Here is a 45735-nt window from a genome sequence, read left to right on the forward strand (position 1 = left end):
TAGCATATGTTATATCAGAAAAAAATGCAATCAAAAAACACCGGAAAGCAGGAATTGCCATTTCTCCACATGTTCGCTGGTGCATTTATTTAGAGTAATTTTTTAGGGTATGATAGGATAAAAGAAGCATGAAAAAAAGTGAGGGACATAACATGACATTACCTGGTTTTACGACTCGTGATTTTGATGTTTTTCGAATTGAGGGACTTGAAGAGCGAATGAACGCGATTCAAACAAACATTCAGCCGAAGTTTGAGGAAATTGGTCAGGCGCTGGCGAGTGAGCTGTCGATGCTCGTCGGAAATGAAATGCACTTGCATATTGCCAGACATGCCCGCCGCAAAGTTAACCCGCCTAATGATACATGGCTCGCGGTGGCCGAAAATAAAAGAGGGTATAAAAAACACCCGCATTTCCAGCTCGGATTATTTGACGACCATTTGTTTTTATGGCTGGCGCTGATTTATGAACTGCCGAATAAAGCGCCGATTGCCAATCGTTTTCTTGACCATAAAGACCAGCTCTCGGACCTTCCTGATGATTTCGTTCTTTCTCCGGATCATATGAAAAAGGATGCTTATTTCATCTCGGATTTATCGGAGCCAGAGCTTACCGACTATCTCACCCGCTTTCGCGATGTGAAAAAAGCCGAGCTTCTTCTCGGACGTCATATTAAGCGCGATGATCCGCTTCTTGCCAACGGACAAGCTCTCACCGCTTATGCGAAAGAGACATACGAGCATCTTCTGCCGTTTTACCGGCTGGCGATGCAGTAACGGAGAGAAGGCTGGGTCTAAGGTTTTTACCTTCTGCCCAGCCTTTAAGCAATGAGGAAGCTGCTGAAGGCCTCGTTGTGAATCCCTTGCCAATAGGTCCGAAGCTCCTCTTTTTATCCTTGCTCCCTGATTTTCTTCAGCGTGTGAAAGCAGGAAATACCCAATTCCTCGTCATAGGCTTTAAACAATTGCTTTTCTTTACTTTTACTCGGGACAATCTCCTTGAAGCGGCGGTATTTGTCGAGCACCTGCTCCGGTGCTACCTTTTGCTTGCTCGCTTTCTCAAGCATTTCAAAAAATTGAATGACATCAACCACCTCTTCGGTGGACCAATCAAGTGAAATCGGTAATTTCGTCTCCATTCTCACCACTCCTCTTTCTTTTCACTTCTCAGGTAATGACCATCGCCGGCGAATCGCTTCTGCTTCTTTCATCATTCCGGCGATCTGACCGGCCCAGGCAAAGCCTTCCTCCTCTTTCCCCTCATAAATATAGGTTCGGTTTGCTTCCCCGCTAATATACGGCTTTAACACATCATAACCGGGTTCATCTGCTTCAAGCTTCAAAATCCGCTCCGTCCATGTATTGCGAAGGGCGCGTGCCGGAGCGCCCAAAGAACGTTTGATGACGACCGTATCATCCTCCGTCGCCGCTAAAATATTCTGCTTATACACCTGATGAGCGTGAACGCATTCAGTTGTCGCGATAAAACGCGTTCCCATTTCCACCCCTTCAGCGCCTAAAGCCATCGCTGCCATCAAACCTCTGCCATCGCCAATTCCGCCGGAGGCGATGACCGGGATCGAAACAGCGTCGACAACCTGCGGCGTAAGCACGATTGTCCCTGCATCAGAGCGGCCGAGATGGCCGCCTCCTTCCTGCCCGACAACCATCACGGCATCGGCACCAAGCTCCTCGGCCTTGACCGCCTGTCTTCTCGCTGCCACAAGCACGAGTTTCTTGCAATTTGTGCTTGCCAACCGCTCCAAAATCGGCGCCGGATTGCCGCCGGTCATCGAAATAACCGGAACCTCCTCTTCAATCGCCACTTCAAGCATCTCTTCATAAGGACGGCGCCGCTGCCCAATTGAGAAGTTGACGCCAAATGGTTTGTCAGTCTTCGCCCGTACGCTTTTTATTTCCTCACGCAGCGCCTCAGGTGATGAGAGGGACATCGCCGTAATTTGGCCGAGTCCTCCTGCCTGCGACACAGCCGCAGCTAAATTCGAATACGCTAAATACGCAAGTCCGCCTTGAATTATGGGATAAGGAATGCCCAATAAATCCGTTACTCTCGTTTTCCACATCATCTCTACCTCCCTACTCTCTATTTCTCCCCTCATCGTACCATTCCTTTTTTGATCTTCCTATTCTTTCTACTTGCCAGGCTATTGTTCCCGCTATGCAGCAACCGACATTTTTGATATACTCAATTTTGTTTTGATAAAACAAGTCCATGATAAGAGGTGAACATGTTGCAACGACAACATCTGACTCCGTTGTTCACTGGTGTTCGCAAGCATGCCGAAAAACAACCAATCCAATTTCATATTCCCGGTCACAAACAAGGAAAGGGGATGGATCCCGAGTTCCGACATTTCATCGGCGACAACGCCCTTTCCATTGATCTGATAAATATTCAGCCGTTAGATGACTTACATCATCCTCACGGCATTATTAAAGAGGCTCAGGACCTTGCCGCCGAAGCATTTGGCGCAGACCATACTTTTTTCTCGGTCCAGGGAACGAGTGGCGCGATTATGACAATGATTATGGCCGTCTGCGGGCCGGGGGATAAAATCATCGTCCCGCGCAATGTCCATAAGTCAATTATGTCGGCCATTATCTTCTCAGGAGCCACGCCGATTTTCATTCATCCGGAAATCGACCCAGAGCTCGGCATTTCTCACGGGATCACGACAGAGGCGGTCGAGAAGGCACTTAAAGCTCATCCCGAGGCGAAAGGACTGCTTGTCATCAATCCTACGTATTTCGGGATTGCCGGCAACCTGAAAGAAATCGTTACGATCGCTCATTCTTACAGCATCCCTGTCTTAGTTGATGAGGCTCACGGCGTTCATATTCACTTTCACGACCAGCTCCCTATGTCGGCGATGCAGGCAGGTGCAGACATGGCTGCCACGAGCGTCCATAAGCTTGGCGGCTCGATGACGCAAAGCTCTGTTTTAAACGTGAAGGAAGGTCTCGTCTCTGCAAAGCGTGTACAGTCGATTATTAGCATGCTGACGACAACGTCAACCTCGTATTTGCTTTTGTCCTCTCTCGACACAGCCAGAAAACGACTGGCAACCGAAGGACGCGAGCTGTTGACGGAAGTGATTACGCTGGCGGAAGCAACGAGAGCGCGCATTAACGAAATCGAGCTGTTATCCTGCGTCGGCCGTGACATTCTCGGAACGAAAGCGACCTATGATCTCGATCCGACTAAATTGATTATTTCTGTTAAAGAGCTAGGGATGAGCGGCTATGAGGTGGAAACGTGGCTGCGGGAGCATTATCAAATTGAAGTGGAGCTTTCCGATTTATATAATATCCTCTGCCTTGTGACAATCGGCGATACGGAGGAGAAAATGGATAGTCTCGTCGAGGCTTTATCAACGCTTGCTTCGATGCCGAAGGTGCGGCTGGAGCAGCGCCATAATCAAGTTGTGGTTCCGGATATTCCTACATTGGCGCTTTCACCGCGCGATGCCTTCTATGCGGAAACAGAGATCATTCCGTTTCACCATTCAGCCGGTCGGATCATTGCTGAATTTATTATGGTTTATCCTCCTGGGATCCCGATTTTTATTCCAGGTGAAATCATTACGGAAGAGAATCTCGTGTATATTGAAAAAAACATCAAAGCGGGCTTGCCCGTCCAAGGTCCGGAAGATGAAACATTCCAAACGTTGCGGGTCATTAAAGAACATCACGCGATTCAATAAGGAGGCACTTCCGGGACGCGTTTCGCCTTTTTTTGATACAACTGACAAGGCAGTCGCTCCGCACCGCATAAAAAGCTTGAGACAAAACTAGCTTTCACTCCGTGGCAATTCGATACATTGCTTAAGGGGCTGGGAAAAGGTAGAAAAACAACCTTTTGCCCAGCCCCTCTTTTTATTTATTCTTCTTATCAGCTGTCTTACAGTGTACGCATCCGTTCCCTTTTGCATAAAGTGTCATCACTTTTTCACCTTCAAATACGTCGATCGTCTTGTTGCAAGATTGGCAAATAATTGTACCCATTATCGGCATCCCCTTTATGCTTTTTTTGAAAGCGTTTCATTACATTTATAATAGTACACACTAATTCACCTGTCAACGGTTAATTAGTATAACATAATTAAAAATAAGTGTAATGAATGTTAAGCAGGGGCATCAAATGTAGCATGCTGAACCTCGATAAAGCGGCCAATTTCACGAATAAAGGCTAAATCATCATCCGTTATTTCATATGTATCCTGCGGCACAAAAAAGATTAAAATCCCGAGCAGATGGTGGCTCCGGTAAAATGGAAGAAAGACTTTTTGCAGCTGACCTTCCATTTGAAAGACGAGTCGCCCTCTGATCGCCACCGTGCTCAGTATGTTGTCCCCAAATGGGATCACGCAATTCAAGTAACTCGTCCCTGCGCACACCCGCATTTTAAACGATTCGGCCGTTGCTTCATAAATACTGACCGACCACCGCTTCGACATTCGCCTTGCCAGCTTGCGTGTAATTTCAATATAAAAGCTGGCCAGTGTCTGCACCTTTTCTCTCACACTCCCGACTTCAAGACGCAATTCATCCAAAAGTTGAGATTTCTTTTTCATGGATTCCCCTCCATACGAGCAAGCTTTTAATAAGTCGCCTGCTTACAAGATGGACTTATGAGCAGCCTCCTTATGCTGATAGCTTATCATAAAAGCGCCTGTAAAAGGTTGTAGCGTTACGACTACTATTGTCGATTTTGCTTTATTCTGGACAGTAGTCTACTCGATCGCAGCCGGGTCAACAAATCCGTATCCATCCTCCTCCAGTCCGTTTATAATCGACGGAAGGGCTTCAAGCGTCCACTGTCGATCATGCATGAGCAAGTTCGCTCCATTCGTTAAATAAGGCGTCTGAACCATAATCTCAGCCAGCGCCTCGGCTTCCTGATAATCAGCCTCCCAATCATACCCGTAGGTCCAATTCATCGCGATCATTTCTTCCTCCTCGACGACCGCCGCTGATGTCTCTGTGTTCACTCCAAATGGCGGTCGAAAGAAACGCGGCCTCTCCCCCGTCACCTCTTCAATCAGATCATTTAACGCGACGATTTCCTGGCGCTGTTCGTCAGCTGAAAGGTCACTTAGGTTCGCATGGTTCATCGTATGATTCCCGATTTCAAACCCCATTTCATAAATAGATTTCAGCTTTTCTTTCCCGCCCTCATCAGCAAGAAAATGACCATTTATAAAAAAAATAGCCTGCTTATCAAGCTTCTTTAATGTTTCCGCCATCGCGACGCTATGCTTGTCAGGCGCGTCATCAATCGTCAGCAGCACAACTTGTTCTTCTTCATCAGTGACCGGTTCCACCGTCCAGTTCGCCTGATCTATTTGATAGCTGACCTCCGGCATATCGCTTTCTTCCACCTCCCTGGTCTCCTGCTCTTCTTCAAGCTCAGGATGCTCCTGTTCAGGCTCAGAATTGTCCTCCCGCGCTTCCTCCGGCGGATCTGTAACCGGGTCTTCTTCTACCGGCTGTTGACATCCCGTTAACACGGCAGCGATCATCAGCACTTGTATTAGCCTTTTCATCCTTACACACCCTTTCCAACCTCATGATAGCAAACATCTTCCTTTGATGGTAGATGCTCGTATACCGGATTCATCTTTATTCCATACTAAAGAAAGAAAGATGAAAAAGGGGGGCACTTCGATGAAAGCCTTTATTGGAAGAAGAATTTTGAAAACCGGCGTATCCGTTTTTTGCACGGCGCTCATCTGCCATCTTCTCCACCTCCCCCCTACCTTTGCGGTGATTACCGCCATTGTGACGACAGAACCAACTGCCGCCGACTCGTTAAAAAAAGGCTTAATTCGTTTACCCGCGGCGGCAATGGGAGCGAGTTTCGCCGTCGGTACTTTTTTCTTTTTCGGTCAAAGCGCGCTTTCCTATGCCCTTGTCGCCATGTTTACGATCATCGCTTGCTCAAAGCTGAAATTAGATACAGGAACGCTTGTCGCTACGTTGACCGCTGTTGCGATGCTGCCAGACGCCTCTGAGCATTTAATCATTGATTTCCTGACGCGGATTTCCACAACGTCGATTGGCATACTCGTGTCGAGCTTCGTTAATTTTTTTATTCTGCCGCCGAAATTCGGCCCTCTGCTCGTGCAAAAAGTCGAGCAGCTCTTTAAAGAAGCAGCGGACCATTTTGCCGAAATGGTCGATGGCCATCTCGAAGAAAAACCGGAAAACAGCGACTTGAATCAGCGCTTTTCCGCTTATCATTCTTTGCATGAAGAATTAACGAAAGCTTATCAACTCGCCCGCTTTCAACATGATGAATGGCAATACCGCCGCTCAACAGCATTTGAGCGACGCTCATTTGATTATTTGCAGAAAAAACTCGACTACTTGCAGCTGCTGTTAATTCATTTTGGCAAAATGTATCATTTACGCGTTAACCGGCCAATTTCCCGCGAGGAAAAAGAAAAGATTCAACGCTCTGTTTCATCGGTTCGCGAGGTCATGCACGATCATTATCATCAGCTGACAACCGCCCACCTTAGCACGAACAACGTGATCAAGCAGCTAAGCGAAAAACAGGCCCGGCAAAACTGCTTCGTTTCCCAGCTTTGTCACGAGCTGCTTTCCGTTAATACGGTGCTTCAGGAGCTGTCCCTGATCACGACAGATGAGCATCGCTTTTCGCTGCAGGAAACTAGGTATCCCTCCTATATCTTTACCAAGGCTAATTCCCTGTTTTAGCAGATCAATTGTTTTCCTTGGTTTAATTATGATATGTTTAAATTTGTGCAAAAAAAGTAAAGGTGGAATGTCTAGTGAGAAAAATGACCTCTGTGTTTATCATCTCCGTTCTAATCGCTGTGGCGTTTATTAGTTGGGGTGTACTGGCCCCGGCCAATCTCGATGCGATTACGACGTCAATTCAAGGATTTATTACAAATGAGCTCGGCTGGTTTTATTTGCTTGCCGCGACGAGCTTTCTTATTTTTTCGGTTTATCTTATTTTCAGCCCTTATGGAAAAATAAAGCTTGGTAAGCCGGACGATAAACCTGATTATTCCTTCCCCACCTGGTTTGCTTTTCTTTTCACGGCAGGGATGGGGATCGGACTGGTGTTTTGGGGAGTCGCCGAACCGTTGTATCATTTTTTTGAACCGCCATCCGCCGCACCGGAATCCAATCTTGCTGCCGGAGAAGCGATGCGCTATTCCATTTTTCATTGGGGTCTTCACCCATGGGCGATTTATTCCGTCGTCGCGTTGGCGCTTGCCTATTTTAAATTCCGCAAAGAGTCATCCGGGCTGATGAGCAGTGTACTTGAGCCATTACTTGGCGAACGGACAAAGGGCACACTTGGCATCGCGATCAATGTCCTTGTCGTCTTTGCCACTATTTTCGGCGTCGCAACCTCGCTCGGCTTTGGGGCAGCCCAAATTTCTGCCGGCCTGTCTTATTTAGCACCGGGGCTCGGAACGATAAACGGCACTTTGCTGCAGCTGATCGTCATCGGCGTCGTTACCGTTCTGTTTATGATTTCCGCGCAGACAGGATTGAACCGCGGGATTCGCATTCTCAGTAAAACAAATGTGTACCTTGCGATATTGCTGCTCTTGTTCGTGCTTTTTTTCGGTCCGACAAGTTATATTATGGGCGTCTTTACTCAAGGGGTCGGCAGCTATATTCAAAACCTGATCGGGATGAGCTTTCGCCTCGATATTTATAATCCGGAAACAACATGGGTGGAAGGTTGGACGATCTTCTACTGGGCCTGGTGGATTTCTTGGGCTCCTTTTGTCGGTACCTTTATTGCCCGCGTGTCCAAGGGGCGGACGATCCGTGAATTTGTCCTTGGCGTGCTCGGTGTACCGGCGCTGTTTGGCGCCTTTTGGTTCAGTGTTTTCGGGGGAACAGGCATTTACCTTCAACGCGAGGGAACAGCAGATATTATGTCTTCCATGAATGATTTCGGTATGGAAGTGGCGCTATTCGCCGTATTGGAGCAATTTCCGCTCGGCTTCTTCCTGTCCATCATTGCTGTCTTTTTAATTGCCTCCTTTTTTGTCACATCAGCCGATTCGGCTACCGTCGTTTTAGGGATGCAAACGACGAATGGGAGTTTAAACCCGCCAAACTCGGTCAAATTTATTTGGGGGCTGATCATCTCTGCCACTGCCGCCGTCCTGCTGTCATCGGAGCAAGGACTTGAAGCATTGCAAACAGCGGCGATTATTGCCGCTCTGCCGTTTACGATCATTATGATCCTAATGGTAATCTCCCTGATGAAAGCTCTACGGTCCGAAAAGCCGACACTAGCAACTGAAAAAGAACGGATTCGGCAGGAAAGATTGGAGCTGAAACAGGAACGGGAGAAATTAAAAGAAGAAAAGCTTGCCTTCAAGAAGCTCAAAGCCGATGAAAAAAGAAAATAAAGCAGGGTGTGTCACAAGGAAAACCAAGCCTTTTGACACACCCTTTATTTCTATTTGATTACATTTCTGTTACCGCCCGTCCATTTGTATTTAATGCGTGCTAAAATAAAGTTCCATAAGCTAGATGGACTTTTATTAAGGAAGTGGTATCGATGAACAAGTACGTTGGAATGATGATTGTAGGCTCTTGCTTGTTTTTAAACGCTTGTGTATCATCGGCTTCAAGCTCTGAAAACCCCTTGCAGCAGCCACCTGATGAGACAGTAACAGTGCTTTTTTCTGACTCATCGACGCTGCAAAATGAAAGCAGTTATTATGATGCTTTGCTTGAAGTTCAGCGAATCTATTCATCTGATTCCGCTGATACCCCCTTCTTTATGATCGTCGACGCCTCAGAGCGTGATCTTATTCGTTATTTTAACATTGAACAATTTCCGACAATGCTTGTCTTAACGGGCGATACAGAAAATTTACGAATGGAAGGCACCTTCTCAAAAGACGAAATTTTAGCACATTTGATTCAAATTTATCAACTTCAGGGCGATGTCAGCTACAGCTTTCATTCCTCGTTTTCTTAAAGTCTTACCTGCAAGGGGCTGGGCAAAAGGTGAAAAACAACCTTTTGCCCAGCCCTTAACCTGTTTAGTCTAAGGCTAAAAATGGGGAACAATGCCAAATGGCCTTTCCTCATAATAGCAGTCTACAGCTTTACATTTCATCTCAGTCCAATTCGTAAAGCCAATTTTACTGTGCAAATGGTTGTGAGCAGCAATCGCCTTTTCCAGCTCGTCTTCGCAAATCGTGTTGACCCCAAGGTCCCGGGAAAGCTCCTGCCAGGAAGAATAACCGGTATACAACTTCATAAAACGGTTCGATAACAACAAGGTTATCGGCGGTTCACCTGTCGGTTTTGCGGCATGTGCAAGCAGCTGTTTTATCGAATCAACCATCTTACTCCCTCCCCGTTTCCTGGAAAAAGGCTGCAGCCCGACTCTTCTTCCGGACTGCAGCCTTCAGTTATCTGATCAGCTACCATTTCTTTTCTTTATCTTATTCATATTATTCCTAGTTGTCAACTGTGTTTTATAAAAAAATAAAAAACGCCTGACAGGAACCCCTGTCAGACAGTTGAAATTGATCTTACTTCACAATATGAATCGGCGTGCCAAGTGCTACTTCAGCCGCTTCCATTGTGATTTCTCCTAATGTTGGATGCGCATGGATCGTAAGCGCAATATCTTCAGCAGTCATGCCTGTTTCAATTGCAAGACCAAGCTCCGCGATCATATCAGATGCATTTGGACCGGCGATTTGGGCGCCAATGACCAAACCATCATCTTTACGTGTAATGAGCTTCATAAAGCCGTCTGCATCATTTAAGGATAGAGCACGTCCGTTTGCGGCAAATGGGAATTTCGCTGCAACGACATCATAACCGGCATCCTTCGCTTCTTTTTCGTTGTAGCCGACTGTCGCCAATTCAGGCTCCGAGAAGACAACAGCAGGAATCGCAAGATAATCCACTTCTGCTTTTTCCCCAGCGATCGCTTCAGCCGCCACTTTTCCTTCGTAGGAAGCTTTATGGGCCAACGGAGGTCCTGGAACGATATCGCCAATCGCATAAATGTTGCTGACGCTTGTGCGACATTGCTTATCAACCTTGATGATGCCACGCTCGTCAAGCTCCACACCGATCTGCTCAAGGCCGATTTCGTCCGTGTTCGGCTTACGGCCAACTGTTACAAGGACATAGTCCGCTTCAAATACTTCTTCCGTTCCTTTTACTTCGGCCGTAACCTTTACGCCGTTTTCTGTTTCTTCCACACTTTTGGCCATCGCTTCCATCTTGAAGTCAACGCCGTTTTTCTTCAAGCGGCGCTCAACAAGCTTCGCCATCTGCTTTTCGAAGCCGCCAAGAATTTGCTTTGTTCCTTCAAGCACGACGACTTCCGTCCCCATGTTGGAGTAAGCGCCTGTAAGCTCAATACCGATGTATCCGCCGCCGATGACGACCAATTTCTTTGGTACTTCTTTCAGCGCCAGCGCACCAGTTGAGTTAATAACACGCTCAGAATATTTAAACCCAGGAATCTCAATCGGACGGGAACCAGTCGCGATAATACAATTTTTGAAATTGTATGTTTGCGCACTTTTCTCATCCATTACACGAACAGAGTTTGCAGAAGCAAAATAAGCTTCGCCGCGAACGATCTCGACTTTATTTCCTTTAAGAAGTCCTTCAACTCCGCCTGTTAATTTCTTTACGACAGACCCTTTCCATTCCTGAACCTTTTCAAAATTGAGCGCTACGTTTTCAGCAACGATCCCCATATCATCAGAATGCTTCGCTTGATGGTAACGGTGTCCAGCTGTGATGAGTGCTTTTGAAGGAATACAACCAACGTTTAAGCAGACACCACCCATTTCTCCTTTTTCAACAATCGTTACTTTTTGCCCGAGCTGTGCCGCGCGGATCGCAGCAACATATCCCCCGGGACCTGAACCGATGACAAGTGTGTCTACTTCATTTGCGAAATCTCCAACAACCATGTTTACCCCTCCATTAATAGTAATTGTGGATCATTTAATAGACGCTTCACGTGGTTAAGTGCATTCTGAGCTGTAACGCCATCAATCAGACGGTGATCATAGCTAATTGATAGAGCCAATACCGGCGCAGCAACGATTTCCCCGTTTTTCACGACCGGCTTTTCTTCGATACGTCCAATGCCAAGAATTGCTACTTCAGGGTGGTTAATGATTGGCGTAAACCATTGACCACGCGCCGAACCAAGATTGGAAATCGTGCAAGAGCCGCCCTTCATATCATTGCTGCTTAACTTGCCATCACGTGCCTTGACTGCCAATTCATTGATTTCATCTGCTAAAGCAAAAATTGACTTACGGTCAGCATCTTTAATGACAGGAACAACAAGACCTTGGTCTGTATCTGCGGCAATTCCAATATTGAAATACTTCTTGTAGACGATTTCTTCATTCGCATCATCAATTGAGGCATTTAACGTTGGATATTTGCGCAGAGCGGACGTTAACGCTTTAACAACATAAGGGAGGTATGTCAGCTTCGTGCCCTGATCCGCGGCAATTTGCTTATACTCCTTACGATGGGCAACTAAAGCGGTGACGTCGACTTCATCCATATGAGTCACATGTGGAGCCGTCTGCTTCGAGTTCACCATTGCTTTGGCAATCGCTTTGCGGATTCCTTTTAGCGGTACGCGCTCTTCAAGCTCACCGGCAGGAATCGCTTGCGGCTCTGCTTTCTTAGGAGCAGCGGCTGCCGCCTCATCCGTTGTCGTCGGTGCTTCTGCTTCTCCTTGGCTTGATCCACCTTCTAAGAAAGAATCAATATCTTCTTTTAATACCCGATTATTCTTTCCTGTGCCGTTTACCTTCTTGATGTTCACACCTTTTTCGCGAGCGTACTTGCGAACAGATGGCATGGCAATGACACGCGTCTCATCATCATCTGCATCTTCAGCTGGTTCTTTTGAGCTTGCTGCTTCTGCTTCCTTCTTTTCCGCTGGTGCTTCTGCTTTCGTTTCTGCTTTGTCATCAGCCGGAGCGCTTTCTTCTTCAGCAGGGCTTTCTTCCCCAGTATCGATTGTCACGAGCACATCGCCAACAACACAAACTGTTCCCTCTTCTACTTTAACGTCTAAAATTTTCCCGTCAACAGGAGATGGGATTTCTACCACCGCTTTATCGTTTTGAACCTCAAGAAGAATATCATCTTCCTTTACTTCGTCCCCTGCTTTAATGAACCATTTTACAATTTCACCTTCGTGAATACCTTCTCCGATATCCGGTAACTTAAATTCATACGCCACTAGAGGTGCCTCCTTTTTCTGCCTAATTTCTAAAACCAAAACCCTTCACAGGTTCATTAAGAAAAGCCGCCGCACGCTTTCTAAAAAGACGACAGGTAACGAACCGGTCTGCCGCATCCGCGAGCGATTTTCCAAAATCACTTCTTTCCCTTCCTTAAATGAAAGACAGCGGCTCGTTCTGCACGCTGCTTCATCGCCCCATCAACGTGGACATGTCCATTTGATGAGGCCTCTCTTCTTTTTTACCTGTAGGACCTTCTTGTATAGGCTTATCTATTGTTTAAAATTCAATTACTTTTTTTGCTGTTTCAATAATTTCGTTATAATCAGGAATCCAGTCATCCTCCGCTGCCGCAAAAGGATAAATCGTATCAGGTGCCGCCACGCGAAGCACTGGTGCTTCAAGGCTTAAGATCGCCCGTTCAGTAATCTCAGCGACAACATTTGCCGCGATTCCAGCCTGCTTCTGCGCCTCCTGGACGACAATCGCCCGGTTTGTCTTGTTGACTGATTCAATAATCGTATCAATGTCGAGTGGACTAATTGTCCGAAGGTCGATCACTTCAACGTCAATGTTTTCCTTTTCAAGCTCTTCCGCTGCTTTCAGAGAAGCGTGAACCATTGCCCCGTATGTAACAATAGTTAAATCCTTTCCTTCTCTTTTCACATCTGCTTTTCCAAGCGGGATTGTATATTCCTCTTCAGGCACTTCGCCGCGGAAAGAACGATACAGCTTCATATGCTCAAGGTAGACGACCGGATCATTATCACGAATCGCTGAAATGAGAAGCCCTTTTGCATCATATGGAGTCGAAGGGATGACCACCTTTAAACCAGGTGTCTGTGCCATTAGCCCTTCCAAGCTGTCAGCATGCATTTCCGGTGTTTTAACCCCGCCGCCAAAAGGAGAGCGGACGGTAATCGGCGCATACTGTTTTCCACCAGTACGATAACGAAGACGGTTCATCTGACCGGCAACGGAATCGAACACTTCAAAAACGAAGCCGAAGAACTGGATTTCCATGACCGGACGGAAGCCGGTTAAGCCTAGTCCGATCGCCAGGCCGCCAATCCCTGATTCAGCAAGCGGCGTATCAAAAACGCGATCCTCACCGAATTCTTTTTGCAGCCCCTCCGTTGCCCGGAATACACCACCGTTTTTCCCAACATCTTCTCCAAATACGAGTACATCTTCATTATTCTTCAGCTCATTACGCATTGCATCTGTAATGGCTTGAATCATCGTCATTTGCGCCATTGGTTATTTCGACTCCTTTGCTGTGTATTCTTCCATTTGCTCACGAAGGTTGTGCGGTAACTCTTCAAACATAAATCCGATCAGATCTGTTACCTTCTGTTTCGGAGCTGCGTCAGCCTTTTTGATCGCTTCTTTAATTTCTTCCTTCGCCTTTTCAACCACTTCATTTTCCTGTTCTTCACTCCATAACCCTTTGCCCTCAAGGAACTTACGGAAGCGAACAAGCGGATCCTTCTTCGTCCATTCATCATCCAGTTCAGATGAACGGTAACGCGTCGGGTCATCCCCCGCCATTGTGTGCGGACCATAGCGGTACGTCAACGTTTCGATTAAAGTAGGACCTTCGCCGGCAAGCGCGCGCTCTCTCGCTTCTTTCGTCGCCACATAAACAGCAAGCACGTCCATTCCGTCTACTTGAATCCCTTCGATTCCGGCTGCAACTGCTTTTTGAGCGATCGTCTTTGCTGCGGACTGCTTCTCAACAGGCACAGAAATCGCAAAGCGGTTGTTTTGCACAACAAAAACAGCTGGAGCATTATAAGCTCCGGCAAAGTTCATTCCTTCATAGAAATCCCCTTGTGAAGATCCGCCGTCACCTGTGTATGTGATCGCGATATTTTCTTTTCCTTTCCGCTTAAGTCCTAAAGCAACTCCGGCAGTTTGGACAATTTGCGCACCGATAATGATTTGCGGCACCATAATGTTTAAGCCGTCCGGGAATTGACCGCCGCCAAAGTGACCGCGTGACCAAAGGAATGCCTGATGAAGCGGCAACCCATGATAAAGAATTTGCGGAATATCGCGATACCCCGGTAAAATCCAGTCTTTTGAATCAAGTGCGAAATGGGAACCGAGCATTGAAGCTTCCTGTCCCGCCACCGGCGCGTAGAAACCGAGGCGCCCTTGACGATTTAATGAAATCGCCCGCTGATCCAGAATGCGCGTATACACCATCCGGCGCATAAGCTCCTGTAACTCTTCATCTTTCAAATCAGGCATCGCGTCTTTGTTAACAACTTCGCCCTCTTCATTTAAAATTTGGAACGTTTCAAATTGACTTTCCACTTGCTCTAACGTTTTTGTACTCATTGCCCTTCACCTCTTCCTTTCGTTTAAAAAAGTTTTCGTATTAGTCAGCTTTCATCACGTATGACCTTAATTTTACAATCAGTTCATCATCCTATAGGATACCCAAACTACCTTTATCCATAACCCGGCAGCTGCCAGATCAAACGTCGTTTACCTAAGTAAAACGATGGGTTTACAGAATTTTGGCACATCCTATCATTTCAAGAAAGCAAACTATACTTGGCTTCATGAAAAAAGTGATCTGTATCAGTTTTTTCTGGATGAAAGTAATACAACATATCCTTCTGGCATTAAGTCTACCCTACTTTGCAGAAATTCGTCAATCCTTTTTACTTAACGTCCTCCTATAAAGATTTTGACTCATGATTTTTGGTTTCCGAACTAAACTGTGTTATAGATCAACCTCAAACATTGGTAGTACAGCTCAACCGAAGAAAAGCTGATAGGTCTTTTACTTGCAAGCCGCCACCCTTCCCCAATCCGACCCGAAAAATTTACCCTTCTCCATCTAAAAAAAACAGCTGACTTCGAAGCAGTTATTCAAACTGCACCTCGAGTTCAGCTGTCTCATAAAAAAGCCTTTTCTTTTCATTATATTCATCCGTATATTGATTAAACTGCTCTTTTTCCTTTGAAACGACTTCATATGACGCATTCACGGTATCGATTTGAGCTTGAAGTTCTTCCATCGTAAGCTCTTCCTGCTTCAACATCGTAAAAAGCGCTTCATCTTCTTTCGCCGCTGTAACATAGGCTTCATAAAGCTTTTGATAATGCTCATAACGTTTGTCCATCGCCGCGATTAATTCGGCCAGGAGGCTGCGGAGCTGTTCGTCTTCCACCTCGTCTTCGGCCGGCTTGATTAACTCAAATTCGGCATAGCTGCGTTCAATACTTTCTTTTTCCGTTTCTATCATAGCGAGCCGGGAAGCAATTGAAGCCAGCGCCTCATCTGCCAATTCGCTAATTTCCTCCATATCATTGACACCAAGGGCGATAATTTGTTCAAACAATTCATTTTCCTTCAGTTCTGCTGCCTGAAGCGGCTCCTGCTGCTCTTCAAAAGGTTGCTCGAGCTCGACAGCTGCTTCCAGGTGCTGGTAAACAGTCTCAGCCGGTTCTTCTCCACAGCCGCTAAGCAGCGCAGCAGCCATGACGACCAGTACGATCCATTTTCGATGCTTCACCCTTCTTCCCCCTATCTTCTTTCTCTATACCCAGTTTCCCACCCCACTACACTAAATCAATCAGCAGAAATTGACAATACCTTTTCCAGATTTCCAATTCTAATTATGGCTAGTATATGATCGCCTTTTTTTCAATATGTGCTTGTCCACAAAATAAAATGAAAAAGTCCGATTGTTTTTAGGAAAAATAGGCATTCATCCAACCGTCCTTAGTGAAAATGCATATTGTAGTTAGTGAATCGCAGGCTAATGCGGTGTTATCAAAAAGGAGGAATGTAGAATGTACGGATACGGTGGAAACTGTTGTTATGATCCTTGTGGATATGGATATGGCGCTCCAGTAGCAGGCGCAGGCTATGGCCCTGGTTTTGGCGGCGGCGGTTGCGGATACGGAAGAGGCTTTGCTTTAATCGTCGTGCTTTTCATCCTGCTTATCATTGTAGGAGCTTCTCGTTTCGGCCCATGCTAAACAACCGCTTCAAAGCAGCGTGAGAAGGCTGCGCAACGGTTTCAGAGAGCCAGTGGGAAAGGATGTTCTTTCCTCCTGGCTGCGCGCAGTATGAACCGTTGCCCTTCTTTGTTTCATTTATGGACAGCCCTTTGCAGGGGGTACTCGGCCAACCGATCTTGCTTTTTAATTTGATCGCAAAAGTCTTGATCTTTCTTGAAAATGTACATAAAGTATGTGGTAAGGGTAAAGGAGTGATGAATGAAAGATGTTAACGATGAAAGATATTGTACGTGAAGGTGATCCCGTCTTACGGCAGGTTGCCGAAGAAGTGTCCCTCCCACTAAGTGAAGATGACAAAGCGACTTTACAAAAGATGCTTGAGTTCGTTATAAACAGTCAGGATCCCGAGATCGCTGAAAAATATGCGCTCAGACCCGGGGTTGGATTGGCGGCTCCGCAAATCGGCATCTCGAAAAGAATGTTTGCCGTCCATGTGACAGACGAGCAGGATCAGCTGTATAGCATGGGGATTATTAATCCGAAAATAATCAGCCATTCCGTCGAAGAAACTCATTTGGAGAATGGGGAAGGCTGCTTATCGGTTGATCGTGATATTCCTGGAATTGTTCCGCGGTATGCGCGGATTACGGTAAAGGCGACTACGCTCGAGGAAGAAGAAGTGACGTTGCGTCTGCGCGGCATGGTAGCGATTGTCTTTCAGCATGAACTGGATCACCTGAACGGAATCATGTTCTACGACCGTATCGAAGACTTTGAAGACAAGCTGAAAAAAAGCGTCCCAAGTCATTTACGGTAAAGAACCTCGTATTAAAAAGAGCTTGGTCTAAAACTAGCTTTGGACCTACTGGCAATGGCTTCACACGCCACAAGCCCGTTGTGAGAAACCCGCTCACAACGGGCTTTAAAAGATCGTGGCGGTTCCGCTCATTGCTTAGAGAGACTGGGAAAAAGGTCAAAAACAACCTTATTGTCCCAGTCTCTTTATACCGAGCATTTCCCCGTTACGGGCTTTACGAATAAAGCCGCTGCATTTTGCCTTTTACCATTCAACTCTTAAAACAGCCTCTTTTTACAGCAGTCCTGTATAGCGCAGTCCATGCAGGATGCCATCTTCGTTCACTGGTTTTGTGACATAATTGGCGACAGCCTTCGCTTCTTCTCTCCCATCTCCCATCGCCACGCCGGTTCCAACGAACTGAAGCATTTCCAGGTCATTTAACGCATCGCCAAAAGCATACGACTGCTCCTGCGGAATAAATAAATAATCGAGAACCTGCTTGATTCCTCTCGCTTTCGAGCCGCCTCCCGGAAGAATATCGACGGAATAAGGATGCCAACGAATGTAATCAAAATGATTATGCCCCTGAACATAGATCTCTTCCTCTTCTTCCTGACAGAACAGAAGGGCCTGATAAATTTTGCGCTGATGATATTCGCCTTTTTTCACAGGCGGATACGGGAGCTTAAGCCCTCCGAGACTTTCTGCTATATAATGATCGTCGGCGCGATTGGCGACCGCACCGTTATGGTCAAGAAAGACCATTGAATGATTTGCCTGCTCGGCAGCCTTCTCCAGCCGGATTAACTCGTTCGTCGTCAGCGGTACGTCATGAATGACCTTCCCTTCCACAACAACATAAGAGCCATTAAAGCTGACATACGACTCGATTCCAAGCTCTTCCCGCAGCTCCTTGAACATAAACGGAGCCCGGCCTGTTGCAATCGCGACATAAACGCCTTTTTCCTGCAAGGAAAAAATAGCTTCCTTCGTTGATTGCGGCAACTCCTTCTCTTCATTCAAAAGCGTCCCATCAATATCGAAGAAGACAATCGGTTTATTCTTTTTCATTTTTTTCTCCCCACTTTCTATCTCTCGTTCACTCTTCAAAGAAACTTCCAGCCATTTCCTTGAACAGATTATAATCGGTTCACACATACTAAGCATAACAAAAACCTCTCTGGTTGGACACGTTTGGAACTTAAAATCTTTGTTAAGGAGGAATGGAATCATGTTAAAAAAACTTCGCAAAAAAATTATAAAAGGCTGTCGGCAGCTTTTACCAAAAAATAGACTTATTGAAGTATAATGTACGTTGGTTATGTGAAAAATGGCGGTTGAAGCAGCCGTTCTTCCAAGGCGTCAAAAGAAAAACATGAAATAGTGCTATATTTGCTTTATAATGAAAATATAACCAACGGTAAGGAGAGGTAGAACTATGATTTATAAAGTGTTTTTTCAAGAGAATTTTAAAGAAGTGCCTGTACGGGAATACACAGAAGCAATTTATGTGGAGGCGGAATCGGAAGCTGACGTGCGCAGAAAGCTTGCCCCGCGTAAATACAACATCGAATTTATAACGCCAATCTCTGGTGCGTTTTTGGAGTATGAAGAAAACAAAGAAGATTTCAAAGTGGAGTCGTTATAATATATGAAGCAAGTTAAAAACAATCAGACAGCCGTCTTTGCACTTGGCGGTTTAGGCGAAATTGGCAAGAACACGTACGCGGTCCAATTTCAGGATGAAATCATTTTAATCGATGCCGGAATTAAGTTTCCAGAGGACGAGCTTCTCGGAATCGATTATGTCATTCCCGACTACACGTATTTAGTGAAGAACGAGGATAAAATCAAAGGTCTTTTTATCACGCACGGACATGAAGACCATATCGGCGGCATTCCCTATCTTCTGCGGGAAATAAATGTGCCCATTTACGGCGGCAAGCTGGCGTTAGGCTTATTAAAAGGCAAGCTGGAGGAACATGGACTGTTGCGTAAAGCAAAGTTTCATGAAATTCATGAAGATCAGATCGTCAAGTTCGCGAAAACATCAGTGACGTTCTTCCGGACGACTCACAGCATCCCTGATTCTTATGGAATCGTCGTCAAGACGCCTCCCGGCAACGTCGTCCATACCGGGGATTTCAAATTCGACTTCACTCCGGTCGGAGAGCCTGCCAACTTGACGAAAATGGCAAAGATCGGTGAAGAAGGCGTGCTCTGCTTGCTTTCAGATAGTACGAACAGTGAAATCCCTGATTTCACGATGTCGGAGCGAAAGGTCGGCGAAAGCATTGACTCGATTTTCCGCAAGGTCGATGGCCGGATTATTTTTGCGACATTTGCCTCAAACATTCACCGCCTGCAGCAGGTCGTCGAAGCAGCCGTCCATCACGGACGAAAAATAGCGGTGTTTGGCAGAAGTATGGAATCAGCGTTAACAATCGGACAGGAGCTGGGCTATATTCACGCGCCGAAGAACACGTTTATCGAAACGTCCCAATTGAACAAGCTTCCTGATAATCAAGTCACGATTTTATGTACGGGAAGTCAGGGAGAACCGATGGCGGCGCTTTCCCGAATTGCAAATGGGACGCATCGCCAAATTCAGATCATTCCCGGCGACACCGTCGTCTTTTCGTCTTCTCCGATTCCGGGGAACACACTAAGCGTCAGCAAGACGATCAACCAGCTTTACCGCGCCGGGGCTGACGTTATTAGCGGACCACTCAATGACATTCACACATCCGGACACGGCGGCCAGGAAGAGCAAAAGCTGATGCTTCGTTTAATGAAGCCGCAATACTTTATGCCGATCCACGGTGAATACCGGATGCTTAAAATGCATATTAGATTAGCCAAGGATTGTGGAGTTGACGAAAAGAACAGCTTTATTATGGAAAATGGCGATGTCCTCGCCCTTCACCCTGATGAAGCCGGAGTTGTCGGAAAGATTCCATCCGGTTCTGTCTACGTCGACGGAAATGGAATTGGCGATATCGGAAATATCGTTTTACGTGACCGTCGCATTCTTTCAGAGGAAGGGCTGGTCGTCGTCGTCGTCAGCTTGAACATGAAGGAATTCAAAGTAACAGCCGGTCCTGATTTAATCTCCCGCGGGTTTGTCTACATGAGAGAGTCGAGCGACTTAATTAATGAAGCGCAGAAGCTGTTATCTGCTCATTTGGACAGTGTTATGGAAAGAAAGACGACGCAATGGTCTGAAATTAAAAATGAAATTACCGATTTACTAAGTCCGTTTTTATACGAACGGACAAAGCGCAGACCGATGATCCTTCCGATTATCATGGAAGTGTGAAGCAGCATAGCTTCACGCCAAAGGGGGCTGGGACAATAGGTTGTTTTTTGACCTTTTTCCCAGCCTCTCTAAGCAATGAGCGGAACCGCCACGATCTTTTAAAGTCCAAAGCTAGTTTTGTCTCAAGCTCTTTTCTCTCTTTATCCAAATAACCGGCCCCATGTTTCCGGACCGGTAATTCCATCGACGGCAATTCCCGCCTGCTGTTGGAAGTGGATAACAGCGGCAGCGGTTTGCGGTCCGTACATTCCGTCTATCGGACCCGGTGAAAATCCAAGCTCTTTTAGCCTCTGCTGTATCGCTTTCACCTCCGGCCCTTTATCTCCTTTTGAAAAAAGTGCTTTCGTTCCACCCTTCGTTAGTTCACGGCGAAATTCACTCATCGAAAAAGCAGGACAAGCTTTCCATTGATAGCCAGGAAACTCCTGATGACCTAGCACGCGCTCTTTCGGGATGCCCAGCTCCTGCATCAAGCTTTTTGTTAATGCAACAGCAGCAGCCCGCTGAACCGGCTGTAGCCGTTCTTGACGAAAGTCACCGACGAGGCAAATCCCGATCGCCCCCGCGTTGCTGTTGCCAACATGATAGCTGACCGTCTCGACCGAATGACACCAGCTGATTATCCCTTCCTTGTCCACCACATAATGATAGCCAATCCCCGGCCAGCCGAGCTGAGTAACGTGGTAAGCAGCGAAAGCTTCTGCACTGCCGCTTACAGTCGCACTATGATGAATCGCAATAAATTGAATGTCGCGGCGCGTCCGCCTTTGATAATATCTAGCGCCATGTACGGTAAGTGAATGACGTTTATCAACAATTTTCATTCCCACTCCCCTTCCTTTTTCAGTTATCTATAAATAGAAAAAAGAAAGAAAAAAAGGGGAGAAGCTTAGAGATAAAATTAGCTTTGGACCTAGTGGCAATGCTTAAGGGGCTGGGAAAAGGTAAAAAACAACCTTTTATCCCAGCCCCCTCAAAGCCGGTGCATTATTCGCTTATTCTTTAATACCTAACACGCGGTTCACACGCTTTGTCAGCATTTTCATGCCGCCGCCGCCCGCTTGAAAGTGGCGAAGCTGACCTTCTTCGTCAAATACATAGTAAGCTGGAACGTATTCATTTTCAAACGCGTCTGTCAGCTTATGTTCACTATCAACGAAAATCGGCTGAGAAATATTATGCTCCTCGGCGACCTTTTTAATTTCATCAAGGTCTAAATCCTTTTCAGATCGAGGCATATGAACAGCGACCACATTTAACTTGTCTTCGTATTGATCACGAAATTCATTCACATTTGGCATTGCTTCCTTACATAAGCCGCAGCTAATTGACCAAAAATGAATCAATGTCGGTTTGTTTCCAATTAGATCACTCTTTGTATATTCACCATTTAACCAGGTTGTTGCGCCATCAAGTTCAGGCATTTGTGAGCGTAATTTAAGCGCCATCGAAAAAGCCTCCTATTCCTGTATGTTCATTTATTGTAGCCGGAAGGGAGCGGGGGTGTCCCACAGGCATGAAAGCCTTGATGAGACACCCCCTTCTTTCACCCATCTTTACACGTTAAGCGTTGCTTGACCTGGCTTCCAGTTGGCCGGGCATAGTCCACCAGTTTGTAATGCTTGAAGAACGCGGAGTGTTTCATCCACATCACGGCCGATGTTGTTATGGTTTACAACAGAGTACATTAACTCGCCTTCAGGGCTGATAATGAACAGGCCACGAAGAGCAACCCCTTCTTCTTCAATCAATACGCCATAGTCGCGTGCTACAGTGTGGTTTGTATCAGCAGCAAGCGGATATTTCAAATCACCAAGTCCGTTATCATCACGAGATGTGTTGATCCATGCTTTGTGAGTGTGAATCGTATCTGTTGATACGCCGATTACTTCCGCATCAAGATCCTCGAACTCATCAAAACGGTCGCTTAGCGACGTAATTTCTGTCGGACAAACGAAAGTGAAGTCCATTGGATAGAAGAAGAGGACAGTCCACTTGTCATTTTTCATGTTTTCTTCAAGGCTTACCTTACCGAACTCTTTATTCGGCATTACAGCATCCATTTCAAATCTTGGTGCTTGCTTAGCTACCATTCGCTTATCTGTCATATGTAAAAACCTCCCAAAATAAAATTATTTTTTCCCTTCGCCGTCATTATAAAAGAAGATTACTTACTAGTCAATATTAACTAATAATCAATATAAACTACTGCTTCAAAGAAATGCAGCAATTGTATTATACCCGTTCTTCCTTTATTTAAACGACGATTCCCTCAATTATTATAGCAATGATTTCCTTAAAAAGCGAAGCATATGCTCGATGATTCTCATTTGCAACTTTGTTACGGTTGAGTGAACACTTTTTTTATGCTAGGATTGTGCGGTGTAAAGTTTAAAGATAGACAGATCGGTTATATTTTACATAAGGAGTGGTTAGATGTCACAATGGCTGAACAATTGGACGGAAGGGGCTTTTCTGCTCGGGATCGCGATGATCATTGGCCAGGTTATTCTGGCGATTATTGCCTTTTTTATTGCCCGCTCGATCGGAACAAGACTGATTCGCGGCACATTCTCAAAAATGGAAAGACAGAAAAATATGTCGGCAGGACGGGTGCAAACATTACAGAAGCTCTCGGTAAATGCGTTCTCCTACGTTCTTATCTTTGTATTTATCACGATCGTCATCAGCATCTTTGGCTTAAATCCAACTGGATTGATTGCCGGTGCCGGCGTCGTCGGTCTGGCGATCGGCTTCGGTGCTCAAGGTCTCGTCAGCGATGTCGTAACTGGCTTTTTTCTCTTACTTGAAAAACAAATCGATGTTGACGACTATGTGACAGCAGGCGGTGTGGACGGCGTCGTTGAAGAAGTCGGTTTACGCACGACGCAAATAAGAGGATTTGACGGCACATTGCATTTTATTCCTAATCGTGATATTAGCAGCGTCAGCAATCATTCACGCGGCAATATGCGCGCCCTGGTCGATATTAGTATATCCTATGATGATAACATCGATTATGCGATTGCTGTTTTGCAGCAGGCGTGCGACCGGATTGCCGCCGAGGACCCGACAATCAAGGAAGGACCGAACGTGATCGGCGTTCAAGGTCTCGGAGATTCAGATATCGTTTTGCGGATTATCGCCAAAACAGAAAATATGGCGCAATGGGCGGTCGAGCGCAAGCTGCGGAAAGAGTTGAAAGAAGCGTTAGATGCCAATAATATTGAAATCCCTTTTCCACATCAAGTGTATATCGAAAAATAGAAAGAGGATCTACCGACAAATGAAAGAAGGGTGGGATAAATGGTTGTTTTTCCCTTTTACCCCACCCTCACATGCCAAAGCCGGTTTTTATGCAGAACCGACGCCCTCTGTAACGTAACCGCCGATCCGCTTGCACACGGCGCTGACTGCAACGTTTCGGCTTAGCCTTCTCCCGATTAAGCTTGTTGTTGGTTGACCTTCTGCTCGACCATCTGGCAAACTTCCTGCGCACTCATCCCGTGGGCATTAATGACAGAGCCTTGAATAGCGGCATCTTGAACGCCCATCACATTCTGGTCGCCACCAGTGATGACGCAGCAGTCGCAGCCATTGGCGTCTGTTTCCTGCTTCAATGGCACAACCTCATACCCCATTTGCTCCAGCTCCTGCTGCACCGCTGTTAATGACTGTTCTACCCCAATTTTCTTCGCCATGTTATATTGCACCTCCGTAAGTAGTGTAGTAGCACTCCTTACGGTTTCCCGTTCAGCGAAAATTATTCATGCTCTCCTCTATAACCGTTTTGATCTCTTTCCTTCAAATAACGGATAAGCAGGTCGACCGCTACGTTGATCGCCTCTTCTTTCGGCTCAAGCCGCGCATCATGAAGTCCATGTTCACTCTCAACTCCGAGCCAAAACATCATTCCCGGAATTTTCTCAAGAAAATAACCGAAGTCTTCCCCCGTCATCGCTTCTGGAGCACGGACGAAGGTAACAGCCTCGTAGCGCTTAGCGAAGTCAATAAAAGCAGCGGTGCTTGCTTCGTCATTATACACCTGGCAGTAGTTGGCGCCATAATCAATGGAAGCCTTACAAGCAAAACCAACTTCAATTCCAGCGACCAGCGCTTCAATTCGCGCTTTAATCTGCTTCATCGTGTCAATTGAACGTGTGCGAATAGTGCCTTCAATCGTCGCTGTTTCCGCGATAATATTTTGCTTTGTTCCGCCTTTAATCACGCCAATCGTAATGACTCCGGCGTCGAGCGGATTCACATTGCGGGCGACAATCGTCTGAAGCTGGGTTACAAGCTGACTGGCCGCGACAACCATATCATTTGCCGTATGCGGATAAGCGGCGTGTCCTCCCTTTCCCTTCAACGTAATGAACAGCTCCGACGTATTGGCAAAAAGCAGACCGGGCTTTGTCGCAACGGTTCCAACCGGGTACTCCGGCGCAATATGCAGCGCCAGCATTTCATCAGGCCACCATTTTTTGAACGTCCCGGATTCCAGCATTGGCAGCGCGCCTCCAGGTCCTTCCTCAGCCGGCTGAAACAGAAAGAGCATATTTTCACGGGGCTGCTGCTCGGCGAAATGGCTTAATACGCCAAGTGCAATCGTCATATGGAAATCATGACCGCAGGCGTGCATCGCCCCTTCATGCCGCGAACGAAAATCAGCATAGCCTGTCTGCTCTTCTATTGGCAATCCGTCAATGTCAGCCCGGTATGCGACTGTTTTTGTCCCAACAGATCCTTTGACATGGACGAAAATTCCTGTTCTCCATGTTTCCACCGTCAAAAAATCCTGGCGCATGTCCTTGATTCGCTCAAGCAAATAGCGCTGTGTCTTGATTTCCTGATACCCGAGCTCCGGAATTTGATGAAGCTCGCGGCGAATTTTCACTAATTCGTTTGCGGCAATCATGACCGGCCTCCAACATCAGCCAGCTGTTGCTCCAGCTTCGTGATAAAGACTTCGATGTCTTCTTCCGACAAGGTGAGCGGCGGCAAAAGGCGGATAATCGTTTGCTGCGTCACATCGACCATCACACCTTGCTCAAGCAATCCTCGTTGAATCGCCTTTACGTGTGCCGGTTCCAGATCCAGCACAATTCCGAGCATCATCCCTTTTCCTCTTACCTCATTGATAAAATGAGGGTAGCGCTTTTGCAGCTCGTAAATGCTCGTCAGCAATAGGTCCGCCGCCTCTTTGCCCCGCTCCAGCTGCTGCTGCCCGATCAGCACATCTATCACGGCATTGCCTAAAGCCGCGCTTAATGGCGATGGTGCAAATGTTGTCCCATGATCGCCAGGCTGAAATAAATCAGCGAGCTTTTCGGCGGCAATAATTCCGCCAAGCGGCAGACCGCCGCCAATCCCTTTTGCAAACAAAATCACATCCGGCTCAATTCCAGCATCCTGATAAGCAAAAAAAGTGCCGGTCCGGCCTACGCCTGTCTGGATTTCATCCATGCATAAAAGGACCCCGTATTGCCTACAAAGTGCTTCCATTGCTTGTAAATAGGAGCTGCTTAGCGGCACAATCCCCCCGGAACCAAGCAAGGGTTCGGCAATGATGGCCGCTGGCTGATGCTGCTGGAAAATCGTTTCGAGCGCTGCTGAATCTCCTGGCTCAACTTCATAAACAGGGACATCCGTCACCGGAAAGTCCTGATAAACACCGGGCTGTCTCGTTAGCTTCAGCGCCCCGAGCGTCCGGCCATGAAAGCTTTTCTTCATGACGACGATCCCCCGGCGTTCCTCGCCCTGCCGCTTCGTCCATTTATGAATCAGCTTAACCGCCGCTTCGGTAGACTCGGCTCCAGAGTTCGTAAAGAAGACCTTTCCGGCGATCGAGAGCTTTGTCAGCTTTTCGGCAAGCGTTATCGCCGGCTTATTGTAGAACACATTTGAAATATGAAGAAATTGATCTCCCTGTTCATGTAACGCCTTCAGTACCGCAGGATGAGAATGTCCGAGAATGTTTACCGCCAACCCGGTGAAAAGATCCAAATATTTTTTTCCATCTTCATCGATTAAATAATTCCCCTCGCCTTTTGCTATCACAATAGGCAGCCGGCCATATGTCGACATTACAGCCTGCTTGTCACGTTCAATCCAATTTGACACGGTCGTTTTCCCCTTTCACGCTCTGTAAGGAAATAGGGTTGTCCGAAAAGCCCGGCTTTTGGTCAACCCTTTAAGAAAAGCTGAAGCCGCAGCACGCAGGTCAACCGTTGCACAGGCTCCACTTGTTGCTTCGGGGCCGTGTCAAAAGAGAGGATTTCCCTTTTAACACAGCCCCGTATTTATGAGATGCTATTTTTCTTTAGTCATTTAAACGACGAAGCTCTTGTCTGATTTCGGTCTTCCCTTTCGTCTTTTCATCTATTTCTTTAATGACACGGGCAGGTGTACCAGCGACAACCGTGTTTGGCGGCACGTCTTCAATCACAACAGCTCCAGCTGCGACAACGGCGCCCTTTCCGACAGTCACACCTTCAAGCACGACACAGTTCGCGCCAATGACGACATCATCCTCAACAATAACCGGCTGCGCAGAAGGCGGCTCAATGACGCCGGCCAGCACGGAACCTGCTCCAATATGACAGTTCTTTCCGACTGTAGCTCGTCCGCCGAGGACTACGTTCATATCGATCATCGTACCTTCGCCGATAACCGCGCCAATATTAATGCTTGCCCCCATCATAATAACGGCATTATTTCCGATTTCCACTTGATCACGGATGATCGCGCCCGGCTCGATACGCGCTTGAATGTTTTTCATATCAAGCAATGGAATCGCGGAGTTGCGGCGGTCGTTTTCCACGACTACATCTTCAATCCGCGACTCGTTCGCCTTCAATGCCGGCTCAATATCGCTCCATTCGCCAAAGAGAACACCGACATTCCCTGTAATAAACGTTTTTGTATTCGCACCGAAATCAATGCCGGCTACATCGCCTTTAATATGTACTTTTACCGGGGTTTTCTTTTCGCTTTCTGAAATAAATTTAATAATCTCATTTGCATCCATCATCTTCATCGTTTTATTCCTCCTCAACAATTAAAACAATCTCTTCATTATGATAAAGATATCATGATAAAATTGCAATCAAAACAGCGACTTTTGTCAGAAAGAAGCGTGACGTCTCTCTTGAAGCAGGCCGTTTCTTCCAAAAAGGCAGAATGCTGTCAACCGCATCAGGAAGAGGATGCCGCCAGTGCCTCTTCACAATAAAAGAAAGAGTGGTAAAAAGGATGAACGCCCCTTCCCCCACTCCCCAAGATCTAAATTTACGTCAAATAGTTGACCACTGCCGCCAATGCCTCTTCACAATCCTCGCCAACTGCCCGAACATTGACTGTATCACCGTTATGAATTTGCAGCGTAATCAGGCCGAGAAAGCTTTTAATATTGACTTCGATCACCTTGCCTCCGACAATTTTCTTAATATACACCTCTGAAGAAAACGGCTGCAAATCTTTACTGAGCTCTACAATCGTCTGTTCCTCTGAAATATTAATTTGAATATCCTTCGTCACTGATTTCACGATAATCGCTCCCTCCCTGTCATTCGTTTAGTCTTACCTTCCCTGCTCTGATTATGATTCTGCTTTGACAACTTCATGCCCGCCAAATTCATTGCGGAGAGCGGCAACGACTTTTCCTGTGAACGTATCCTCTTCCTGGGAACGATAGCGCATCATCAGCGAAAGTGCGATAATTGGTGCCGCTGTTTGTAAATCAAGCGCGGTCTCAACCGTCCATTTCCCTTCTCCAGAAGAATTCATCACCCCGCGGATCTGTTCAAGCTTCGGATCCTTGGAAAAGGCATTCTGCGTAAGCTCCATTAACCAGGAGCGAATGACTGAGCCATGATTCCAAACACGCGCCACTTCCTCATAATCATAATCAAACGGACTTTTTTCAAGAATGTCGAAGCCTTCGGCAATCGCCTGCATCATGCCGTATTCAATGCCATTATGAATCATTTTCAAGAAATGCCCGCTTCCGACCTCACCACAGCCGAGGTAACCATTCTCAATCGTCAGCGCTTTAAACACCGGCTCTAACAATTGAAGCGCTTTCTTGCTTCCCCCTGCCATAATACACGCTCCATGGCGCGCTCCATCTACTCCGCCGCTCGTTCCGACATCGACGAACTCAATCCCCTTTTCATTCAGCGCTGCCGCCCGCCGAAGTGTATCTTTGTAATTGGAATTACCGCCATCAATGATGATATCTCCTTGCTCAAGAAATGGCGCGACACCGGTAATCACGTCTTCCGTAATATCGCCAGCAGGAACCATCAGCCAGACGACACGCGGTTTTTCCAGTTTTGCGATAAGCTCTTGAAACGTATACGCCCCGCTTGCCCCGTGCTCTTCAATTTTATCCACTTGCTCTTTATTGACATCACTGGCGACCACTTTGTAATGGTGATCCAGCAAATTCAATGCGAGATTAAAGCCCATTTTCCCCAGCCCGATCAATCCAATATTCATTCTCTTCAGCTCCTTTAGTCGTTTTAAATTGACAATGAAAAATATTTCTTTATTATAACATTAGGACGAAAAATTATTTTTATCTCTTTTTTTATTATAAGATAATTTTTTTCTTTTTCAATATTTTAATAGAAAAAATATTCTGTATGATATACTAGAACTAAGGAATGAATGCGCTTTCTTATCATCACATCTTAAGCTTACTTTTATCGCGTGCTCATTTATTAACCAGATTGGAGGACATCCTTTGTGAAACAATCGCTCCCTTGTTTAACAAAAATTCGTGCAGCCTATTCTTCTTTAAGTGAAAAGGAAAGGAAGGTAGCTAATTATATTCTACATGATCCGAAGAGAATCATCCATTCAACGATTAATCAGGTCGCCGATGATCTCGACATTGCCGATGCAACCGTTTTTCGCTTTTGCAAACGAATTGGCTTTTCCGGTTTTCAGGCGATGAAAATTGCGCTCGCTTCGGAAATTGTTACCCCTGTCCAGGATATTCATGAAACCATTCAGGAGGATGACGACGAAAAAGCGATCACTGAAAAAGTATTTCGTTCCAATATTCGCACGCTCGAAGATACATTACTCGTGCTGGAATCGACGGTTTTTCAACAGGCTGTGCAGGCGCTGGCCAGTGCAAAAAAAATTGATTTCTACGGCAATGGCGGCTCCGGAATCATCGCGCTTGATGCCCATCACAAGTTCATTCGGACCGGCTTGCCATCGGCCGCCTATCGCGATTCTCATTTTCAGGCGATGTCTGCCTCGCAGCTAACTGAAGATGATGTAGCTGTGTTTATTTCGCATTCAGGTACAAATCGCGATTTGCTTGAAGCGCTTGAGGTCGCCAAAGAAAATGATGTGACGACGATCGGCATTACAAACCTCGCCAAGTCTCCTTTAAGCAAAGGCGTCGATTATGCGCTGTTTACCGTCTCACAGGAAACCGAATTCCGCTCTGAAGCATTGGCCTCAAGACTGGCTCAATTGTGCATCATTGATGCCCTTTATGTCAATGTCAGCATGGCCCGCAAAGAAAAGATGAAAACATCTCTTCAGCGCATGAGGAAAGCCGTTTCCATGAAAAAAATGTAAGAAAGAAGGAAGAGTCACGATGAAACTATATGTAATCGGCCTTGATATCGGGACAACTTCGGTAAAGGCAGTCCTATTCAAGCGCTCCGGCTATGTCGTCGCGGAGCAGGAAGAGCTTTATCCGACCTCTCAGCCTAAGATCGGCTGGTCAGAGCAGAACCCTCTTCAAATTGAGCTGGCGACAATTCAGGCGCTGAAGGTGCTGATCGAAAAGGCGGCTGTTCCCGCCGAGGATATTGCCGCGGTCGGCTTGTCATCGGCGATGCATTCTCTAGTCTGTGTGGATGAAGAGAATAAGCCATTATCGCCGCTGATCACTTGGGCCGACCAGCGCAGTGTCAAACAAGCCGAAGAGCTGCGCTCGCTGTCAGGTTCATCGATCTATTTAAAAACCGGGACACCCCAGCATCCGATGACGCCGCTCGCCAAGCTCCGATGGATGAAGGAAAATGACTACGCGCCTTATCGGCAGGCTGCTAAATTTAAGTCGATGAAAGAGTTCCTTTTAGCACGCTGGTTCCGTGAAGATGTCGTCGACTACGGTGTCGCCTCGGCCTCTGGCCTGTTTAATATTCGTACGAAAAAGTGGGAAGAAGAAGCACTCGCCGCCGCAGGTGTAACCCAAGACCAGCTTTCCGTCCCCGTCCCTCCGACCTATATTTGTCAAGGGCTCCCTCCGTCGCTTGCCGATCAAATCGGGATCAAAAAGGAACTCCCATTTGTCATCGGTTCAAGCGATGGCCCGCTCGCCAATATCGGAACAGGTGCGATTGAGCACGGAGATGTAGCTGTGACAATCGGCACAAGCGGGGCGATCAGACAAATGAGCACCTCCCCGCGCACGGATGAGCAGCAGGAAATCTTTTGCTACAGCGTAGCAGAACAGCTTTGGGTGATGGGCGGGCCAACGAATAACGGCGGCAATGTGTTCCACTGGATGAAAGAGGTGTTAGGTGAGGAGCAGCAGCGGATCGCCCAGCAGAAACAGCTTTCTGCCTATGAATTACTCACCGGGTTAGCCGAAACCTCCAGTCCGGGAGCCAACGGTCTCCTCTTTCTTCCTTATTTGAACGGAGAGCGGGCGCCGATCTGGAATTCACGGGCGCGCGCCAGCTTTATCGGTTTGACGCCGAGTCACACAAAGGCTGATATGATTCGCGCCGGTCTGGAAGGCACGATTTACAGCATCTATCATATCGGCACTGCCCTGAACAGGCTAGCAGGACCGCCTAAGACGCTTCTGGCAAGCGGTGGATTTGCCCGTTCTGCGCTATGGCTGCAAATTCTCGCTGATGTTTTCGGACAGCCGGTCGAGCTTCCGCTTAGTCATCAAAGCTCGGCATGGGGTGCAGCGTGGCTCGCTTTACTGGCGACCGGAGAAGAGTCACGGCTGGACGATATTAAACAATCGATTCCAATGAAAGGAACGATTGAGCCGAACGAGCAGGCGCACCGGCGCTATGCGGAACTGTTCTCGATTTATCAGCAAGCCATTAATGAACTTCACTCTACCTTTCAGCGTTTATCAGCACTGCAGGCACGACTTAAATGATTGTGAAATCTCCCGCTCTATGATACGCTAAAACAAACATCATACATAGAACCACTGGGGGTGCTACATGCTGAGAAAGGCGTTGCCTTAACCCTTTTTACCTGATCTAGATGATGCTAGCGGAGGGAAGTGGGCTTATGCAGACCGGGTATATCAGTCATCTGAGTAAAGCCAGAAAGTCACTTCCGCAAGGGGAGTGATTTTTTTATTTGCTACGAGAATGAAAGAAAAGGAGAGAATCTCATGACATTTACTGACTACTTGTACGAAACAGCAAAACCAATCTGGGAGAAAGGCTATCAGCACCCTTTTGTCCAGGGAATTGGCGATGGCACACTGGAACCTGAACGTTTTTCCTTTTTTATGCGCCAGGATTATGTGTATTTGATTGAATACGCGCGACTGTTTGCCTTAGGCAGCTTAAAGGCGCCTGATTTGTCGACGATGTCGACCTTCGCGAAGCTGCTTGATGCCACGTTGAATATGGAAATGGAGCTTCATCGTCAATACGCGGAAAGGCTCGGAATTTCTCGCGAGGAGCTGGAAGCGACTGAACCTGCTCCGACGACGCTGGCCTATAGCAGTTATATGCTAAACCTTTCCCAGCGTGGTTCTTTAGCCGAGTTAATTGCCGCCCTCCTTCCTTGTGCCTGGAGCTACGGTGAAATCGGCGAACGACTGGCGCAAATCCCCGGGGCAAGCGACCACCCCCTTTACGGAGAATGGGTCAGGATGTATGCTTCGGAAGATTTCAAGGAATTGGCAACATGGCTGATTGACCTTCTTAACGAGCTGGCCGAGGGGAAATCAGAAGCAGAAAAGAAGCAGCTTGAAACCATCTTTATTCATACGAGCAAGTTTGAATACTTATTTTGGGATATGGCCTGGGAACAGGCCGGCTGGACGATTTAACGTAAAAAGAGCCGCCTGGCAGGAGAACAAGCTCCCGGCAGGCGGCCATTTTTCAAACGTCAGCTTCATCCGCTACTGCAATTCCCGCAGCCAGACAAACTGCAAGGGTCCTCCCTCTGTCTTCGCTTCAAAGATCAGCTCATAATCATCAAGCTCATAGACGTACATCCAGTAATCTTCCATCATATTTTGTTCGCTTCGATCAAACGTCCCAAGCTCACGTTTTAAGTCTTCTTCCGTCAGTTGATAGGTTTCAATGTCCATTGCGACGGCCACGCTTTGTCCGCTCATTGGATTTATAAAAAAAGTATGAGGATCATATTGCCAAAACTCCCCGCCTTCATAGGACCCTTTTTCCCGCGGTTGTCCATAAGCCGCAACGATCTGGTCGGCTGATTGACCAAGCTCAATCGACAACGGTTCCAACAAACCATTATAGCCTGCTTCGATCCATTCAAATGTAAGAAAGGCAGCCTCGTCAGTTTCAGCTTTTACCTCGGATTCACCTACTACTTTTCCACAACCGGTCATAATGAAAATAAGCCCGATGATCAACAGATATTTAGCTTTCATCTTTCTCACCTTCCTTTTTTAGCCAAGCTTTTTCATTATATGTAGCCTGTTCAAGATTATATGAGACCATACCCTTATTTTTTTGCGATTAATCTTTTTTATTCCCTTTAGTGCGCAGCCCTTTTTCCACTCAACACTTCCTGTTATGTTAAAATTCAACTGATAGCGGGAGGGGGACAAACGTTTTGAGAAGTGACAGTCGAAATCGGAATGTGGGACGGGACGACTCATTTGACCGGACCTTCGTCGGCAAACCCGGCTGTATGGTTATTTTCCTGCTGGTGATTATTATTGGCTCCATCGTATACATTTATTTTAATTGATTTTGAAAAATTCAGAAAACTGAAAGGCTGTGTCAAGACTTCATGCTTAAGGCAAAAGGGACAAACCGCCCTTTTGTCTTAAGCTCCTTTCTCTACGATAAAACTTCTTCAATAAAGACCGTCGTTTCCTTGGCTAGGTCAATATGCTTCACATCAAAGTCTTCAGAAGCCGAACCGACCATGTGAAAAACGCGAATAATCGGACGCTGTGGCAGTCCTGGATTTTGATCGACAACGATTCCTGTTTCCTTTGTCGATAATTTCACCTGGCTTCCTGTCGGATAAAAAGCCACCGCCCGTAAAAAACGCCACATCACCTCATGGGAAAACTGAATATTCGTTAGCCCAAGCAAATACTCACACGCTTCATACGGGAACATCCCCTTACCTCCATCTTTCGGCGACAGCAGGCGGTCATATGTATTTGTCACCGCGACAATTTTAGACAGGACATGAATTTCTTCATCTTTTAGCTTTCGCGGATAGCCGGTTCCATCCATATTTTCATGATGAGTAAGAGCGATATGAGAAGAAAGCGTACTAATTTCTTTATTTTTCCGCAGCAGATTAAACCCTTTCCACGTATGATCATTCTTCATTGGCTCAAGTTGGCCAGGTGCATCATCGACCACTTTTCCAATATCATGAAGCAATGCTCCTATCGCTAATTCCTGAAGTTTGGTTCGGTCCAAACCCATTTTAATTCCGACAATCGTCGAAAGTATGCAGACATTGACAGAATGAACGTAAAGCTCATTATCCTCCGTGCGAATATCCATAAGAGCGAACAATGTCTGCTGGTTTTGCAATACTTCATCAATGATGGTTGAAATTACCTTCCGAACAGCTTGAAAATCAATATTTTTTCCCGTTTGCACAAGCTGAAAGGAGTCCTGGAGCGTGGAAATGGTTTCTCTTTTCACTCTTTCCGACACAACTTCTTCAAGTTTGACATCTTTTACGCGCTCATCTTTAATATAAATCGCTTTCACTCCCATGCGTCGCAATCGTGAAAGTATCCCGACAGTTAATTGCACATCTTCCTGTAAAAGCACCCGTCCATCACTTGCAAAAATATGCTTCGCCAACCGTTCCCCATGCTGAACATGATCAATTAATGTATATTTCATTCGTTACTCCCTTAACATTCTTTTCCTTTTATTATAGTGGAAGCCTCTTCTGTATACTAGGGATGACTGCAAAGCTGGCAGAGTTTAGTAAAAAAGAGACGTGCCAAAAGGTAGAAAACACCGTTTGACACATCTTTAAAGATACCGATTTCTCTTGCAAAAGAAGCATAGCCGCGCTCTTTCCGGCAGACGGCCCTACTCCTTGCCGGCAGGCTCGTCCTCCAAATCGAACGGCCGCTCTTCTTTTTCAAAATAAACAGTACGGCTCGGAAAAGCTACATGAACGTTTTCTTCCTCCAGTATCTTCAGGATCTCAAGATTAATATTCTCTTTAATCCGATACCATTCAGCCCATACGGTTGTTTTTGTAAAGAAATACAAAAAGATTTCAAGACTTGAATCGTTGAATTCACTAAAGTGAACCATAATGACATCTGGATCAACTTCTTCATGCGATCGCAGCAATGCATCAATTCTTCTCACACAGCGCTCCAGCTTTTCCCGTGGTGTTGAATACGTCACACCAAGCGAGAACGTAATCCTCCGCTTGTTCATTTGCGACCAATTGGTAATGGGTTCATTGGCGAGTGTTGAATTCGGAACGGTAATGACCGAATCCTCAAACGTACGGATTTGCGTACTTCTAAACGTAATATCTTCTACTGTTCCTTCCACAGAGGGCGTCTTGATCCAATCCCCCTTTGAAAATGGCTTTTCCGTAATAATAATGACGCCGCCAAAAAAGTTTCCGATCGTATCCTGTGCCGCAAGGGCAAAGGCGAGGCCGCCGAGCCCCAGTCCGGCAACGAAGCCACTGATGCTGTACCCCCACTCACCGGCGACGACGACGATCACAAGCGCGACGACAGTAAAGCGTAAAATTTTCGACAAAAAAGGGACAAGCATGCTGTCCTCATCAATATCGACCTTACGCGCCATCCGGACAAAGACCATCGACTGCGTCGATGTATAATTATAAAGCCCCCAGCCGATTAAAATAATAATAATCGATCGGTACAGATGCTTGACAAACTCAACCGTCGTCCAGTTAAACGGTAAGTACACAAGCGCCAAATATGTACCGAGCACGACCCAGAACAGCCGGAGCGGCGCTTCAAAAGCTAAGAGAACATTCGTAAAGACCTCCGTCGGAGTCTTGCGTGACATTTTGACAACCATTTTAAAAATATAGCGTGTAAACAGCTTACGAAACAAGAGAAATATAAGGAAGATTGCGAAGGCAATCGCATAATCATTCCATTCCATTCTCTGCACTGAACGGACAAACGCGTCCCATCTTTCCATGTCGATCCCACCTTTGTTATATCGACAAATATTTTAACATAGGTGGCAGCGGCTGAATAGCAGACCCGCAGGATTTTCACAATGCGCATTCTTCAATCTCAAACCCAAGATCTTCAATCATTTGGTAGTCCAGTTCCATCTGCTGGCCCGGCGTCGTCAAATAATCACCGACAAAAATGGAATTCGCCGCGTACAAGGCAAGCGGCTGCAACGTGCGAAGATTCACTTCACGCCCTCCGGACACTCTAATTTCCTTCGTCGGCAGAATAAAGCGCAGCAATGCTAATATTTTTAATGCACGCAGCGGCTTTGTTGCCGGCCTTCCTTCAAGTGGAGTTCCGGCAATCGCATGTAGGAAATTGACCGGCACCGAATCAGCATCAAGCTCTTTTAACGCATAAGCCATTTCAACAATTTGCTGATCCGACTCGCCCATCCCGATAATCACCCCTGAACAGGGGGACATGCCGCTCTGCTTCACATGCTGCAATGTTTCGATTCGATTCTGGTATGTATGCGTCGTCGTAATAGCCGGGTGAAGCTCTTCATGCGTATTAATATTATGGTTGTACCGCTCAACGCCAGCTTCCTTTAGCTTCGCTGCCTTTTCCGCAGATAACGCACCGAGACAGGCACAAATTTTTAATGGCATCGTCGCCCGGATCTCTGCGACGGCATCGACGACCTGCTCAACCTCGTGGTCAGTCGGGCCCCGGCCACTCGCGACAATGCAATAGGTTCCGGCTTTTCGCTTCAATGCTTCCCTCGCCCCAGCCAGTAACGTTTCCTTTTCAAGCAAAGTATACTTTTCCACCGGCGCATTGGACACAATAGATTGAGCGCAGTAGCCACAATCTTCCGGACATAGGCCACTTTTCGCATTAATAATCATATTCAGCTTAACCTTCTTGCCAAAAAACGTTTGCCGTACCGCAAAAGCAGCATGCAAAAGCGGTAACACTTCGCTGTCAGCAGCGGCTAGAACAGCAAGTCCCTCCCCGATTGAAATCTCCTCCTGCCTGATCGCCTTTTCCGCCAGCTTTCCCCAATCGTTTCCTCTCATAAGTTACCAGCCCCTTTTTGTTAACCTAATTAATAATTAAGTTAACAATAAAACAAGAAAAGCACAACCCTTTTTTCATCCAAAAAACCGGTCCACCTACAGTCCGACTTGTGACAAGCTTTTTTAAAAGAACGTCAAAAAAGGCTCTGAGGAACAAATCCTCAAAGCCTTTTCTTTATGTCTGTGTAGCTCTTAGTAGCTTTTCTTAACGTTAGAAGCTTGGTCGCCACGGTCGCCTTGAACGACATCAAATGTTACAGCTTGACCTTCGTCAAGTGTTTTGAAGCCTTCACCAGTGATAGCAGAAAAGTGAACGAATAGATCGTCGCCTTCTTCACGCTCGATAAAACCAAAACCTTTTTCTGAGTTAAACCATTTTACTGTACCTTGTTGCATGTTGTTTCCTCCTGTCGTGTGGTGAACCACACATTTTAATGATTATTCTTGATAATTCGTAATAATGAAGAGGAAACATCTAGCGGATCCATCTTTATTCTAAAAACGATCAAAAATAAGTTAACACAAGTATAACACTTCCAGTTAGAAAAAGCCAGCTAAAGAATAACGATTCTTTTATTCCTTATTATGATGATGTTTTCGCTTTTCCCAGCGTGGAATAAAACCGTTCTTTTCAAGCTTGCTGTAATGCTCTTCCATCTTCTCGATGATGTGGTTTCCTTTCTCTTCAGAGAACACGCCAAATTCCACATACTTTTCAATCACTTCTTTTTTCTTTTCGAGAATCTCCTGCTGGATTTCCGCAATTTCCTCCTGCTGCTGCTTCGTTAGTTCCACCTTATTTTCACCGTCTGCCGCGAATACATTGGTGGAAAGCACCAAGCCGCAAACAAGGGCCGAAACAAGCAGCAAAAACAGCTTATGTGACCATCGCATTTTTCTTCCCTCCTTTATGTACCTGTATTCTTAACTTGTACTGCCTTTAGGAAAATATACAAAAAAAGCCCGGACAAAAGATTGGTTGTTTCACCTTTTACCCGGACGTAACCTTATGATCAGCGTTTCTTCTTTTTTTGTTTGGCACGGTCGTCAGCGGCCTGCATCCGGGCCATCGCATCCCGATCTGCACCGTCTGCCAGCTCTTCAGAAAATTCCACTTCATCATATGGTCCCTTTTGCTGTTGTGCTTTCGGTTTTTTTGCCATGTTGATCCTCCTTTTTGGATGTACTGCTATCTTTATTTGTAGTATGAACCAGTTAGGTGGATCTCATGACAGTTGATTTTATGAATACCGTTGAAGCAGATCAATCAAAAAGCCATCTGACTCTGAACGGTCAACGATGAAGTCCACTCCGTAAAACGTCAAAATCCCAGTAACCGTCGCCCAGCAGACGAGACTGATCATCATCCAGCTTGCAACGGCTTTCCGCTCCCCGCCAAATGACATGCTTAAAAAGGCAGCTAAGTGGCTTCCGACAAGAATCGGACCTAAAAATGCCAACCCAGGCAGACCGTACTTCTTCCAGATCTTTTCTGCGCGCGCTCCCCGTTTGTTCGGAGCTTTTCCCTTCTTTTCTCTTCTCCGCTGGAGCCATGCCTTGATCTGATCCATCAGAACAATGACAAGCAGGACCGTTACGACATTTCCAAGCAACCCGATAATGACAACGAGCCATGTTTGCAAACCGGCTAAAGCTCCGAGCGGTATAACGGCAACCACTTCAAAAAAAGGTGTAGCCGCCAGTAAAAAAACAATTGCATAGGCAATGATATATCCCATTTTCATTCTCTCCTTTTATTTTAAATATCGTCTTGTTTCATACCAGTAAATTGTATATTGTGTGCTTGCGAGCAAAAAAAGAATAAGCAGCGGTACTTCCGGAAAAAACGGAAAAAGAACCATTAGTAAAGCTGAATACGGGATCGCAAAATAAAAAAAGATGTACACTTTCCTACATGCCCGATTTGTCACCCATTGCTGCCCTTCATCTTCCTCGTTAAACTCATAAGGAATAAAGGAAATCAGCTTTATGCGCCGTTCCGGGTGACGGAGGTTGTGAACGATCAGAAAGAGAAACAGCCCAACTGTCACAATAAGCACTACGATTCCTAATGGATACACCCAGCTCTTTTGCTCAAAGCTGGCATATACAAAAAGCAGCATCAGACCCGTATATGCGACCATAAAAAACGGCGATCGAATTGTCCTTTCAATCATCTTGCTTCGCCTCACTTTCAAGCCAAAATACGTCCTCCAAGGAAACGGAAAAAACGTGGGCTATTTTCAACGCCAACGTCACCGATGGCGCGTAGTCTCCTTTTTCAATCATCCCAATCGTCTGTCTTGTTGCTCCAATGCGTTCAGCTAAATCAGATTGGGTAAAGTGATGTTTCGCTCGCAATTCCCTCACTCGATTTTGCAACATCCCTTTTTCCCTCCTCGCTCACTCATTGTAAACTATCCTTGACATAATGTAAATAATAATTAACATTTTGTTAGGATTTATTAACATCGAGCAAAATTAGTGACTTCTGAAGCTTCGTTTGCTATATTAAATTATTGTTGGAGTTAGAAAGAAAAAGGAGGATACGCTTGTGAATGGAACAATGGCTGGTGCCGCCAATTCAACACAGACAGAAATAAAAAAAGCATCCATTATGATCTCTTTAATCATTGGCGCATTTTTTGCCATTTTGAATGAGACTTTACTAAATGTCGCTTTTACGGATTTGATGAATGATTTACAAGTCTCTACCGCTACCGTTCAGTGGCTTTCTACCGGGTTTTTGCTCGTCGTCGGAATTTTAATCCCGGTAACAGCCCTCCTGCTACAGTGGTTCACAACGAGACAGCTCTTTTTAGGGGCAATGACCTTATTTACGATTGGCACGGTTATTTGCGGAATTGCGCCTACATTTTCTTTTCTCCTGATCGGCCGGCTTATTCAAGCGAGCGGAACCGGACTTTTAATCCCGGTCATGATGAATACGGTGCTCGTCCTTTTCCCGCCTGATAAACGTGGAGGGGCGATGGGGATGATTGGACTTGTCATTATGTTTGCGCCGGCAATCGGCCCTACTCTTTCCGGAGTGATTGTCGAATCATTGAACTGGCGCTGGCTGTTCTTTATTGTTATTCCTTTTGCGCTCTTTTCGATCGCCTTTGCCGCTCTTTATTTAAAGAACATAACGGACATTACGAAGCCGAAAGTCGATATTACGTCGATTATCCTTTCCACTGTCGGTTTTGGCGGAATTGTTTTCGGCTTTAGCAGCGCCGGAGAAGGATCACATGGCTGGGCCAGTCCTGAAGTATACTTGACGATTATCGCAGGAGCGATCGCGCTAATCTTGTTTGTTATCCGTCAGCTGCGTCTCGAAGATCCGCTTCTCGATATGCGCGCTTTCTTATCACCGATGTTTTCGCTTGCGACCGTTTTAGTCATCATCGTCATGATGACGATGTTTTCTACGATGATTATCCTGCCTTTGTTCTTGCAGGGCGGGCTCGCCTTAAGTGCTTTCGTCGCCGGACTCGCATTGTTGCCTGGTGGCATTTTGAACGGCTTCATTTCGCCACTTTGCGGAAGAATCTTTGATAAATTCGGGCCAAAGGTGCTGCTCATCCCGGGCGGGGCTTTACTCGTAATCGTCATGTGGCTGTTCACGAATGTGACGACGTCCACTTCCGTCTTTCAATTCATTGTGCTGCATTCATTATTGATGATTGCTGTCGCGATGATTATGATGCCGGCCCAAACAAATGGGCTGAATCAGCTGCCGCGGAAATATTACCCGCACGGCTCGGCGATTATTAATACACTTGTCCAGGTTGGGGGAGCAATCGGAATTGCGTTGTTTATCAGCATTCTGGCCTCAGGACAGGCACGCTATTTATCTTCGGTTGGAGACACAACGGCAAATATCGAAGCCGCAGCCTTAACAGCCGGGGTTCAAAGCACATTTTCAATCGGCTTGATTTTTGCGATACTCGCTTTTATTCTTACGCTGTTTATGAAACGGACAGTTGCTCCGGAAGAAGTAACAGAGCAGTAAACATGTTGCAACACAAGCAATGAGGCTGCGTGACACGGATAGTTCCGTGTTACGCAGCCTCTTCATTTATCACGTTTTATTGGCTTATCAATCGAACAAAACAACCCATGTCAGAAACAGTAGCGAGAACACACCTGGATTTTTTAATGGCTTTTTCGTCATTTTTCATCCCTCCCAGCTTTTCCTGTACTGACAGTGTAGCACGGATCTGACAAGCCGCAGGGGATTTCGGAAGGTTATCTAACAAACTTTCTTGTTACATTTGTCAGTCTGGGTCGCTTGACGAACGATCTTTTGTCTTTTCCTTTTGACGCTCCTCTTCCGCCTCTTGTTTAATATCTTCAAGCGGAAGATCATCGACTGGCATGATCGTCTGGTCGCGCTCCTTTTGTTTTTCCTTATCTTTCTTAAACGCTTTCTCTTTATCATTACGTTCTTTTAATACTTTTTCCTTTTCCGAGTTCTTCAAGGCAATCCCTCCTTATTGCCCTGTTCCCGGTGAACGAAAATGCGAAACCTGCAAAAGATCGACTGCCGCGCTTCAAATTCCTTCCAGCAATGAAACAACTTCTTTTAACGTCGTTACGTTACCAACATTTCCCGGGAAAATAACATAAGGAATAAACGGAAACGTGCTTTCGGCCCCCGTTTTCCAGACAGGGATTCCCGGCGCCACCTGGCCGGCAACAACTGCTTTTTTGACCCGCAGTCCTTTTGTTCCGACATCGCTTGATGTGATGCCTCCTTTAGCAATTAAATACGCAGGACGGACCGCAAAGCCAGCAACAATACTCGTGACAGCATCGGAAATTTGGACAGAAAGCTTCAATTCTTCTTCCTCCATCCCTTTCCCGAGATCAAGCCGTTCTCTTTTCGTATAGATGACCGTCGTCTTCCCGTCTGTGACCTGCGCTTCCGCCTCCTGCTTCACCCGTTCAACTTCAGCTGAAAAAGCCGTTTTATCACGCACGAGATGACAATCAAATTCAATGAAATGCAGCATCGTCAGTTCCTTCAACGCCTCAAGCTGATCGGTCGTCTTCTGCACATGAGAGCCGACAATAATTAAACCGCCATTCGTTGAAGCTGGATCGATCAGCTCCTCCCGTTCAAGAAGTGGGCGGCTTGAAATATTTCCGATTACTTTCGTAAACGTCGCCGCCGTGCGAAACAAAAAACGCTTCCCTTTATTTAATGCGTTCATTAAGGCGATCGAAAAGACGCGCACATCATCTTCCTCCAGCGCGTTAACAACGACCTTGCCATAATCAGAGACTTCCATCAGCTTTTCCGTAATCGCCTCGATCTCAAGGGCGCGCAACTGCTCAAGTGAAATGGAAGTTACCTCTTTTGCCGTAAAGGCGCCCGATGTTTTTTCTTCAATCCACTCAGCCAAGTCACTTGCCCGATAGCCAAATGTGCGATCCTTGGCAAATTCTGTTTCCCCCGCCGGAATGAGCACGTTTCCATCTTGAACATAATGAATGTTTTCAACCGTTAAGCGTCCGCCTTCTTTAAAAAACGGCAAAAGAATTTCCCCATCAACCTTTGTGTTGCTATGCTCTTCAATTGTCGCGCGCATCACCTCTGTTTCAAGCGGGTAATGCCCCCGCAAAGTCGAGTCACCGCGGCTAATGATCATGTAAGGACGCTTATACTTTTGTGAAATCCGCTCAACACGTTCCGCGATCGCCCGATGTTCCGCTTCTGTTTCTTTTCGGGTAAAGGCCCGGGAATTTGTTAGAATAAAAAAGATTTGCCCCTCTTCTAAAAACCCTTTCTCAATCGTCTCTTCCGTCCAATCTGTGTATACTGAGACATCGTGAACGGTTTGCACACCTGTCGGATCATCATCAAGGACGATGATTTTATGAGTGAAAGATGGCTGAACCTCTTTCCAACGTGCCTCTACAGCTGCTTTGTCAACAGGCGGATAAGCAGCCAACAGTTGATCCAGCTCCACGTTAGCCATGAGCGACGCCACCTTTACCTACCTCAATCTGATGATGTTTTTCATAATATTGAACTAACCCGCAATGATCCAATGTCGCCTTTCCATCCTCGATTAATTCCTCGAACATTTCCGCTACTTTTCCCGACAAAGGCAGGGGCATCTCAAGCTCCTCCGCTGTTGCCAGCACATTGCGTAAATCCTTGGCATTGATATCAATTCTTCCTCCTGCTTTAAAGTCCCGTTCAAGAATCATCGGCACTTTCGCATCAAGCACTGCACTTCCGGCTAAGCCGCCACGGATCGCCTGATACATCTTTTCAATATCGATCCCAGCTTTCGTCGCCAGTGCCAGCGCCTCCGCCATCGCAGCGATATTAACATTGACAATAATTTGATTTGCAAGCTTCGCTGTCGTTCCCGAACCGTGGTCACCCACTAATGTAATGTCCTTACCCATACATTGCAAAACAGGCTCGACTTCAGCAAAGACCTCTTCTTTTCCCCCGACCATGATCGATACGGTACCGTCAATCGCTTTTGGTTCCCCGCCACTGACCGGCGCATCAAGCATCTCCACCTGATAAGCGGCAAGGCGTTGAGCAATGTCCCGTGAAACGACCGGTGAAATGGAACTCATATCCACGATAATGCTTCCGGCCTTTACCCCTTCAATGAGACCGTTTTCATCAAAAATTACGCTTTTGACGTGCTCCGAGTTAGGAAGCATCGTGAACGTCAACTCGCTTTTTAATGCAACGTCTTTTGGAGATTGAGCCGCAGTCGCTCCTGCTTTCGCGACTTCGCGAACCGCCTCTTCATTAATATCAAAAACCGTCAACCTATATCCTCGTTTTATTAAGTTCAGTGCCATTGGCTTTCCCATTATTCCTAATCCGATAAACCCGATGTTTTTCATAACATGCCACCTCATTCAGCTGATTTTCATCGATCGTTTTTATTGTACACAATAATAATAATTTTGCATACAATTTTTTATATTATGTCTACATTTTTTGCTCTTCCCCTATTAAAAAGAAAGGAGAACCTTTATACTAAGCATAGAACATTACCATTTTCTCTGGAAAAAAGGAGGTAGACCGCTATCTTTTGATAGCAGTCATTCACATTGGCAAAACAAACATCAGCATATCAAGTCGCTTATGAGCGATTAAGGGATTATATTTTAAATGGAGAGCTGCCTCGTGGAGAAAAAGTAACCGAGGAAAAGTGGGCGGAAAGATTAGGTGTCAGCCGGACGCCAATAAGGGAAGCCATCCGCAAGCTCGAACAAGAAGGCTTAATCAAGGAGAAACGGGTCGTCAATCCAAGCGAAACCGACCTGCGCCATATTTTTCAAGTACGAATTTTATTAGAGGGCTTTGCGACAAGATGTGCCGCCACCTATATGAACGAAGCCACCTTGCAGCAGATGCACAATTGCATTGAAACCGCTAAAAATGGTGGAACGGAAGAAATTATGGAGGCAAACGAGGAGTTTCATAATATTATCATCCAAGCAAGCAACAACCCGGTAATGATTGACACAATCGACCGGATGCAGTCGATTATTTATCTTTTCCGTCGGACGGTCGTCTACTACAAAAGGCCGTTTTTAATCGACGAGCACGAACAAATTTATCAGGCGATCCTTGCCCATGATGCGGACCGCGCTGAACAACTGATGAAAGAGCACCTGCAGGCCGATCTTGAATTTTGCCTTCATCTGCTAAAGCAATAAGCGCCATGCCTTTGACACCACTCTACCAGCGGAAAAATCAATGGAGGTGAGCAGGAAGACGCGAACTTCCCTGCTCACCTTTTTCGACAACGCTTTCAGGACAAAGCGCAGCGTCTGCTTTCCTGCCGTGCGCTTACTTGCCGCGATGCCGCTCAATAAAACGGGCGATTCGCCGGGCAGCTTCATAAAGTTCACCATCCTCCGTTGCAAAGGAAATTCTCAGCATTCGCTCCGTAGTTGAACCGAATGTAGTGCCTGGCGCCGCCGCTACCTGCTCCTCCTCCAACAGCTTCAAGGCAACCTCTTCCGCCCCAAGGCCGAGCTCCGTACAATCGATCAGCATATAAAAGGCGCCTTTTGGCGGAATGACAGGGACATTTGCCTGTCGGAATATGGCCAGTAAGCGCTCCTTCCGCTCGCGGTAAATTTCAGTCATTTCAGCAAGGAATTGATCCGAGCCGGTCAAAGCCGCTTCAGCTGCCTTCTGTGATACAGAAGACGCACAGGAAACCATCGGCTCCAGCAGCTTCGCCGTCACCTCCGCAATCGGCAGAGGCGCGACGGCGTAACCGACCCGCCAGCCCGTCATCGCATAATTCTTTGAAAATCCGAATATACTGATCACTCTGTCGTCTTGATCAAACTTTTTCACCGTAAGATGCTCTCCTTCAAAAAGAATGCCATCATATACTTCATCAGAAATGACATATAAATCATGCTTTCTCGCAAATTCGAGCACATTCTGAATATCCTGCCCGGTCATAATCGAACCAGCAGGATTACTCGGTGAATTGATAATTAAAAGCTTTGTCTTCTGTGTTACCTTTTCTTCCAATGCTTCCAACGAAAGCGCAAAATCATTCGCCCAATCCAATTCATAGCGAATCGGGACAGCTCCTTGCCCGAGCGCAATCTGTTCATAGTTCGGCCAGCTCGGATCAGGTATCAGCACTTCTTCTCCTCTGTTCACTAGTGCCAGCATCGTCGCGTTTAAAGCCGTCACCGCTCCCGGCGTAACGACGATTTGCTCCGGATCAACCTGCCATTGATAAGTACGCAGCAAATGCTGACAAATTTGCTCCCTCAGTGTTTATGGCACACTAGAAATGTAGGAAACGGCAGCTAATTTATGTACATAAAAAAGGCCACTTGCCAACATCCTGAAAAATACATACACTCCTG

General features: G+C 46.4%; 51 protein-coding genes, 1 pseudogene and 1 riboswitch. Of the genes and pseudogenes, 16 read left to right on the forward strand and 36 right to left on the reverse strand.

Going from position 1 to position 45735, the window contains the following annotated elements:
- Positions 1-128: 128 nt before the first annotated feature.
- Positions 129-776: a YktB family protein gene (locus ABMB67_RS06280; RefSeq protein ID WP_354571406.1), complete on the forward strand. Its 648-nt coding sequence runs from the start codon at positions 129-131 to the stop codon at positions 774-776.
- A gap of 113 nt (positions 777-889) precedes the next feature.
- On the opposite strand, the gene ABMB67_RS06285 is transcribed toward ABMB67_RS06280, so the two are convergent.
- Both ABMB67_RS06285 and ABMB67_RS06290 read right to left on the reverse strand, forming a co-directional pair.
- Positions 890-1138, reverse strand: a complete 249-nt coding sequence (locus ABMB67_RS06285; RefSeq protein ID WP_354571407.1) for a UPF0223 family protein — start codon at positions 1136-1138, stop codon at positions 890-892.
- Between the two features lie 21 nt (positions 1139-1159).
- Positions 1160-2086 (reverse strand): NAD(P)H-dependent flavin oxidoreductase, encoded by a 927-nt coding sequence (locus ABMB67_RS06290; RefSeq protein WP_494337744.1) that lies wholly within the window; start codon positions 2084-2086, stop codon positions 1160-1162.
- A 162-nt stretch (positions 2087-2248) separates the two neighbouring features.
- Here ABMB67_RS06290 and ABMB67_RS06295 point away from each other — a divergent pair, with 162 nt between their 5' ends.
- Complete coding sequence (locus tag ABMB67_RS06295) at positions 2249-3724, forward strand: aminotransferase class I/II-fold pyridoxal phosphate-dependent enzyme (RefSeq protein WP_251221885.1); 1476 nt, start codon at positions 2249-2251, stop codon at positions 3722-3724.
- 172 nt (positions 3725-3896) lie between these two features.
- On the opposite strand, the gene ABMB67_RS06300 is transcribed toward ABMB67_RS06295, so the two are convergent.
- From ABMB67_RS06300 to ABMB67_RS06310, 3 genes are all read right to left on the reverse strand, one after another.
- On the reverse strand, positions 3897-4034 hold the full coding sequence (locus ABMB67_RS06300; protein WP_390189627.1) for a GapA-binding peptide SR1P: 138 nt from the start codon (positions 4032-4034) through the stop codon (positions 3897-3899).
- 110 nt (positions 4035-4144) lie between these two features.
- Complete coding sequence (locus ABMB67_RS06305) at positions 4145-4594, reverse strand: hypothetical protein (protein ID WP_251221884.1); 450 nt, start codon at positions 4592-4594, stop codon at positions 4145-4147.
- Between the two features lie 159 nt (positions 4595-4753).
- Positions 4754-5566: a polysaccharide deacetylase family protein gene (locus tag ABMB67_RS06310; protein ID WP_354571409.1), complete on the reverse strand. Its 813-nt coding sequence runs from the start codon at positions 5564-5566 to the stop codon at positions 4754-4756.
- A gap of 121 nt (positions 5567-5687) precedes the next feature.
- Between ABMB67_RS06310 and ABMB67_RS06315 the strand changes: the two genes are divergently transcribed.
- The 3 genes from ABMB67_RS06315 to ABMB67_RS06325 all read left to right on the forward strand — a co-directional run bounded on the left by ABMB67_RS06315 (position 5688) and on the right by ABMB67_RS06325 (position 9009).
- On the forward strand, positions 5688-6743 hold the full coding sequence (locus ABMB67_RS06315) for an FUSC family protein (RefSeq protein ID WP_251221882.1): 1056 nt from the start codon (positions 5688-5690) through the stop codon (positions 6741-6743).
- A gap of 74 nt (positions 6744-6817) precedes the next feature.
- Positions 6818-8431 carry a glycine betaine uptake BCCT transporter gene (locus tag ABMB67_RS06320; RefSeq protein ID WP_354571410.1) on the forward strand — a complete coding sequence of 538 codons (1614 nt, stop codon included), beginning with the start codon at positions 6818-6820 and terminating at the stop codon, positions 8429-8431.
- 152 nt (positions 8432-8583) lie between these two features.
- Positions 8584-9009 carry a hypothetical protein gene (locus ABMB67_RS06325; protein ID WP_251221881.1) on the forward strand — a complete coding sequence of 142 codons (426 nt, stop codon included), beginning with the start codon at positions 8584-8586 and terminating at the stop codon, positions 9007-9009.
- 75 nt (positions 9010-9084) lie between these two features.
- Here ABMB67_RS06325 and ABMB67_RS06330 read toward each other — a convergent pair whose 3' ends face one another.
- The 6 genes from ABMB67_RS06330 to ABMB67_RS06355 form a co-directional block, all read right to left on the reverse strand.
- Positions 9085-9381 carry a hypothetical protein gene (locus tag ABMB67_RS06330; RefSeq protein WP_251221880.1) on the reverse strand — a complete coding sequence of 99 codons (297 nt, stop codon included), beginning with the start codon at positions 9379-9381 and terminating at the stop codon, positions 9085-9087.
- A gap of 190 nt (positions 9382-9571) precedes the next feature.
- On the reverse strand, positions 9572-10981 hold the full coding sequence (lpdA, locus tag ABMB67_RS06335; protein WP_354571411.1) for a dihydrolipoyl dehydrogenase: 1410 nt from the start codon (positions 10979-10981) through the stop codon (positions 9572-9574).
- A 2-nt stretch (positions 10982-10983) separates the two neighbouring features.
- Positions 10984-12282 (reverse strand): dihydrolipoamide acetyltransferase family protein, encoded by a 1299-nt coding sequence (locus ABMB67_RS06340; protein ID WP_251221878.1) that lies wholly within the window; start codon positions 12280-12282, stop codon positions 10984-10986.
- 280 nt (positions 12283-12562) lie between these two features.
- The gene (locus ABMB67_RS06345; protein WP_354571412.1) at positions 12563-13540 is read right to left on the reverse strand and encodes an alpha-ketoacid dehydrogenase subunit beta; all 978 of its coding nucleotides are present in this window, start codon (positions 13538-13540) and stop codon (positions 12563-12565) included.
- Between the two features lie 3 nt (positions 13541-13543).
- Positions 13544-14629 (reverse strand): pyruvate dehydrogenase (acetyl-transferring) E1 component subunit alpha, encoded by a 1086-nt coding sequence (gene pdhA, locus ABMB67_RS06350; RefSeq protein ID WP_354571413.1) that lies wholly within the window; start codon positions 14627-14629, stop codon positions 13544-13546.
- A gap of 536 nt (positions 14630-15165) precedes the next feature.
- Positions 15166-15816: a YkyA family protein gene (locus ABMB67_RS06355; protein WP_251221876.1), complete on the reverse strand. Its 651-nt coding sequence runs from the start codon at positions 15814-15816 to the stop codon at positions 15166-15168.
- 385 nt (positions 15817-16201) lie between these two features.
- On the opposite strand from ABMB67_RS06355, the pseudogene ABMB67_RS06360 reads away from it, so the two are divergent.
- Together ABMB67_RS06360 and def are read left to right on the forward strand one after the other, a co-directional pair.
- Positions 16202-16285 (forward strand): annotated as a pseudogene (locus ABMB67_RS06360) (YjcZ family sporulation protein); the annotation flags it as partial.
- 247 nt (positions 16286-16532) lie between these two features.
- The gene (gene def / locus ABMB67_RS06365; protein ID WP_251221875.1) at positions 16533-17084 is read left to right on the forward strand and encodes a peptide deformylase; all 552 of its coding nucleotides are present in this window, start codon (positions 16533-16535) and stop codon (positions 17082-17084) included.
- Between the two features lie 273 nt (positions 17085-17357).
- Here the strand turns inward: def and ABMB67_RS06370 are convergent, their stop codons facing one another.
- On the reverse strand, positions 17358-18137 hold the full coding sequence (locus ABMB67_RS06370) for a Cof-type HAD-IIB family hydrolase (RefSeq protein WP_251221874.1): 780 nt from the start codon (positions 18135-18137) through the stop codon (positions 17358-17360).
- A gap of 367 nt (positions 18138-18504) precedes the next feature.
- On the opposite strand from ABMB67_RS06370, the gene ABMB67_RS06375 reads away from it, so the two are divergent.
- Both ABMB67_RS06375 and rnjA read left to right on the forward strand, forming a co-directional pair.
- Positions 18505-18714, forward strand: coding sequence for a DNA-dependent RNA polymerase subunit epsilon (locus ABMB67_RS06375; protein ID WP_251221873.1), 210 nt, complete (start codon positions 18505-18507; stop codon positions 18712-18714).
- Between the two features lie 3 nt (positions 18715-18717).
- Positions 18718-20385 (forward strand): ribonuclease J1, encoded by a 1668-nt coding sequence (gene rnjA, locus ABMB67_RS06380; protein WP_251221872.1) that lies wholly within the window; start codon positions 18718-18720, stop codon positions 20383-20385.
- Positions 20386-20525: 140 nt separating this feature from the next.
- Here rnjA and ABMB67_RS06385 read toward each other — a convergent pair whose 3' ends face one another.
- The 3 genes from ABMB67_RS06385 to ABMB67_RS06395 all read right to left on the reverse strand — a co-directional run bounded on the left by ABMB67_RS06385 (position 20526) and on the right by ABMB67_RS06395 (position 22493).
- Positions 20526-21209 (reverse strand): peptidoglycan recognition protein family protein, encoded by a 684-nt coding sequence (locus ABMB67_RS06385; protein ID WP_354571414.1) that lies wholly within the window; start codon positions 21207-21209, stop codon positions 20526-20528.
- Between the two features lie 171 nt (positions 21210-21380).
- A complete protein-coding gene (locus ABMB67_RS06390; RefSeq protein WP_251221870.1) occupies positions 21381-21833 on the reverse strand; it encodes a TlpA disulfide reductase family protein in 453 nt (150 codons plus the stop codon).
- 108 nt (positions 21834-21941) lie between these two features.
- Positions 21942-22493 carry a peroxiredoxin gene (locus ABMB67_RS06395; RefSeq protein WP_251221869.1) on the reverse strand — a complete coding sequence of 184 codons (552 nt, stop codon included), beginning with the start codon at positions 22491-22493 and terminating at the stop codon, positions 21942-21944.
- A 328-nt stretch (positions 22494-22821) separates the two neighbouring features.
- On the opposite strand from ABMB67_RS06395, the gene ABMB67_RS06400 reads away from it, so the two are divergent.
- Positions 22822-23652 (forward strand): mechanosensitive ion channel family protein, encoded by an 831-nt coding sequence (locus tag ABMB67_RS06400; RefSeq protein ID WP_354571415.1) that lies wholly within the window; start codon positions 22822-22824, stop codon positions 23650-23652.
- A 176-nt stretch (positions 23653-23828) separates the two neighbouring features.
- On the opposite strand, the gene ABMB67_RS06405 is transcribed toward ABMB67_RS06400, so the two are convergent.
- The 6 genes from ABMB67_RS06405 to gnd form a co-directional block, all read right to left on the reverse strand.
- On the reverse strand, positions 23829-24086 hold the full coding sequence (locus ABMB67_RS06405) for a YkuS family protein (RefSeq protein WP_354571416.1): 258 nt from the start codon (positions 24084-24086) through the stop codon (positions 23829-23831).
- A gap of 62 nt (positions 24087-24148) precedes the next feature.
- A complete protein-coding gene (locus tag ABMB67_RS06410) occupies positions 24149-25300 on the reverse strand; it encodes an N-acetyldiaminopimelate deacetylase (RefSeq protein WP_251222223.1) in 1152 nt (383 codons plus the stop codon).
- The gene (locus ABMB67_RS06415; RefSeq protein ID WP_251221866.1) at positions 25300-26508 is read right to left on the reverse strand and encodes an aspartate aminotransferase family protein; all 1209 of its coding nucleotides are present in this window, start codon (positions 26506-26508) and stop codon (positions 25300-25302) included. Before ABMB67_RS06415 ends, ABMB67_RS06410 begins: the two co-directional genes overlap by 1 nt.
- Positions 26509-26707: 199 nt before the next feature.
- Entirely contained in the window at positions 26708-27424 is a 717-nt protein-coding gene (gene dapD / locus ABMB67_RS06420) for a 2,3,4,5-tetrahydropyridine-2,6-dicarboxylate N-acetyltransferase (protein ID WP_251221865.1), read from the reverse strand.
- 251 nt (positions 27425-27675) lie between these two features.
- Complete coding sequence (locus tag ABMB67_RS06425; RefSeq protein ID WP_251221864.1) at positions 27676-27933, reverse strand: HPr family phosphocarrier protein; 258 nt, start codon at positions 27931-27933, stop codon at positions 27676-27678.
- Positions 27934-27984: 51 nt separating this feature from the next.
- Positions 27985-28896, reverse strand: a complete 912-nt coding sequence (gene gnd, locus ABMB67_RS06430; protein WP_285890172.1) for a phosphogluconate dehydrogenase (NAD(+)-dependent, decarboxylating) — start codon at positions 28894-28896, stop codon at positions 27985-27987.
- 240 nt (positions 28897-29136) lie between these two features.
- Between gnd and ABMB67_RS06435 the strand changes: the two genes are divergently transcribed.
- From ABMB67_RS06435 to tenA, 3 genes are all read left to right on the forward strand, one after another.
- Complete coding sequence (locus tag ABMB67_RS06435) at positions 29137-29988, forward strand: MurR/RpiR family transcriptional regulator (RefSeq protein ID WP_251221862.1); 852 nt, start codon at positions 29137-29139, stop codon at positions 29986-29988.
- Positions 29989-30007: 19 nt separating this feature from the next.
- A complete protein-coding gene (locus ABMB67_RS06440; protein ID WP_251221861.1) occupies positions 30008-31540 on the forward strand; it encodes a gluconokinase in 1533 nt (510 codons plus the stop codon).
- Positions 31541-31586: 46 nt separating this feature from the next.
- Positions 31587-31685: riboswitch (TPP riboswitch) on the forward strand.
- 98 nt (positions 31686-31783) lie between these two features.
- Positions 31784-32452 (forward strand): thiaminase II, encoded by a 669-nt coding sequence (tenA, locus tag ABMB67_RS06445; protein WP_251221860.1) that lies wholly within the window; start codon positions 31784-31786, stop codon positions 32450-32452.
- 72 nt (positions 32453-32524) lie between these two features.
- Here tenA and ABMB67_RS06450 read toward each other — a convergent pair whose 3' ends face one another.
- Positions 32525-33025: a hypothetical protein gene (locus ABMB67_RS06450; protein WP_251221859.1), complete on the reverse strand. Its 501-nt coding sequence runs from the start codon at positions 33023-33025 to the stop codon at positions 32525-32527.
- A gap of 185 nt (positions 33026-33210) precedes the next feature.
- On the opposite strand from ABMB67_RS06450, the gene ABMB67_RS06455 reads away from it, so the two are divergent.
- Complete coding sequence (locus tag ABMB67_RS06455) at positions 33211-33348, forward strand: hypothetical protein (protein ID WP_251221858.1); 138 nt, start codon at positions 33211-33213, stop codon at positions 33346-33348.
- Between the two features lie 92 nt (positions 33349-33440).
- Here ABMB67_RS06455 and ABMB67_RS06460 read toward each other — a convergent pair whose 3' ends face one another.
- The 9 genes from ABMB67_RS06460 to ABMB67_RS06500 all read right to left on the reverse strand — a co-directional run bounded on the left by ABMB67_RS06460 (position 33441) and on the right by ABMB67_RS06500 (position 39231).
- Entirely contained in the window at positions 33441-34478 is a 1038-nt protein-coding gene (locus tag ABMB67_RS06460) for an HD-GYP domain-containing protein (RefSeq protein WP_251221857.1), read from the reverse strand.
- A 195-nt stretch (positions 34479-34673) separates the two neighbouring features.
- Positions 34674-35783 (reverse strand): mechanosensitive ion channel family protein, encoded by a 1110-nt coding sequence (locus ABMB67_RS06465; RefSeq protein ID WP_285890128.1) that lies wholly within the window; start codon positions 35781-35783, stop codon positions 34674-34676.
- A 76-nt stretch (positions 35784-35859) separates the two neighbouring features.
- On the reverse strand, positions 35860-36846 hold the full coding sequence (gene bioB / locus ABMB67_RS06470; RefSeq protein WP_354571417.1) for a biotin synthase BioB: 987 nt from the start codon (positions 36844-36846) through the stop codon (positions 35860-35862).
- Between the two features lie 192 nt (positions 36847-37038).
- Complete coding sequence (locus tag ABMB67_RS06475; protein WP_251191972.1) at positions 37039-37242, reverse strand: cold-shock protein; 204 nt, start codon at positions 37240-37242, stop codon at positions 37039-37041.
- Positions 37243-37419: 177 nt separating this feature from the next.
- Positions 37420-37740, reverse strand: a complete 321-nt coding sequence (locus ABMB67_RS06480) for a YckD family protein (RefSeq protein WP_354571418.1) — start codon at positions 37738-37740, stop codon at positions 37420-37422.
- Positions 37741-37859: 119 nt separating this feature from the next.
- Positions 37860-38009, reverse strand: coding sequence for a YfhD family protein (locus tag ABMB67_RS06485; protein WP_251191970.1), 150 nt, complete (start codon positions 38007-38009; stop codon positions 37860-37862).
- A 78-nt stretch (positions 38010-38087) separates the two neighbouring features.
- Complete coding sequence (locus ABMB67_RS06490) at positions 38088-38585, reverse strand: small multi-drug export protein (RefSeq protein WP_251221855.1); 498 nt, start codon at positions 38583-38585, stop codon at positions 38088-38090.
- Positions 38586-38600: 15 nt separating this feature from the next.
- Entirely contained in the window at positions 38601-39023 is a 423-nt protein-coding gene (locus tag ABMB67_RS06495; protein ID WP_354571419.1) for a hypothetical protein, read from the reverse strand.
- Complete coding sequence (locus tag ABMB67_RS06500; RefSeq protein ID WP_251221853.1) at positions 39016-39231, reverse strand: helix-turn-helix transcriptional regulator; 216 nt, start codon at positions 39229-39231, stop codon at positions 39016-39018. The genes ABMB67_RS06495 and ABMB67_RS06500 overlap by 8 nt, the downstream gene beginning before the upstream one ends.
- 181 nt (positions 39232-39412) lie before the next feature.
- Between ABMB67_RS06500 and ABMB67_RS06505 the strand changes: the two genes are divergently transcribed.
- On the forward strand, positions 39413-40861 hold the full coding sequence (locus ABMB67_RS06505; RefSeq protein WP_354571425.1) for a DHA2 family efflux MFS transporter permease subunit: 1449 nt from the start codon (positions 39413-39415) through the stop codon (positions 40859-40861).
- Between the two features lie 265 nt (positions 40862-41126).
- On the opposite strand, the gene ABMB67_RS06510 is transcribed toward ABMB67_RS06505, so the two are convergent.
- From ABMB67_RS06510 to garR, 3 genes are all read right to left on the reverse strand, one after another.
- The gene (locus tag ABMB67_RS06510) at positions 41127-41330 is read right to left on the reverse strand and encodes a YczO family protein (RefSeq protein ID WP_251221852.1); all 204 of its coding nucleotides are present in this window, start codon (positions 41328-41330) and stop codon (positions 41127-41129) included.
- A gap of 72 nt (positions 41331-41402) precedes the next feature.
- Positions 41403-42833, reverse strand: coding sequence for a four-carbon acid sugar kinase family protein (locus tag ABMB67_RS06515; RefSeq protein ID WP_251221851.1), 1431 nt, complete (start codon positions 42831-42833; stop codon positions 41403-41405).
- On the reverse strand, positions 42826-43731 hold the full coding sequence (gene garR / locus ABMB67_RS06520) for a 2-hydroxy-3-oxopropionate reductase (RefSeq protein ID WP_251221850.1): 906 nt from the start codon (positions 43729-43731) through the stop codon (positions 42826-42828). Before garR ends, ABMB67_RS06515 begins: the two co-directional genes overlap by 8 nt.
- 210 nt (positions 43732-43941) lie before the next feature.
- On the opposite strand from garR, the gene ABMB67_RS06525 reads away from it, so the two are divergent.
- The gene (locus tag ABMB67_RS06525; RefSeq protein ID WP_251221849.1) at positions 43942-44553 is read left to right on the forward strand and encodes a GntR family transcriptional regulator; all 612 of its coding nucleotides are present in this window, start codon (positions 43942-43944) and stop codon (positions 44551-44553) included.
- On the opposite strand, the gene ABMB67_RS06530 is transcribed toward ABMB67_RS06525, so the two are convergent.
- The gene (locus ABMB67_RS06530; RefSeq protein ID WP_354571420.1) at positions 44542-44739 is read right to left on the reverse strand and encodes a hypothetical protein; all 198 of its coding nucleotides are present in this window, start codon (positions 44737-44739) and stop codon (positions 44542-44544) included. The genes ABMB67_RS06525 and ABMB67_RS06530 overlap by 12 nt on opposite strands.
- Positions 44687-45616, reverse strand: a complete 930-nt coding sequence (locus ABMB67_RS06535) for a pyridoxal phosphate-dependent aminotransferase (protein ID WP_354571421.1) — start codon at positions 45614-45616, stop codon at positions 44687-44689. The genes ABMB67_RS06530 and ABMB67_RS06535 overlap by 53 nt, the downstream gene beginning before the upstream one ends.
- Positions 45617-45735 lie beyond the last annotated feature (119 nt).

The organism is Halalkalibacter oceani (assembly GCF_040544555.1).
GTDB classification, from domain to species: domain Bacteria; phylum Bacillota; class Bacilli; order Bacillales; family Bacillaceae_D; genus Halalkalibacter; species Halalkalibacter oceani.

Bases quoted from the DNA above. Each gene is read 5' to 3' on its own strand.
- ABMB67_RS06280 (WP_354571406.1), top strand. From the start codon at position 129: ATGAAAAAAAGTGAGGGACATAACATGACATTACCTGGTTTTACGACT.
- ABMB67_RS06285 (WP_354571407.1), bottom strand. From the start codon at position 1,138: ATGGAGACGAAATTACCGATTTCACTTGATTGGTCCACCGAAGAGGTG.
- ABMB67_RS06290 (WP_494337744.1), bottom strand. From the start codon at position 2,086: ATGATGTGGAAAACGAGAGTAACGGATTTATTGGGCATTCCTTATCCC.
- ABMB67_RS06295 (WP_251221885.1), top strand. From the start codon at position 2,249: ATGTTGCAACGACAACATCTGACTCCGTTGTTCACTGGTGTTCGCAAG.
- ABMB67_RS06300 (WP_390189627.1), bottom strand. From the start codon at position 4,034: ATGCCGATAATGGGTACAATTATTTGCCAATCTTGCAACAAGACGATC.
- ABMB67_RS06305 (WP_251221884.1), bottom strand. From the start codon at position 4,594: ATGAAAAAGAAATCTCAACTTTTGGATGAATTGCGTCTTGAAGTCGGG.
- ABMB67_RS06310 (WP_354571409.1), bottom strand. From the start codon at position 5,566: ATGAAAAGGCTAATACAAGTGCTGATGATCGCTGCCGTGTTAACGGGA.
- ABMB67_RS06315 (WP_251221882.1), top strand. From the start codon at position 5,688: ATGAAAGCCTTTATTGGAAGAAGAATTTTGAAAACCGGCGTATCCGTT.
- ABMB67_RS06325 (WP_251221881.1), top strand. From the start codon at position 8,584: ATGAACAAGTACGTTGGAATGATGATTGTAGGCTCTTGCTTGTTTTTA.
- ABMB67_RS06330 (WP_251221880.1), bottom strand. From the start codon at position 9,381: ATGGTTGATTCGATAAAACAGCTGCTTGCACATGCCGCAAAACCGACA.
- lpdA (WP_354571411.1), bottom strand. From the start codon at position 10,981: ATGGTTGTTGGAGATTTCGCAAATGAAGTAGACACACTTGTCATCGGT.
- ABMB67_RS06345 (WP_354571412.1), bottom strand. From the start codon at position 13,540: ATGGCGCAAATGACGATGATTCAAGCCATTACAGATGCAATGCGTAAT.
- pdhA (WP_354571413.1), bottom strand. From the start codon at position 14,629: ATGAGTACAAAAACGTTAGAGCAAGTGGAAAGTCAATTTGAAACGTTC.
- def (WP_251221875.1), top strand. From the start codon at position 16,533: ATGTTAACGATGAAAGATATTGTACGTGAAGGTGATCCCGTCTTACGG.
- ABMB67_RS06370 (WP_251221874.1), bottom strand. From the start codon at position 18,137: ATGAAAAAGAATAAACCGATTGTCTTCTTCGATATTGATGGGACGCTT.
- ABMB67_RS06375 (WP_251221873.1), top strand. From the start codon at position 18,505: ATGATTTATAAAGTGTTTTTTCAAGAGAATTTTAAAGAAGTGCCTGTA.
- rnjA (WP_251221872.1), top strand. From the start codon at position 18,718: ATGAAGCAAGTTAAAAACAATCAGACAGCCGTCTTTGCACTTGGCGGT.
- ABMB67_RS06385 (WP_354571414.1), bottom strand. From the start codon at position 21,209: ATGAAAATTGTTGATAAACGTCATTCACTTACCGTACATGGCGCTAGA.
- ABMB67_RS06390 (WP_251221870.1), bottom strand. From the start codon at position 21,833: ATGGCGCTTAAATTACGCTCACAAATGCCTGAACTTGATGGCGCAACA.
- ABMB67_RS06395 (WP_251221869.1), bottom strand. From the start codon at position 22,493: ATGACAGATAAGCGAATGGTAGCTAAGCAAGCACCAAGATTTGAAATG.
- ABMB67_RS06400 (WP_354571415.1), top strand. From the start codon at position 22,822: ATGTCACAATGGCTGAACAATTGGACGGAAGGGGCTTTTCTGCTCGGG.
- ABMB67_RS06405 (WP_354571416.1), bottom strand. From the start codon at position 24,086: ATGGCGAAGAAAATTGGGGTAGAACAGTCATTAACAGCGGTGCAGCAG.
- dapD (WP_251221865.1), bottom strand. From the start codon at position 27,424: ATGAAGATGATGGATGCAAATGAGATTATTAAATTTATTTCAGAAAGC.
- ABMB67_RS06440 (WP_251221861.1), top strand. From the start codon at position 30,008: ATGAAACTATATGTAATCGGCCTTGATATCGGGACAACTTCGGTAAAG.
- tenA (WP_251221860.1), top strand. From the start codon at position 31,784: ATGACATTTACTGACTACTTGTACGAAACAGCAAAACCAATCTGGGAG.
- ABMB67_RS06450 (WP_251221859.1), bottom strand. From the start codon at position 33,025: ATGAAAGCTAAATATCTGTTGATCATCGGGCTTATTTTCATTATGACC.
- ABMB67_RS06460 (WP_251221857.1), bottom strand. From the start codon at position 34,478: ATGAAATATACATTAATTGATCATGTTCAGCATGGGGAACGGTTGGCG.
- ABMB67_RS06465 (WP_285890128.1), bottom strand. From the start codon at position 35,783: ATGGAAAGATGGGACGCGTTTGTCCGTTCAGTGCAGAGAATGGAATGG.
- bioB (WP_354571417.1), bottom strand. From the start codon at position 36,846: ATGAGAGGAAACGATTGGGGAAAGCTGGCGGAAAAGGCGATCAGGCAG.
- ABMB67_RS06475 (WP_251191972.1), bottom strand. From the start codon at position 37,242: ATGCAACAAGGTACAGTAAAATGGTTTAACTCAGAAAAAGGTTTTGGT.
- ABMB67_RS06480 (WP_354571418.1), bottom strand. From the start codon at position 37,740: ATGCGATGGTCACATAAGCTGTTTTTGCTGCTTGTTTCGGCCCTTGTT.
- ABMB67_RS06485 (WP_251191970.1), bottom strand. From the start codon at position 38,009: ATGGCAAAAAAACCGAAAGCACAACAGCAAAAGGGACCATATGATGAA.
- ABMB67_RS06490 (WP_251221855.1), bottom strand. From the start codon at position 38,585: ATGGGATATATCATTGCCTATGCAATTGTTTTTTTACTGGCGGCTACA.
- ABMB67_RS06495 (WP_354571419.1), bottom strand. From the start codon at position 39,023: ATGATTGAAAGGACAATTCGATCGCCGTTTTTTATGGTCGCATATACG.
- ABMB67_RS06500 (WP_251221853.1), bottom strand. From the start codon at position 39,231: ATGTTGCAAAATCGAGTGAGGGAATTGCGAGCGAAACATCACTTTACC.
- ABMB67_RS06505 (WP_354571425.1), top strand. From the start codon at position 39,413: ATGGCTGGTGCCGCCAATTCAACACAGACAGAAATAAAAAAAGCATCC.
- ABMB67_RS06515 (WP_251221851.1), bottom strand. From the start codon at position 42,833: ATGGCTAACGTGGAGCTGGATCAACTGTTGGCTGCTTATCCGCCTGTT.
- garR (WP_251221850.1), bottom strand. From the start codon at position 43,731: ATGAAAAACATCGGGTTTATCGGATTAGGAATAATGGGAAAGCCAATG.
- ABMB67_RS06530 (WP_354571420.1), bottom strand. From the start codon at position 44,739: ATGAAGCTGCCCGGCGAATCGCCCGTTTTATTGAGCGGCATCGCGGCA.